This window comes from Lysobacter sp. P5_B12 (assembly GCF_056400425.1).
Genome location: NZ_JBFULG010000012.1, coordinates 1 through 56,445, shown reverse-complemented (window position 1 = coordinate 56,445; position 56,445 = coordinate 1). Strand labels below are relative to the sequence as shown.

The window sequence follows — 56,445 nt, the reverse complement described above, 5'->3', positions numbered from 1 at the left end:
CACTTTGCTGACCGCGTATTCGTCCGACATTGCGCGATGCCTAGGGCTTGGGTTCGTCGATCGCCTGCCAGCCGCTGTCGGGATCGAAGCTCTTCATCTTCGCGACCTCGCGGTCGGTGTCCTTGCCCAGGTCGCGTTCGAACACGCCGCCGTCGTGGCTGATCATGAATGTCTTCAACCCGGTGTCGCCGTATTTCACGGGCCAGGCGATGGCTGCGAAGCCGCGGCTCATGTTGTTGCCGAGCACGTATTTGTACGCGCCGCCCGGTGCGGAGGGGCCCTGCGATTCGAGGATGCGGTAGCGGTAGCCGAAGTATTCGCCCTTCGGCGTGTCGTCGCCGAACAGCGGGCCGAGTGGGCTGATTTCGCCGCTGTCGTCGTCGGCCCAGTACAGGCCGTCGTGTTGCCCGTCGGTGCTGAGGAACTTGCGTGCGTATTCCAGGACGCCGTCGCCGTCGCGATCTTCGTCGGCGTAGTCGTTCTGCGCGTCGTGGTAGGTGCGCAAGGCATCGATGACGTCGATTTCGTTGCGGCCGATGCGGCGCGCGCGGATTTCATCGGCGCCTGCGACGAGGTCGTAGTGCCAACCCTTCGCGTCTTTCTTCAAGGGAACGGGGAGTGTCCAGGCATCCGCGCCGACTGCGAGCATCTTGCTGTCCGTGCCGGTGTCATTCCACGCGTGGCGATCGCGGTACTTGGTCAGGAACGCATCGACGTCGCTGCGGTCGACGCTGCCGGTCGGGATGTAGGTGCGCCAATCCTTGCCGAGCAACGCGGCCAGTTGCGTCGCGTCGGCCTGCGTGGTGCCGAGCGCTTTGACGAGCGCGTCGCCCGCGGCGTCGGGTGTCGGGAAGGCTTGCTGCGCGAAGGCGGGTATCGCGAAGGCGAGCGCAGCGAGCGTTGCGATCGGAAGGAGCCTGTTCATCGACGACGTCCTCCACCATGGGCGCCGCCGGAGGCGCGTTGGGGTTGATGCGAGGCCTGGCGTTGTTGACCACCGCCGCCACTGCGCGGTTGGCGGTTCACCTGGTGCGACGCTTGCTGTCGACCGCCACCTTGGCGCGACTGGTTCTGGCTCGCGCGGCCGCGTTGCGCGGCGGCGTGCGACTGCTGCGGTTGGCGCGCGCCCGAGAACGCATCGTTGTGGGGGCGTTGCTGGCGGTTCGCCTGTTGCCGTGCGGCATCGCGCGAAGCGTGGTTGTTCGCGCCTTGTTGCCGATGCTGCGTGGGCTGGCGGTTCTGGCCGGCCTGGCGGTTGCCTGCGTTCTGTCGATTCCCTGCATTGGCGCGATTGCCCGCGTTCGCACGATCGCCGGCGCCCGCGCGATTGGCGCTGGCCGCCGCGCGATTGCGCTGCGCATCGCGATTGCCGCCCGCCGCCGCCGTGCGATCCCGTGCATCGGCGCGTGCGCGATCGGCGCCGCCGCGTTGCTCGACATCGCGCCGCGCCGTCTGCGCACGTTGCTGCGCTTCGCGATTGGTGCGCGCCGGCGACTCCATGCCGCGGCGTTCCATCGATTGCCGGGCTTCCGCGCGTCGCGCATCGTCGCCGCGCATGCGATCGCGCGAGGCCGAATCCGGCAGGCGATTGGAGAATTTGTCGCGGTTGACCTGGTCGCGATAGGGCACGCCGTCGCGATTCAGGCTGTTGTGCTGCCAGTTGCTGTTGCTGATCTGTCGATTGGTATTGAGGCTGTTGTATTGGTTGACGTTGATGTTCACGTCGTTGCCGCCCCAATCCATGTCGCCCCACAGCGAATCGGCGATCGCCACGCCCGTGCCCCACGCCAGGCCGCGCGCGAGCGCGCTGCCGACCGGGTAATACGCCGACGGCGGCGGATAGTAGGGCGGCGGATACGAGGGATAGGCCCACGTGCCGTAAGCGGTGGTCGGGTTGTAGCTGGGAACGTAGACCGTTTGCGGATCGGCGGACTCGATGACGATGACGTCCGACTGGGCAGGCGGTGCGGCCGTCGTGACTGCGCCGCTGCCGCTTTCGTCGTAGACCGGCGCCGCTTCGGAGGGCGGCGGCGCGGGTTGCGTGCTGATCTTCTGGTATTCGTTGCTCGCCAGGTTCCCTGCGTCCTGCGCCTTGTGGCGCAGTTGCTGCACGGCGTCCATCACGTTGTCCGGCTGCGCGAGGAAAGCATCGCCCAAGCGTTGCACCCACGCCGGATCCTGTCCGAGTGTCGCCAGTGCCTGCGGGAATGCGACGAGCGATTGCACGCTCGGGTCCCACGGTTGGTCGGCGACTTGCCGCACAGCGGCGTCGCCTTTCGCGGTCGGATTGGCCTTCGACCAGGCGGCTGCATCGGCGACATCGCCGGGGTAGGTCGCCGCCATCAACACCTGCGCGAGCAGCGGATCGGGATACAGCGCGATGGGCGCGACCATCTGCGCGAGCTCTTCCTGCGTGAACACGCGATCGCGCGCACCCGGTGCGGCCGGTGCAGCGGCGGTGGTGGCCGCGGGCGCAGGCGCCGCGGGTGCGGCTGCGGTCGCGGGTGTCGGTGTAGCGGGGGCCTTGGCTTCCTCCTTCTTGCACGACGCGCAAGCGAGGACAACGACGACCGGCAGCATCCATCGCATCGACATGGCAGGCCTCCCGACGGGAGCCTGCAGTCTGTTCGCCATGCCCGGCCGGCGCCACAGCAAAACAACCGACGGGGGACAGCAAAATTACTGAGCCGGACCTCAAGCTCGGCCGCAGGCGAGCGGTGTGTTCAGAACCCGAAGCGTGCGCCCGCGCCGAACAGCGTCAACGCGCCCAGCACCGCGAACAACCCCGCCGCCACGACGTGCACCAGCCGCATCGGCACGCGCGAGAGCAGCTTGTCGCCGAGGAACACGGCCGGCACGTTCGCGATCATCATGCCCAGCGTCGTGCCGAGCACGACCTCGACGGGCGCGGCGTACTTCGCCGCCAGGGCGATCGTGGCGAATTGCGTCTTGTCGCCCATCTCGGCGAGGAAGAAGGCGACCAGCGTGGTGCCGAAGACGCCCCAATGCTTCTTCGCATCGGCGTCCCTCTCGTCGAGCTTGTCGGGGATCAGCGTCCACGCGGCCATGGCCAGGAACGACAGGCCGAGGATCCAGCGCAGCGGTTCGGGCCCGACCACGCGCATCAACCACGCACCGAGCGCGCCGGCGAGGGTGTGGTTGAAGATCGTCGCGGCGAAAATGCCGGCGATGATCGGCCACGGCTTGCGGAAGCGCGCGGCGAGGACGAAGGCGAGCAGTTGCGTCTTGTCGCCGATTTCCGCAAGCGCGACGACGCCGGTCGAAACGAGGAAAGCTTCCATTTGAATCCCTGCAACGGCCGCGCATTCTAGCGGACGGCCGCGTCAGGGGCCCGTTCAAGGCACGGAGCGGCTCAGCGCGTGGAGGCCGCCGCGGGTGCGACCACCGACGCCTGCGCGGGCGGCGCGCCCGATGCGGCGTCGGCCAGCGCTTCGATCCGCGCGATGTCCGCGTCGTGGGTGGCCGCGGCCTGGTTGGCTTCTTCGGCCGGATCGTTGCCCGATTGCTGGAAGCTTTCGTGCCCGTGCGTCCACTCCACCCAATCCGGCGCTCCGTTCACCGAGCCGAAGAAGATGATCAAACCGATCGCGTACACGAACGGCGAGATGAGCAGGGACGACAGCAACTGGAAGATCCCCGCCATCGCACCGAGCTTGGACATCGCGACGATCGCGAGGATGAAGGCCACCAGGTTCAGCGACCAGCCCAGTAGCCCCAAGCCGGGGAAGGGCAGGAGGAATGCGAGCCACGCGATGCCCAGGCAAATCCATGCCGCCTTGCCCGCGGTATTGGGTGCGCGGGCAACGATCGTTTCGTTCATTGACGTCTCCACGCCGGCTCCCCGCCGGCCCGCGGCGAGGTTATCGCAGTTCACGCTATGCTGCGCCGCGCCGCCGCCCGGATGGCGAAACTGGTAGACGCAAGGGACTTAAAATCCCTCGATCGCAAGGTCATGTGGGTTCGATCCCCACTCCGGGCACCAACGCGCAAGGGGCCACATGCCGATCCTTCGCACGACCGCGCTTCAACTGTCCTTGCGCGCTTCGATCGCCGCGGGGCTCGCGTTCTGGATCGCATCGCTGCTCGGTGCCCACTACGCGATCTATGCGTTGGTCGGTGCGGTGATCGTGACGGACCTGTCACCCAAGACCACGCGACGACTTGCGATCCAACGCATGGCCGGCACGGTGATCGGTGCGAGCGCGGGTGCCTTGTTCGTCCATTTCCTGCCCAGTGGTCCGATCGCGCTCGGTTTCGCCATCCTGGTGTCGATGGCGTGCGCGTACGCCTGTCGCTTCGAGACGCCCGCGGCGCGCGTGGCCGGCTATGTGTGCGCGATCACGATGTTCGCGCACGGCGGCGATGTGTGGCTGTACGCCTTCGACCGCGCATGGGAAACGATGGTCGGCATCGGCACGGCGCTGATCGTCGGGCTCGTGCCCTTGTGGTTGCACGAGGATGAGCCAGACCCGCGTTAGACTTTGGAAATGAGCAACGAACCCGAAACATCGCCGTTCCCCATCCTCAATGCGCTCGAAGCGCGCATCCTCGGCTGCCTGATCGAAAAACAGGCGACCACGCCCGAGCAATATCCGCTCACCGAGAACGCGATCCAGCTGGCGTGCAACCAGAAGACCAACCGCGAGCCGATCATGGATGTCTCGCCGGGCGACGTCGCGCACGCGGTGCGCCGCATGGAAGAACGCCGCCTGGTGCGCAACACGCAATCGGCGCGCGCGTTGCGTTTCGAACACAAGGCCGCGCAGGTCTACAGCCTGACGCCGCAGCAGCTGGCGATCATCGCGATCCTGTTGTTGCGCGGGCCGCAGACGCCGAGCGAAATCCGCACGCGCACCAATCGCATGGCGACCTTCGCCGACCAGGACGACTTGCAGCACGCATTGGATCGCCTGCAGCAGAAGGACGCGCCGATGATCGTGCGCGTTCCCAGGTCCGGCGGGCAGCGCGAAGATCGCTACATGCATCTGTTGTGCGGGCCGGTCGATATCGAAGCGTTGCGTCCTGCAACCGGTACTGAGAGTGCGGGTACGGGCGGATCGCTCGGTGAGCGCGTCGCCGAACTCGAAGCGCGCGTGGAAGCCCTGGAACGCGTGATCGAACGCCTGGATCGATCAGCGGGCGCTTGAAGATCCATCCATGAGCCGCGCGATCAGCGCGATGTCCTCGCCCATCGTCGGCAGGTGCAGCACGCCGATTTCGTCGGTTTCGATCACCAGGCCCGCGCCGAGGTAGGACCACTCGGCTTCGGGGTAATCGGGCGCGTAGAGGCCGTCGTCGATGACGGCGACCACTTTTCCCTTGAGTCCATCGGCGTCGACGCGATCGCCGGGAAGGACGGATTGTCCGCTCTTGTAGCGCATGTGGCCGAAGTCTGGCACAGCGCGAATCGTTGCCTGTTTCACGTCCGTGACCGCGCGCGAGTTGCGTTCAACGCACCATCTTGACGCCGAAACGGTCGGTCAGCTCCTGCTGGTCGATGTTCCCGTCGCCGTTGACGTCCATCCACTTGAAGCGCATCTCCGAGGCACGATCGAGTTCGTTGGCGTCCAGCAGTTCGTCGGCGTTGCGGTCGGCCACGCGCACGCGGTCGAGCGCATCGTCGGGGGTCACGCTCGGGCCCAGCAGCGGTGCGAGTTCGGCGGCGCTCAGGTGCTGGTCGCCGTCGGTGTCGAGCACCCCGATCAGGACCTGCGAATCCACTTCGTATTTGCTCAGCCCGCCGTCGTGGTTCACGTCCAGGCGCGAGAAGCGCTCGGCGGCGGTGGTCGCGATCTGCTGCGCGGCCAGCGGCGCGCTGCCGAGGACCAGGAGGTTCGCACTCAGGAGAATCGCCAACCCTTTCCATTGCACGGCCATGATCTCGCTCCACGCGCCCCGGGAGGGGGCAGCAGACCAGCCGCCCCGGCACCGGGCAATTGGCCTTTCGCCCAATGGCCGCTTAGGATCGCCGCACGACCTTGGGGGAGGGCGCAGGGATGGCGGTGACAGGGAGCGAGTCGGGGGCCGTCCGCAAGGCGGCCTGGAGCGTCATGGTGTTCGTGATCGGGCTGGCGATCCTCGCCCTGGCGGCGAAGTCGGCATCGATGCGCGAAGCGCGCAGCAACGAAGAAGCCGCGCAGGCCGTCGCGTCCTCGCGCGTCGCCTCCGCATTGTGGGCGGCAGCCGAACGCGATCGGCAGGCCTTGCGGACCTATCGCGGCAAGGTCGCGGCCTACTCGGCTGCGATGGATCCCAAGCGCATCGTCGCGCCCGACGGCGCGGCGAAAGCGCGCGAGGCGATCGATCGCTTTCGCGTGGCCTGCGCCGAATTCGATGCGGCCCGCAATGCGTCGGACATGACGCTGTTGCAGGAGATCGATGCGATTCCCGGCGGCGGTGCCTCCACGCACGAGGTGCGCGAAGCGCTCGAACGCATCGATGCGCACGCGCAGCGCATGCGCGAAAACCAACGCGCGCAGGCCGTTGCCCTGGGGGAGATCGTCGTCTTCCTGTCCGCACATGCCGATGCGATGGCCTTCGACGCGCGGGGCCCGGTGTTCCGCGACGCCGCCGACCTGGACGCGTACAACACGCTCGCGCACGCGGCACGCACGTTGTCGACGGAAGAAATACGGCTCGCCGACGGCATCGAACTGCTCACGCGGGACGAGTTCGCGCGCCTGGCGCACCAGTGATCAGTTCGTATGCGTGAGCACGATGCGGCCGGGCTCGGCTTCCAGCATCCAGCCGGCGCGGTCGGCGGCGTGCGCGAGCAGGGGTGACAGCGCGCCTGCGTCGCTGCGTCGCGCCGAAGGATCGCGCACGGCATCGGCATCGACGACGCTCAGTTGCCCGTTGTTCCGCGTGGCGAGGATGCGCGTCGCCTCGCGCAGATGCTTGCGCACGAGCGCGCGCAGCAACAGCGCGGTTTCGCGCCGCGCGACGTTGAACGAACCGCTGGCATCGATGGTCGTGATCTCCGACCACGGCGCGAGGCTTTCGGCGAGCAACGCGGCGGTGTCCATCGTTTCGCGCTGCACCGGCGCGCGACGCGCGGCGCCGAACAGCAATTCGATCAGCTCGGCCAGTTCCTGCGTACCGCGGTCCAGGCGTTGCAGCCGCGCGATGTTCGCCGGGTCCTGGTTGGGTTCGTCGAGCAGCACTTCGGCAACCCCTTGCACGACGGCGATCGGCGTGCGCAGCGCATGGCTGGCATCGGCGAAGAACGCGAGCTGGCGGGCGTCGGCATCGACCAGCCGCGCCTGGTAGGCGTCGATCGCGCGCGCGAGGTGGCCGAGTTCGTCGTTGGGCGTGCTGTCGCCCAGGCGCGTGGGCGCCGGTGCGACCGGCAGCGCATCGACCGCATTGGACAAGGCCTTGACCGGCGCGAGCGCGCGCCCGGCGAAGATCCAGCCCAGACCGCCGCCGAGCGCCACGCCGGCCAGCACCATCGCGGCGAGGAGGATGCGCAGGTGGACTTCGAGCGTTTCGATGTCGCCCAGGTCGATGGAGAACCACATGCGGCCGGCCGCGGTGTCGAACACGCCGACATGGATGCCTTCGTGACGATCGTCCTCGTGCACGCCCGGTCCGAAGCGCGCCAGGTCCGCCGGCGGCCGGGTGATGTATCCGCTCAGGCGTTGCGTGCGTGGCAATTCGACGTGCAGCCCGTTGGCGATGCGCAGGCTGTAGTCCTCGGCCTGGCCACGGAGCACTTCCTTGGCGATGACGTACTCGTAATCCTCGGTGATCGCGATCACCGCGGCGGAGAACAGCAGCGTCATCACCAGCCCGAGCATCGCGCAGGCGAAGGTGACGCGTCGGCGCAGCGAGGCGGGCGAGGCGCTCACGCGGCGGGGACCTGGTAGCCCACGCCGCGCACCGATCGGATCAGCGCCGTGCCGAAGGGTTTGTCGAGCAGTGCGCGCAGCTCGTACATCTGCGTGTGCAGCGCGCCCATGTCGGTGGCATCGCTCCCCCACGCGGCGCGCAGCAGTTTGTCGTGCGGCACGATGCGCGGGGATTCGGACAGCAAGGTTTCGAGCAACCGGCCCTGCAGGCGGGTGAGGGGGATCTGCTGGCCTCCCCGGGTCGCCGTCATCGTGCCCGCATCGTAGGCGAGCAGGGCACCGCCCGTCTTCTGCACCGCGGGCGCGATGCGTCGGTGCAGGGCGCGCAGGCGGGCGTCGAGCTCGCGCAAGGCAAAGGGCTTGACCATGTAATCGTCGGCGCCGTGTTCGAAGCCGCGCACGATGTCGTCCAGCGTGTCGCGGGCGGTGAGCATGAGCACGGGCACGCCGTGGCCTGCCTCGCGCAGGATCCGGCACAGGTCCAGGCCGTCGAGCCGCGGCAGGCCCAGGTCGAGGACGATCGCGTCGAATCCACCCTGCCGCGCGCGCGCCAAACCGCTCGCGCCATCGCCGCAGTGGTCCACTTCGTGCCCGCGCCGTTCGAGGAAATCCCAGATGTTGGCGGCGATGTCGTGCTGGTCCTCGATCAGGAGCACGCGCATGCCGGCGGCGGGTAGGGAGGGCATGTGCGAAGCGTGCCACGGCCCAGTGTCCGTGGGTTAACGAATGGCTGAGCCACGGCTGAGCGGCCATTACATTCGCGCCCGGCACCCTGCGGGCTGTTCGTGCCCCGCGTGGAGCTGCCTTGTCGTCCTGGTCCTCGATTCCCGCCCGTTTGCGGCCCCTTGCGTGGCTCGGCGCGTGCTTCCTGTTCGTTTCCACGCTGACGCGACTGGCGCTGCGGCTGCACGCCGGCGCGGCGGCCTTCGACGGCATTCCGGGCGAGGCGCGGATGTTCGCGCTTGGCTTGGTCTACGACATCCTGACCTTCCTGTATTTCGCGTGGCCGCTGGTGTTGCTGCTGTGGCTGCTGCCCAAGGGCTGGCTGGAGAAGCGGCGCGGGCGCTGGCCGATCGAAGTGGTGTGCTTCGCGTTGCTGGGCGCGCTGCTGTTTGTCGCGGTGGCCGAGTGGACGTTCTGGGACGAGTTCCAGACCCGCTTCAACTTCATCGCGGTCGACTATCTGGTCTACACGACCGAAGTCCTCGGCAACATCCGGCAGTCCTATCCGGTCGGCAAGATCCTCGCGGCCCTGGCGATCGTCGCGATTTCGATCGCGTGGTTCACCCGGCGCGGCCGCCGTGCGACGGGCGATGCCATGCCCTTCGCGCGGCGTAGCGCCTTCGTCCTTGGATGGCTGCTGCTCACGCTCGCGGGCACGTGGTTGGTCGACAGCGAGATGAAGGACCGCGGCACCAACACCTACGCCGACGAACTGGCGGGCAACGGCATCTATCAATTCTTCGCCGCGTACCGCAACGCCTCGCTCGATTACGACCGCTTCTATCGCACGGTGCCCGGCGAGGAAGCGGTGGCGCAGGTGCGTCGTTCGCTCGCCACGCCCGATGCCACCTTCCTGTCGCCCACCGGCATCGACCGCCACATCCACAACGCGCGGCCGGAACGGCGTCTCAACGTGGTGCTGGTGAGCGTCGAAAGCCTGTCGGCCGATTACAGTTCGACGTATACGCAGGGTCCGTCGCTGACGCCGCAGCTGGATGCCTTGTCGAAGGACAGCCTGGTGTTCACGCGCCTGTATGCCTCCGGCACGCGCACGGTGCGCGGGCTCGAAGCGCTCTCGCTCTCCGTGCCGCCGACGCCGGGTGAATCCATCGTCAAGCGCCCGGGCAACACCGGTCTTTTCAGCCTGGCCGAAGTGTTCAACGCGAAGGGGTACGACTCGGAGTTCCTCTACGGGGGTTATGGCGCCTTCGACGACATGAACGCCTTCTTCGCCGGCAACGGTTACGGCGTGCACGACCGCACCGAAATCGCCGCGAAGGACATCCACCACGAGAACGTGTGGGGTGTCGCCGACGAAGATCTGTACACGCTCGCGCTCAATCGTTTCGACCAGGCGCATGCGGCGGGCAAGCCGTTCTTCGCACATTTGATGACGACCTCGAACCATCGGCCGTACACGTTCCCCGCGAACCGTGGTCCGTGGCCGCAGAAGAAGCGCCAGAGCGCGGTGCTGTACACCGACTGGGCCATCGGCGATTTCCTGGCGCGTGCGCGCAAGCACGCGTGGTTCAAGGACACGGTGTTCGTCTTCACCGCCGACCACTGCGCGATGAGCGCGGGCAAGGCGGCGCTGCCGGCGTTCCGCTATCGCATTCCCCTGTGGGTGTACGCGCCGGGGCACGTGGCGCCGGGCACCTTCGACGGGCTGATGGGGCAGATCGACATCGCGCCGACGGTGCTCGGCTTGCTCGGCATGGATTACGACAGTCGCTTCTACGGCGTCGACGTGTTCGAACACGCGCCCAACCGCGCCTTCGTCGGCACCTACCAGTTGCTCGGCTACCTGCGCGACGATCGCCTCGTGCAGCTGGCGCCGCATCGTCGCGTCGCCTCGCTGAAACCGGCGATGCGCGCCGACCTCGTGCAACCGGCGATGGCCGACGACCCGGGTTCGACCCTGCAGGCAGTGAGTTACTACGAGACGGCGGCGCACGCGTTCCGCGACGGCGCGATGCGCAAGATGGAGCGCGCCGCACCCGAGCCGCGCGAAGCACGCCCCGACGACGCAACGCCCACCGTGCAGGTGCGGCAATCGCAGCAACGCCCGCGGGCGGCGGGATGATCCGCCGCCGGTTCGCGTGGCTCTGTCTCGCGGCCGCGGTCGTCCTGGCGCAAGTCACCGAGGAAGTCCTCGGTAACGAGAGTGCCCTCGTCGACAAGGCCTTGCTCATCGACATCCACGATGGCGTTCCGGCGGGTTGGGTCCGCTTGTTCACGCTCGCCACGCTGAGTGCTTCGGGCAACGTGTTGTTGCCTCTGGTCGCGCTGGCGTCGATCGCACTGGCCTTCGCACGGCGCCGGCATGAAGCCTTGTTGCTTGCCGTGTCCGCCGGGTTGGCCTCGCTGGTCGTGTATTGGTCGAAGACGGCCTTCGGCCGCGCCCGCCCCGATCTGTGGGACACGCAGTGGTACTGGGGGTCGAGCTTTCCCAGCGGACACACGTTGAGCGCCGCGGCGATCGCGACCGCAACGTGCCTGGTCGTCGCGCGCGTGCGGCCGGCGTGGCACACGGCCGTGGTTTCGCTGGCCTTCGCGTGGGTCGTGGCCGTGGCGTTGTCGCGCCTGGTGTTGGGCGTGCATTGGCCGACCGACGTGCTCGCGGCCGCATGCGCAGGTCTTCTCGTCGCGGCCGCGGTGAACGGCACGCTGCTCTTCATCGAACACAGGCGCAAGGCATGAATGGACGCGTGTCGAAGGTGCCCGCGGTCACGGCATCGTTCTGGTTGATCAAGATCCTCGCTACGACGCTGGGCGAAACCGGCGGCGATGCGGTGACGATGTCGATGGGGCTGGGGTATCTGACCGGCACGCTGATCTTCGCCGCCATCTTCGTCGCGATGGTGCTCGTGCAGATCCGTGCCCGCGAGTTCCACCCGGTCGTCTACTGGACGACGATCGTGGCGAGCACCACGGTCGGCACGACGCTCGCCGACTTCGCCGACCGTTCGCTCCGCATCGGGTACACCGGCGGCGCGACCTTGCTCGCCTGCTTGGTGATCGCATCGTTGTACGCGTGGTATCGCACGCTCGGCACGATCGCCGTGGACAGCGTGGGCGATGCGAAATCCGAAGGGTTTTACTGGCTCACGATCATGCTGTCGCAAACCCTCGGCACGGCGCTCGGCGATTGGGTCGCCGATACGGCGGGCATCGGCTATCTGGGCGGCATCGCGGTGTTCGGCAGCCTGTTGATCGTGATCGCATTGCTGTATTGGAAATCGCGTGTGTCGCACGTGGCCTTGTTCTGGGCGGCGTTCATCCTGACCCGTCCGCTCGGCGCGGTGGTCGGCGACTTCCTCGACAAGCCCTTCGACCACGGTGGCCTGAACTTGAGCCGCTATGTCGCCTCGGCGGTGATCTGCGTGGCGATCGCGACCTGCGTCGCCTTGTTCCCGCAGCGCGCGGCACGCTAACCTTTAACGCATGACCCCGGCCCGTCTCTACGCACCGCACCTGGCGGTGCTCGCCTTGAGCGCGCTCGCGCTTGCCGTGCTGTTCCACTACACGAGGCTGGACCTGCGGCTCGCCGCGCCGTGGTACGACCCGGTCAACCACACCTTCCCGTGGCGTTATGCGTGGATCACCAAGTACGCGATCCATCGCCACCTGAAGGTCGCGCAGATCGTGCTGGGCGTGTGCATGTGCCTGGCCGCGTTGTATGCGCTGCGCGCGCGCGATGGGTTCTTCGCAACGCATCGCCGGCGCCTGTGGTGCGTGTCGCTGTCGTTCGTGTTCGTGCCGGTGATCATCGCGGTGTTGCGTCGCTTCAGTCCGATGCACTGTCCGTGGGACGTGGTCGACTTCGGCGGATACGCGCCGTATTTCGATCTGTTCCAGGCATCGCCGCCGAACGTGCGCGCGGGGCGCTGTTTTCCCGCCGCCTTCGTCGCGAGCGGTTCGTGGATGCTGTCCTTCGCCTGGCTCTGGTTTCCCGAGCGGCGGCGCCTGAGCATGGGCATCTTGCTGTTCACGCTGGCATGGGCCTTCGGCCTGGGCTGGGTGCAGCAGATGCGCGGGGCGCATTTCCTGTCGCACACGCTGTGGTCGCTCTGGGTCAGCTGGCTGATCGTGTTGCTCGTTCATTTCGCCACCGGGGCGTGGCGGGAGATGAACAGCGGGCGTGCGAGTTGACCTGACGTTGATCGCGCAACGCGCAGGGTCGGGTCATACGCCGCATACGGAATCCCGATCATGGCCCGACCGTCCCCCGCTGCTCTGGACGTGATGGAGCACATCGCCGACGCCGTCGACGACCTCGACGTGCTCCTCTCCCAGAACGACCGCATGAGCCCCGCGGAGGTCGCGCGCCGCATGTCGCATGCGCGCGAATCACTCGTCCGCGCGCAATCGGTCGGTGCCGAACTCCTGCTGGAAATGCTGAACCTGTCCGAGCGCCACGAGCTGATGCAATCGGAGATCGAAGCGATTCGCGACACGCATTGATCAGTTCGTGCGGGCTTGGCTGAACGCGCACGTTTTTCACCTGCCCTTGAGAAGTGTTCGCCCACTGTGAAGTCGCATTCCGCAGTCGTCGAAAATCAGGGGGTCAAATGAATACGCAACCCATCCGCCGCGCGGCCGTGGCCGCCGTGGTCGCCACCGCGTCGGTCGCATCGGCCTTGTCGGCGCAGGCCGCCACGCCCACCGGCAAGATCGTCTTCTCGCGCTCGACGCAGACCCCGACGAGCACGCCCCGAAGCCGCAGCCTCTGGTTGCTCGATCTGGCCAGCGGACAGGTGCGTGCCCTGACGACGGCGACCGATCGCGTCTACGACATGGAAGTGAGCTGGGCGCCCGACGGCTCCAGCCTGGTGTTCGAACGCGGCGTGGACCTCGTGCGCGATGGCCAGCGCCACACCTTGCAGGTCGTATCGACCACCACCAACCAGCGCCCGCACGCGTTGATCCACGGCGTGGGGCAGTTCTCCAAGCCCGCGTACGGGCCGAACAATCGCGTCGCGTTCGTTTCGCAGAATTCGAGCGGGCAGTGCGTGTCGATCGTCGATGTCACCGGGCGCAATCGTCGCGATCTGTTCTGCGTTTCGGCGCCGGCGGAATTCGCGCAGCCCAAGTGGTCGGCCGACGGCGCGCGCCTGTTCGTCGGCGCAGGCGCCTACGAAGGCCGCCTGGAGCCGGTGTGGCACGCGCAGGCCTATCGCATCGAAGTGGCGACCGGATCGGCGAAGCTGCTCAGCGACATCGTGATGGAACAACCGCTGGATCTCACGATTTCCCCCGACGGCAATCGCGGCATCTATGCCGACATCGTCGCCAACGACATGACGATGGTCGACTTCCGCAACGGCGCGGTGAAGACGCTGCCGCTGCGCGGACACGCGCCGCTGTTCTCGCCCGATGGCCGCCGCATCGCCTTCACCGGCGAGATCTACGAAGTGGGCCCGCAGACGCGCTACTACGAACCGCTGCACGTGATGAACGCCGACGGCACGGGCGTTCGCCGGATCACCGATTCGCGCGTGGCCGACCACGCGTACACGGCCGCGCAGTGGTCGCGCGACAACGTGCACATGCTGGTGAACCGCCGCACGTATACCGACGACAGCCTGACGCAGCCGATCTTCGCGCTGCGCATGATCGATGCGAACACGCGCGCGCTGAAGACCCTGCCTGCGGGCTACGCCGAACCGGGTGCGTGGTACGAGGGTCCGTGACCCTCGCTAGAAGATCATCGTGACCACGACGTCGTCGGTGTAAGACCCGACGGCGGCGTTGGGCTGCACGGCGTTGATCTGGCCGTACACGGGGTAGGTGGCCGTGAAGAACATGCCCGGCTTGCCGGTGCATTCCCCTGGACCGTCGTTGCCCGTGGTGCATTGGACCGACCCGGTGCCTGCCGCGATCCCGTCGCCCCAGACCGTGCCGAGCGTTGCGGCGGTGTAGAGGTTGTAGGTCAGGGAGGCGCCGCCGGTCGAGGTCATGACGCGGTTGGCATACGACAGCGACTGACCGGTGCCGAGGGTGATGGTCACCGCGACGCGCGAACTGCGGCAGCCCACTTGCACCGTGCCCTGGCCCGTCTTCGCCGCGCCTGCGGTCGGATCGAAGGTGCCGAAGGCGATTGCCGTATCGAAGACCACGCACGTCTGCGCGCGGGCAAGCGAAGGCGCGAACCACGCCGACGCACCCAGCAGCAGAACGAGGACGATGCGGACCATGCCTCCAGCGTACATGCGATCGCCTGGTTAAAAGATCATGGTGACGACGACATCGTCGGTGTACGACCCGACGGCGGCGTTGGGCTGCACGGCATCGATCCTGCCGTACACGGGATAGGTGACATAAAAAATGAAGCCGGTTTGCCCATCGCAACCATTCGCGCTGTCGTCGCCGGTGGTGCACTGGACCGTGCCGGTGCCGCCGGTGATGCCATCGCCCCAGATCGTGCCGAGGGCTGCGGTGGTGTACAGGTTGTAGGTCATCGAAGCGCCGCCTGCCGTCTTCATCAGGCGGCTTGCGTAGGAAAGCGACTGGCCTGTGCCCAGGCGCAGCATAACCGGCACGCGCTGGAGCAGGCAGCCCACGCGCACGGTGCCCTGGCCGGTTTTCGCGGCGCCCGCGGTCGGATCGAAGGTGCCGAAGGCGATCGACGTGTCGACGACCAGGCACGCCTGTGCGCGCGCAATCGTCGGCGCGAACCACGCCAGCGCGGAGAGCAACACGACAAGGACGATCCGCGCCGTCATCGGGCATCACCACACGCGATGGTGCCCAGTTCCACGACGCCCGGGGCGTTGGCCGCGGGAACGTCGAGCGTGCATTGGATCGTGCCCGACGCGGTGTCGATGCGCACCGGTTGCGCACCGGCGCCCACGTTGTCGACGTAGAACATGCCGTCGGTGCCGATCACCGAGGCCACGCCGCCGACCTGCACTTCATCGCCCGGCGCGCCGCCTGCATAGGCGAAGTGGCCGGTGACGGCGTGCACGGCGGCCGCCTGCAACACGAGCACCGTGCCGGTGTTGCGCGCCACGCTGAGTTCGCGCGCGGGCGCGTCCATCGACCAGGCCGCATCCACGCCGGTTTCGTCGATCGACACGCTGTTGGCATGGAAGGGAAGCAGTTCGCGCACGAGCAGGTCGCCGTGCGCGTCGGTGCGCCCGACGTACTGGTTTTCGCGCAGGATCGGCGCATTGGCCAGGCCGGGCACGCGCACCAGCGCGAAGCCGTTTTCCACCGGCGGGGTCAGGAACATGCGGCCACCGATGCCGACCAGCGCACCGGTCGCGAGCAGGCTGCCGCTGGTCTTGCCGTCGAAGGATTGCGCATCGACCGCGAAGCGCCCGTAGGGGTTCTGGTATTCGGCGTGGCCGAACGCGGAGTCGACATCGCCGTCGCGGTTCACGCTCGCGTAGTAGCCGAAGCCCGTGCCGGTCGGCCGCGAGCGCTGCACGTTGAGGCCGTAACCGTGGCGCGTGGTATCGCCGTCGTCGCGCTGGCGCGCGGTGACGTTGACGCTCGTGCGGTCGAACGCGATGTTCAGGCTCAACTGCACGGAAGTGTCGCGGAACAGATCGGACTCTCGGCGCTGCGCGGTGAGGAACAACTGGCCGCGATCCCACAACGTGTACGAAACGGTGCCGCCGAAGGTGCGTTCCACCGGCAGCACGTCGCGACGCTGGCGGCCGGCGTTGAATTGCACCGACATCCGGTGGGTCGGCGAGAAGGCGAGGGAGGCGTAGTCGTCTTCGCGCAATGCGCCCAGGAGGAACGCAGTCGGATCGGCGATCGTGCGGTAGTCGTCATCGGCGCGGCGCGAACCCAAACCGAACGACCAGCTGCGCATGCCGAGCGAATAATTGATGGCGTGCGCGCTGCCGCGGCCCTGGCCGTCGGCATCGCTGCTGGCGTAGGCGAGCGCGAACTCGCCGATCGGCGTGCGGATCGCGGCATCGACGCCGGCGTTGCGCACGTTCTCGTCGCCTTCTGCGCGTCCGCCGAGCGTGAACCAATCCGACAGGCCGCGGCGATACCAACCCTGCCAGGCGGCCTCGTCGTCGTAGCCACCGCCCAGGCCACCGCCGTTGCGCGGCGCGCCGATGCGCACTTGGTATTCGTCCAGGCCCTTGGCCAACAGGCTCGGGCTGCCGCCGTAATAGGTTTGCGTCGCCAGTTCGCTGCGATTGCCGAACGGATCGCGCACGATCACGCGCACGTCGTTGCGCCCGGGTTGCACGCCGAGTTGTTCGAGCGTGAAGGGACCGGCATTGACGTCGTGTTTGCCGACCAGCACGCCGTTGGCGTAGACCTCGACCGTGCCCGGGCTTTCGAGCACGCCGGTGTAATAAGGCTGCGGGAAGGTCACCAGGTAGGGATCGGTGTCGAAGGCGCGTTCGACGCCGACACCGCCGATCAGGCGACCGCCGCCCAAGGCATCGCGTGGAACCGCGTATTGGTCGCCCACCGTCCAGCGGCGCAGCGCGGAGGGTTGATCCAGTTCGAAACGCGTGAGGCCGCGGCGCCACGAAAACTGCGGATCCCATTGCGCGGTGCTGCGCAGCGCGGCATTGCCGCGGCCGACGGCGCCGTCGACGAACAACAGGCCGTCGCCGTCATCGTTCACCGACGCGGCGTAATTGAGGTAGGCGCTCCACGGTTGCGCGCCGCCTTCGGACTGGGCGCGCGTGGCCATCGACACGCGCTGGCGCGGCAGGCGATCGGCGCGCAGCTTCAGGTCCAGGCGCAGCAGCGTGCGATCGACCTTGAACGTGCTGCCGTGGTTGAGTTGGTGCAGCGAGACGAAGGTGCGCTCGCCGACGGTTTCGGGCGTGACGCCCGTGGTGTCGATCGCGCCGGCTTGCAGCGCGGCGATGTCGACCAGCATGTCGTCGCCGCGCGCGATGACCGGCGCGACGCCGACGCAGCGGCCGTTGATGCAAAGGTCGAGCAGGAGGATCTCGTCGCCCGGCAACGCGTGCACGGGACCGACGATGGACAAGCCGAGCGCGGTCGCGAGCAGACCGCGACGCAGCGCGGAGGCCTTCAGGGCGCGCATCGCCAGCTACCGGGGGACACCGCGGCCGTGATCGGCTTGGCGTCGGGCAGCGCCAACTCCACGCTGGCCGCATGCGCGCAAGCCGACGCCGGAAGCTGTTCCTTGAACGGCAAGTGCGCGCCGGGCAGCACGTAGTTTGTATCCATCTTGAGCGTGTGCAGCGTGCGGCCCTTCGCATCGCGCAGGGTCAGCATGCCGTCGGTGGGCGCCAGGTAAGCGGTGCCGGTGTTGCCCAGCACGAGCGAAGATCCCTTGATCTCGATCGTCGGGTTGGCCTTCGCGCCGGGCGGTTCGACGAACACCGGCAGGCTGACCTTCGTCAGCATGCGCACCTGGCCGTTCGCGCTCTGGGCGCGCGGGCCCGGAAGCTCCTGGAGTTCCACGCGATAGGCGTGTTCGGTGGTGACGGTGGGCGAGATGCTGCCCACGCGCAGGCGGGCTTCGCCTTTCGCCGGCATCTTCAGGATCAACGGATGCACGACCAGGTCCTGCGAGGGCGTTTGTTCCCACTTGCCGTCCGCGCCCTGCGTCCAACGCATGACGTGCACCTCGAAGGTGACGTCGTTGGCGTCTTCACTGGTGAGCACGATCGTGTCCACCGGCGTTGCGGCGTCCAGGTGGAGGCGAACGTTGCTGATGCGGAATTGCGCCGCGGCGGCGACGCCACCGAAGCAGGCAAGAGGAACGAGCGCGGCCAACGCGGCCGCGCGTGCGCGCGTGCGGAGCTTGATCATGCGGATGTGCAACCGAAAGCCCCGCCTTGCGGCGGGGCGGGGTGGATCAGAAGTTCAGCTGGATGGTCACGACGTCGGCGTAGTTCGCCGCAACCGCGACGTCCTGGCCGGCCGGGATGCGGCCATAGACCGTCTGCGCCGCCGAGGTGTTCGAGCTGGCGGAGACGTAGGCGGTCGGCGAAGACGCGTCCAGGCAGCCCCACGGCGTGGTGCGGCCGGTGTTCTGGTACAGGAAGTAGGCCAGGCGGTTGGCGCCGGAAGCCATCTGGCGCTCGGGCGTCGTGCAGCTCGAGGTGCCGGTCTTGTTGTTGCCCTCGAGCAGCCAGATCTTGGCCGAGGTGCCCTTGGTGCAGCGCACGTTGAAGGTACCGTCGACATCCTTCGCCGTGGCGTTGTTCGCGCCGGCCGGATCGTAGTTGCCGAAGTCCATGGTGCCCGCGCCGACCACGACGCACGAAGCGTTCACGGTGGCGGAGACGTTGAGGTTGCCGGTCGACGAAGCGGCCTGGGCGGAGGCGGAAGCAAACAGCGCGCCGGTGACGGCGCAGGCAAGCAGAGCGGTACGCATTGGTAGTCCCCAAGGTGGTGGCGTTGCGGTCACCGAGGGGTGCCGCCGGGGTTAAAACCTAGTGAAGGACGATTTGGGTCGCAACGAAAACCACGACTGGTACTCACTTGGTGAGCGAAACTGTGACGTAGATCACAGAAAAACATCGATTCTGTTCAGGAACAGCCCCTATTCAGGCCCGTGAAAGGGGTGTCAATGCGCGTCAGTACACATGACGCGCGGTGTCAGGGTGACAAGAAGTCACTAGGTGACGCCTGCCATGGGTGGGCAGGTGACCAATGCTCACCCCCGTAGACGGTCTTCTGGCGCCCTCAGGGCGCCGGCGACATCTGTCCCGGCCCGCCGGTACGAATCCCGTCGTCGTTGGAAATCGTGCCCGTCGCGCTCGCATCGGCGATCGGCGCGCCGACCGCGTTCGAAAGCACGACCTGGAAGGTTTCGCTCGGCTCGCGCGTGCGATCGCCGTTGAGGGTCACGTCGAAGGTGCGCGCCGTCTGCCCGGGCGCGAAGGTCAGCGAACCGCTCGCGGCGATGTAATCGCTCCCCGCAATCGCCGTGCCGTTGCGCGTCGCCAGCGAGACGGTGACGTTCGACGTCGATGCCGCCGACAAGCGCACAGTGAAGCGCAACGCCTTGGTGCCCGCATCGCCTTCGGCGATGGCCGCATCGGCGATCGACAGCGCCGGTGCGCTCGGCTTCCAACCGAGCTTGATCACTTCGAAATCGCTCGCCTTCAATCCACCGAAGGCCGGATTGAGCGTGCCGTTGTTCCAGCGCACGTCGAAGGTGCCGGAGATGTACATGTCCGAGCCGTTGTCGGCGACGATCAGGCCGTAGGTCTGCATCGCACGGAAGATCTTGCGTGCGACGGGGTCGGTGGTGCGCAAGGCCGGGTCGGCGCCGTTGACGCTGCGTTTCAGGCGCAGGCGCGCGCCCATCGGCAAGGCGCCGCTCGTGCTGCCCGCGGTATGCGAAGCGGGGAATACGTGGCCGTTGCTCGTACGGACGGTAACGCGGAAGGCGTGGCGGATCTCCGGGACATTCGCGTTGGCTGCTTCGTCGTAGCGCACCAGGCCGGGGAAGATCGCGAGCCCGGCGGCATCGGCGGACGTCCAGCCTTCCGGGCGGCGGTCGCTGCGTTGAAGGTCGAAGAACGCGCCCGAACCGGCGTACCAACGCTGCTGCGCCGTCGAATACCAGGCGTTGTACAACTCGTACAAGGTGCGGTTCGTGCAATCGACGATCAGGATGTGGCGATCGTTGTCGTTGCGCTGGTCGACATTGCCCGGCGCGCCGCCTTCCATCCAGTGCGCCTGTGAAATCACGTTCGCGGGAATCGGATAGAACGGAATGCCCTGGCCGGTCGACAGGTTCACGCCGTCGCTTTCGTCCCAGTAATCGAAGGTCACGGCCGATTTCGCCGTCGCGCCATTCACCACGACGTACGGGAATCCGTACACGGCCTGGCTTCCCGTCGATTCCTCGCCGCCGAAATCCGGATGCAGGCTGCGCGTGGCGCCGATGAAGTTGATGAAGTTGCCCGAGTTCGCATCCACAGGCGCCTGCGAGATGTCGGTGTTCCACCAGTTGTCGGCGGAAAACACGGGCAGCGGCGCGGCGATGGGCGCGCCTTGCACGGGCGCGCTGACCGCGGGGCACGACTGCGCGTGCGCCAGCCCCGACAGGCACAGCGCGAACGGAACGAGGGGCATCGACAGGGCGCGGGCAAGCATGGCGATCGGTCTCCACGACGAATCGGCCGACCTTCTGCCTGCCGTCCCCCCAGGTCAACGCCCGGAAATTAACTCCGGACGCGCCGTCACAATCCGCGCAAACGGGGCGTTCAGCCTTCAGCCCCAGGCCGACAGATCCTGACGCACGGTGTCGATCCCTGCCCAGGGATCCTTGCGTTGCCGCTTGATGCGCGCGAGCGTCTTGTCGATGTCGAATGCATCGCCGCGCTTGAGCGCCTTGAGTTCGGACCACGCCAGCGGCACGGCGACCGGCGCGCCGGCCCGCGCGCGCAAGGAATACGAGGCCACCGCCGTCGCGCCGCGGCCGTTGCGCAGGTAGTCGACGAAGATCTTGCCGGGGCGCAATTTCAGGGTCGCCGTCGCCAGGTAGCGCTCCGGATCGGAACCTGCGAGCGCTTCGGCGAAGCCTTTCGCGAACTTCTTGACCAGCTTCCAGTCGTTCGCCGGCTGCAGCGGCACCACGACATGCAGGCCTTTGCCGCCCGTCGCGCGCAGGAAGGATTCGAGATTCAGTTGTGCGAGCAATTCGCGCACGTGCGTCGCGGCGCGTTTGACTTCGGCGAAGGGCACGTTCGGCCCGGGGTCGAGGTCGAAGATCACGCGATCGGCGCGGTCGGGATCGTCGGCGTGCGCGCCCCAGGGATGGAACTCGAGCGAATTGAACTGCACCAGTTCCATCAGGCCCGCGACGTCGTCGACGACCAGGTAATTCGCGTTGATGCCGGCTTCTTCCTTCAAACGCACGAAGCGCACGATCTCCAGCCCCGCCGTGTGGTGCTTCTGGAAGAAGCAGGCCTTGCCCACACCATCGGGGCAGCGGATGACCGACAGCGGGCGCCCGGCGATTTCCTTCAAAAGGCGCGGCGCGACGGCCTTGTAGTAATCGGCCACCTGCTGCTTGGTGATATTGCGATCGGGGAAGATGACCTTGGTCGGGCTGCTCAGGCGCATTTCGGGCGCGGGAGCGCGTTCGCGCGCGGTGGTTTTCTTGGCGGCTTTCTTCGCCGGCTTTCCGCGATCGGAGTCGAGCAGATCGCCGACGTCCTTGTCCATCCGCACGGCCTTCAACGAGGGCTGCCGCAGGATGCCGGAGTTGCCCAGCCCGCGAATGAACACCTCCACGACGAACAGCGGCGGAAACCACGTCGCGCGCTTGAGCTCGGCGTCCAGCGGAATCGGCACGTGCACGCTCGGCTTCGAAGATCCGATGTCCCCGATGTGCTTGGACAATTCGCGCAACTGCGTGCTCGAAAACCCCGTGCCCACGCGCCCGGCGTATACCCAGCCGTGCTTCGCATCGGGCCGCGCGAGCAGCAGCGAACCGAAACCCGTGCGCGACCCTTGGCCCTTCGTCGTGCCCACCACCGCGAATTCGTCCGAATCCAGGCGCTTGGTCTTGCGCCAGTCGTCGCTACGGCCGGACGTATAGGGCCGATCGGCGCGCTTGGAAATGATGCCTTCGAACTGTTGCTCCGATGCCAGCGCGAACGCGGCCGCGCCTTCTTCGCCGGGCACGTGCGAGCTGTAGGACAGATGCGGGATCGGCGTGGCGAGCAGCGTTTCGAGCAGTGCCTTGCGTTCGGTCAGCGGCGCCTTGCGGATGTCGATGCCATCGAGGTGCAACAGATCGAACAACACATAGGCCAGGCCGCCCTGTTCGTCGCCCGAGAGCGTGGACTGCAGCAGGTTGAAATCCGCCTGCGTGCCGCGGCCGGCGATGAGCTCGCCGTCGAGTGCCGCGCTTTTCAAACCGAGTTGCTCGAGCGCGCCCCGCAACTCGGGCACCTTGTCCGTCCATTCGATCGCGTTGCGCGACCAGATGCGGACCTTGCCGTCGACGATCGTCGACACCAGGCGATAGCCATCCCACTTCACTTCGTGGATCCATTGCGCGCCGGTTGGTGCGACCTCGCCGAGTTTCGCCAGTTGGGGTTCGAAGGCTTCGTTGCGCAACGTGGCCTTTTTCGCGCCGGCCAGCTTCGCGGCTTTCGCGGCCCAATCGACTTTGCGGCGTGTTTTCGGAGCAACTTTCTTCGCCGCTTTCTTCGCGACTTTCTTGCCTTCCGGCGGCGTCACGTCGGCCAGCAAGTCATCGGCCTCCAACTTGCCCGCGTAAGCATCGTCCTCCTTGAACAGCAGCCACTGCGGCTGGCGCGCGGGCTTTCCCGAACGCACGAGATGCCATTCGCCCTTCAACTTCTCGCCGAACAGTTCGAATCGAATATGGCCCTTGGCCAGTTGCGCTTCGGGATCGAAGGGCGTGGTCCACACGCCGTGGTCGAAGGTCGCGACGTGGCCGCCGCCGTATTCGCCCTGCGGGATATCTCCTTCGAACGTCGCGTACGAAAGCGGATGATCCTCGACTTCCACCGCCATGCGCTTGACCTTCGGGTCGTAACTGGGCCCCTTGGGCACGGCCCAGCTCTTGAGCGCGTCGCCGATCTGCAGGCGGAAGTCGTAATGCCTGCGCGAGGCGTGGTGCAGCTGCACGACGAAGATGGGCCGGTGGATGTCGGGTGTCGTGCGTTTCGCGGCTTTCTTCGCCGGCGCGCGCGCTTCGGGGGACGGCTCGCGCGTCTTCTCGAAATGCCGCTTGCGGCGGTATTCGGTGAGGCTCATTTCGTCACGAATCCTGCACGCCGAAGCGGGGTATCAGGACGCTATCCAAGGCACGCGAAGGAGATCGTGATGGCGGGCAAACGCGAACTCAATCAACCCAACCCAGGCGACAAACGCCTGCAACGGCGCGACAACAAGGGGCGCTTCGCAGAATCCGACGACCTGGGGCGCTCGCTCGCGAAGGACCAGCACCAGGACGCCGAGCACGACACCGAGCCGGGGCAGGGCGACCGCGGCGACCGCAACCACTAGTTCCTCCGCCGCCTGCGCTAGCATCCCCGCATGTGCGGCCGATTCACCCGCGACTTCACGTGGCAGCAGGTGCGCGAGTTCTCGCACATGCTGGACCTGGTCGTGCCGGACGAAGATCCGACGCCGGCCTGGAACATCGCGCCCACCGATCCGCACCCGGTCATCGTCGCCCACGGCGACGGCGGGCTGGTGCAGGAGATGCGCTGGGGCCTGCTTCCGCCGTGGCAGCGCGACACCAAGCTTGCCTTCAGCACGATCAACGCGCGCCTGGAATCGATCGCGGAGAAACCCGCCTTCCGCGGCGCGTGGAAACAACGCCGCGCGCTCGTCCCCGCATCGGGCTACTACGAGTGGCCGGTCATCGACGGCAAGAAGTGCCCGCACTGGATCCACCTGGCCGACGCGCCGGTGATGATGTTCGGCGGCGTGTGGGAAACGCGGTCCGACGGCGCGGGCGGCGCGCTGCTCACTTACAGCATCGTGACGCGCGCGGCCGATCCGGTGATCCGCCCCGTGCACGACCGCATGCCGCTGATCCTCCCGCCCGAGGTGTTGCACGACTGGCTGCACGGCGACGCGGACGAGGCGATGGCCATCGCGCATGCCGTGCCCGAGCCGGCGCTGGTGTTCCACGAAGTCGACCCGGCGGTGGGCAACGTGCGCAACCAGGGCGCGCACCTGGTCGCGCCCATGCCGTGCGCCGCCGACGGCCTGTTTCCCTGAGCATTTCCCTGAAAAGTGGGTGCGTGCCAAACTCCCGCCGGCCACGAATGCCAGAGCTGGGGGGAAATCCAATGCGGGACGTCGCATCGGCGCGCATCGCCGTGATCGGCCTGGGCTATGTCGGGCTGCCGCTCGCCGTCGCCTTCGGGCGCGCGCACCAGACCCTGGGCTTCGACATCGACGCCACGCGCGTGGCCTCGCTGCAGGGCGGGGAGGGCGACCGCAACCGCGAGGTGACGCCCGAGGAACTCGCGCACGCCGCGCGCCTGCGCTTCAGCGCATCGCCGGCCGACCTGCGCGACTGCGACGTCTTCATCGTCACCGTCCCCACGCCGATCGACGAACACAAGCGCCCCGACTTCAGCCCGCTGATCAGCGCCAGCCGCACCATCGGCGCGGTGCTCAAGCGCGGCGACGTCGTCGTTTACGAATCCACGGTGTATCCGGGCGCGACCGAAGAGATCTGCGTCCCCGAACTCGAACGCGCCTCGGGCCTGCGCTTCAACCACGACTTCACCGTGGGCTACAGCCCCGAGCGCATCAACCCGGGCGACCGCGAGCGCCGCCTCACGAACATCCCGAAGGTCACCTCCGGCTCCACGCCGCAGGCGGCGGATTTCGTCGACGCGCTGTACGCGACGATCATCACCGCCGGCACGCACAAGGCCTCGAGCATCCAGGTGGCCGAAGCCTCCAAGGTGATCGAGAACACGCAGCGCGACGTCAACATCGCGCTGATGAACGAGTTCGCGCTGATCTTCCATCGTCTCGGGATCGACACCACCGAAGTGTTGGCCGCGGCGTCCACCAAGTGGAACTTCCTGCCTTTCCGCCCCGGCCTGGTCGGCGGGCATTGCATCGGCGTTGACCCGTACTACCTGATCCAGAAGGCGCAGGCGCACGGCTATTACCCCGACATCCTCCTGGCGTGCCGCCGCATCAACGATGCGATGGGCCAGCAGGTCGCCGCCGAAGTGGTGAAGCTGATGGTGCAGCGCGGGCTCACGGTGGCCGGCGCGCGCATCCTGCTGCTGGGCCTGACGTTCAAGGAAAACTGCCCCGACCTGCGCAACACGCGCGTGGTGGAACTGGCCGGGGAACTCGAGGATTACCGCGCGGTCGTGGATATCCATGACCCGTGGGCCGATCCGCGCGAGGCGCTGCAGGAATACGGCATCCGCCTGGTCGAGGACCCCATTGCGGGTGCCTATGACGCGGTCGTGATCGCCGTGGGGCATGATGACTTCAAGGCGATGGGCGTCGAAGGCCTGCGCCGCCTGGGCCACGAACGCACCGTGTACTACGACATCAAGGGCGTGTTCCCGAAGGATGCGGTGGACGCGCGGCTCTAGACCCAAAAGAAGGTCGCATGTCCCTCAGTCGCTACTTCCTGTACATCGCGAGCCTCATCCTCACCGTCGTTTTCGGTTGGGTCGCCTTGCGCGATCCCACGTGGACCTGGGCCCTGGTCATCGCCGCGGGCGTCGCCGCCATCGGCACGGTCGATCTCTTTCAGAAAAAGAGCACGCTGCGCCGCAACTACCCCGTGCTCGCGCACTTCCGTTATGGCCTGGAATCCATCGGCCCGGAAATGCGGCAGTACTTCATCGAATCGGACATCGCCGAAACGCCGTTCTCGCGCCAGCAACGCGCGTTGATCTACCAGCGCTCCAAGTCGGTGCGCGATACGCGCCCCTTCGGCACGCTGCACGATGTGTACAGCGTCGATTACGAATGGATCAACCATTCGCTGTCGCCGGCGGCCATTCCGACCGACGATTTCCGCATCGACATCGGCCCCAATTGCGCGAAGCCGTATTCGGCCAGCGTCTTCAACATCTCCGCGATGAGTTGGGGCGCGTTGTCGGCCGCTGCGATCCGCGCGTTGAACGAAGGCGCGCGGCGCGGCAAGTTCTACCACGACACCGGCGAGGGCTCGATTTCGCCATATCACCTGGAAAACGGCGGCGACCTGGTCTGGGAAATCGGGTCGGGCTACTTCGGTTGCCGCGATGCGAAGGGCGGGTTCGATCCGGACAAGTTCGCGATCGCCGCGCAGCGCGAGTCGGTGCGCATGATCGAAGTGAAACTCTCGCAGGGCGCCAAGCCCGGCCATGGCGGCGTGTTGCCCGGTGCAAAGGTGACACAGGAAGTCGCCGATACGCGCGGCGTCGCGCCGGGCGTGGATTGCGTATCGCCCGCGAAGCATTCGGCGTTTTCGACGCCGGTGGGCTTGCTGCAATTCGTCGCGAAGCTGCGCGAACTCTCCGGCGGCAAGCCGACCGGTTTCAAACTCGCGATCGGCCATCCGTGGGAATGGTTCGGCATCGCCAAGGCGATGCACGAAACCGGGTTGCTGCCGGACTTCATCGTCGTCGATGGCGCCGAAGGCGGCACCGGTGCCGCGCCCTCGGAATTCATCGACCACGTCGGCGTGCCGATGCACGAAGCGCTGATGCTCGTGCACAACACGCTGGTGGGCCTGGACCTGCGCGACAAGATCCGCATCGGCGCCGCGGGGCGCATCGTCAGCGCCTTCGACATGGCCAAGACGATGGCCATGGGCGCGGACTGGTGCAACGCCGGGCGCGGTTTCATGTTCGCGCTGGGGTGCATCCAGTCGCTGTCGTGCCATACCGACAAATGCCCGACGGGCGTGGCGACGCAGGATCCGCGGCGCTTCAAGCAGCTCGATCTGCAAGACAAGGCCACCCGCGTGCACAACTTCCACCAGAACACCGTGCACGCCTTGCGCGATCTGTTGTGCGCGGCGGGGCTGGACCATCCGGGGCAGCTGGGCCCCGAACACATCCTGCGCCGCGTCTCCCCGATCGAAGTGCGTTCGCTCGCGGCGATCTACAACTTCCTCACGCCGGGCGAATTGCTGACGAAGGTGCCCGACCACGCCGTGTTCCAGCAATTCTGGGCCGACGCGCGCAGCGACACCTTCGATGCGCCGGCGAAAGTCAGCGCGATGCGGATCGGCAAATCGGTCTAGTCCAAGCGGGTCTAGCGCTCGTGGCGGAGCGACCAGAAGCCGATGTCGCGCCGCAGGCGGAAACCGATGCGCTCGTACATTTCCTTCGCGCGCTCGTTTTCGTGGCTGACGTGGAGGAAGGGCTGGACGTTCGAGGCGATGAGGTCGTTGGTCAAAAACGCCATCAGCCGCCGCGCATAACCGCGTCCATTGCAGTCCGGATGCGTGCAGACCGCGCTGACTTCGCGCGTGGTCGTCGAGCCCAGGCGTTCGCCGATCATCGCCGCGAGCTGGCCGCCTTCGTAGATGCCGAAGTAGCGGCCCATTTCCATCGTGCGCGGGCGGAAGTAATGCGGATACACCGACGCGGTGAGCGAGAGGACGTCATCGCGATGGTCGAAGCCCAGCGGAATGATCGGCGGGCCGTCGACGCTCGGCAGCGGCGCATCGCACACCATCTGCGCGAGCGGCGGATAGGCGTGCATCTTCGTATCGCGCATCTGCTTCGGGGCCACGCCCAGCAGGTAGACGGTTTCCACCGGCGCGATCAGTGCGTCCAGCGCGTCGTCGACGTCGCTGGATGCGTCGGGCACCGCGAAGAAGGGGGCATAGGCCGACGGATAGCGCAGCGCCACGCCCGCTTGCATCGCGATCCCGTGGTGCAGGGTGCGCAGGGCTGCGTGGATGGGGTTGTCGAGGTCGTCCATGGCCATCAGATTCCAGAGCCGATTGCGCTGCGCGCTTGTTCGAAAGCGTCCGGTTCCACGCGCACCAGCCCGCCGAAGGGGCGCGAGAGGTCGTGGATCATGTACAGCACCAGGCCCGAATACAGCGCGTACGCGCCGACGATCAACAGGTGCTTGCGCGACGGGGGATAGATGAACATCAGGCCGCCGATCAGCGCCAGCCCCACGATGGCCGCGAACCAGAATTCGAAGGGCACGCGCATCGCCGATTCGTAGCCCCGAATCTGCCGTTGGCGCTCGATGGTCCACAGGTCGGTTTCGATCGCCTGCGCGAGCAGTTGCTCCCGGCGGGTCGTCGGCGCGAGCGCGAGCACCGTGCCTTGCAGCGCGCGCGCGGCCACCCAGCCCGCGGCGCTGACCTCGCCCGTGGCTTCCTGCGCGGGCCAATCCTGGTCGATGACCGCGTCGATGTAGCGCGCGGCGGCGGCCTGCACGGCGGGGACGCGGTAGTCGCGGGCGAGGAAATACACGTGTTCGACGGCCGCGGCCTCGGTGCGCAGGTTCGCGCGTAATTCGCCGGCCTGCGAGACGACGTGGCCGAACACCAGTCCGAGGATCAGGCCATGCAGCACGCCCAGGCGCATGGTGATGTCGCGCGCGAGATCGCGGGTTTCGCCGGGGTGGTCATGCCCGTGGTGCCGGCGCATCCACGCCGCGGGAAGGATGGCGGCGAAGAAGGCGACCAGCACGAAGCCCACGGCGATGGTCAGGCTGGTCCACATGACCGCAATGTACTCCGGGTCAGAGCAGTTGCAGGACGTTCTCGATGGGGCGGCCGATCACCGCGCGGTCGCCGCGGACGAAGATCGGGCGCTCGATGAGGATCGGATGGGCGTGCATGGCGTCGATCAGCGCCTCCTCGTCCAGCGAGGGATCGGCCAGGCGCAGGTCCTTGTAGGCGTCCTCGCCGGTGCGCAACAGGGCGCGGGCCGGCAAGCCGAGCTTGCGGACAATCGTGCGCAGCTCGGCCTTGCTGGGCGGCGAGTCGAGATAGGCGACGACCTCGGGTTGCACCCCGTGTTCGGCCAGCAGCGCGAGGGCGCCGCGCGACTTGGTACAACGTGGATTGTGGAAATATTTGTCCATGCCGGCATTGTAGGTCCGGCCCGCGAAAAAATAATTGCGGCCGCTTGCACACTGAATGCGCACAACGCACCAAAAACGCGTTGAATGCATGAACTTCCCGCGATAACGTCGGTCCGTGGCTTGGGGAAGCCGACGTTGGGGAAGTACGAAATGAAACGGGGACTGATTCTTGCGTTGGCGCTGTGCGGCGCACACGGCACGGCGATGGCCGTCGACGTGGGCGGGCCGCAGGTCGTCATCGACAGCCGCTATTCCAGCGATGCGGGCTTCCTGCCCGCGGTCAACGCCGCGCGCGACGCCGCGGCCGGCTTCGCGCTCTCGCGCGCGATGCTGACCAACGTGGTCGCTAAGCATTGCAGCGAGATCGACGTCGCCCACGCGCTGCGTGCGGACGAAGCCCGCAACCGCTGGTGGCAGCACAACGAAAGCACGGTCGGCGCGGCCAAGGGCTACGTGCAGTTGCAGCGCGCCATCGTCCAGGTCAAGCAGGGCGAAGCGGCGGCCACGCAGTATCGCGACGGCGTCATGGCGCAGGCGAAGGCCGACGCGATCGCCACCATGGAAACCTGGTTCCCGGAAGGCAAACAGGACGGCGCGACCTGCGACAAGGTCGTCGACGAATACTTCGCCGGCACGCGCGACATCGGCCGCAGCGAGGAATACGGCACGGTCCTGGGCCGGCTGGAAGGCGACATGCAGGCCTGGCGGGACGCCCAGCGCACCGAGTGAGCCATGCGATCATGGCGGGCCGTCGCACGAGCCCGCCCGATGTCCACGCCTTGCCCGCAATGCACGCTCGACAATACGTACGTCGACGGGGCCAACCACGTCTGCGCCGACTGCGGTTTCGAATGGCCGGTGGCGGGTGAGGAAACGGCGGTCGCCGCGCGGGTGGTCCGCGACAGCAACGGCAACGCGCTCGCCGACGGCGACACGGTCGTCGTGATCAAGGACCTGAAGGTCAAGGGCAGTTCGATCCCGCTCAAGCAAGGCACGGTGATCAAGCACATCCGTCTGGTACCGGACGATGCCGAACACATCGAAGGCCACTCCGACAAGATCAAGGGCCTGGTGCTGAAGACCTGCTTCCTGCGCAAGGCGTAAGGCGCGGCAAGGCACTGGCGGAGCAAAAAAGGCCAAAATGGCCTTTTTGTCCAAAAAGGGGTAAATTCGGCCCATTCCCGCCCCTGGAGCCGGACATGGCGCTGACGCTGAAGCTCGACGCGATCGAAGACCTGCCGCATACGCCCGCCTCGGACGTCAAGAAGTTCGGCTGGCGCGCGCTGATGCAGGCGATCGCCAGCAAGGGCAAGGTGGTGGTGACCAACCACAACCAGCCGCAGGCGGTGGTCCTCTCGATGGACGCGTACGACGCGATCCTCGAAGCCCTGCGCACCGCCGCGCAAAGCGACCAGGCCGCGCTCGATGCCTTGCGCACGCGCTTCGATGCACGCCTTGCCTCGCTGCAGGCGCCCGATGCCGGTGATCGCCTGCGCAAGGTCGCGCGCGCCGGCGCGAAGCTGTCGGGCAAGGTGAAGTCGGGGGCGACCTACTGATGCCGCGGCCGGTCTTGTTCGTCCTCGCAGGCGTGAACGGGGCAGGCAAGAGTTCGATCGGTGGCCACTTGCTGAAGGCGCAAGGCGTCGACTGGTACAACCCCGATGCATTCGCCCGCGCCTTGCGCGAGGCCACCGGGTGCGGCCAGGCCGATGCGAACGCCCAGGCGTGGGAAGAGGGCATGCGCCGCCTCGATCTCGCATTGGAAGGCAACGCCTCCTTCGCCTTCGAAACCACGCTGGGCGGCAACACCGTGCCGGCCAGGATCCGGCTCGCCGCGGCGACGCACGATGTCATCGTCTGGTTCGTCGGGCTTGCCTCCCCCGAGCAACACATCGCGCGCGTCGCCCTGCGCGTGGCGGCGGGCGGCCATCCGATTCCGGAAGCCAAGATCCGCGAACGCTGGCCCGCCGCGCTCGCCAACCTCATCGCGCTCATGCCGCACATCGCGGCGTTGCAAGTCTTCGACAACAGCGTCGACGTCGCGCGCGGCAAGGCGATCCCCGATCCCGTGCGCGTGCTCGAGATGGCGCACGGCAAGGTGGCCTGGCCAACCGACCTGGACGATCTGATCCGCACGCCCGCGTGGGCCAAGCCGCTGATCGAGGCGGCGCTGTCGATGACGCAGGCCGCGGGACAGACGCAACGCGCTACAAAGCGCGCACCAGGGACTTCGTCCCGGGCACGGGCTTGAACACGTCACACAGGCGTTGCATCAGTGCCAGGGCGGCCCCGCGTCGTGCGGGGCGCGCCCGAATGGACGGTCAGCCTTCCTGCCTGGCCGACACGTGCGCTTCCTTCAACTTCGTCGCGCACTCTTCGCAACACACTTCGACGGTCTGGCCGCCGATCTTCACCTCGATGGCGTTTTCATCGAGCGGGTAATCGCAGGCGGCGCAAGTCTTCTGGGACATGGTGGATCTCCAGGGGCGTACCCGTAGCGGGTAGGTGCATTGAACCGCCAGGGCACATCGGCGCGCTTTCGGAATCTTTAGCGACGACGCAACGCGGTCTGCCGAAACTCCGAGGGCGAGCGTCCATACACCTGCTGGAACGCCGCGCTGAAATGACTGTGGCTGGAGAAACCCAGGGAGAGGCCCAGCGTCGTCAGGTCCTCGACTTCGCTCAACAGATCCAGCGCACGCGCAAGGCGCAGCCGCAATTGATAGCGATACAAGGGCATGCCCTCGACCATCTGGAAGCTCTGCGTGAGATACACCGGCGAGACGCCGACTTCGGCCGCCACGCCCGCCAGCGTCCAGCGCCGCGCGAGGTCGCGCATCAACACGATCTTGGCGCGATCGACAAGGCGTTGCCTGCCGACACTCGAGGCGGCGGCATGCGTCGTGCGCGGCCCGATCGCGCGTTGCACCAGCGTCAGGGCGAGGCTTTCGCCTTCGAGCGGCTCGGCGATGCCTTCGCGCAGGCTGTGGCGGAGCAGCGCGACGAGGACCTGCGCGCGCGCATCGATGCGCAACCGATGCAGGCGGAACGCGAACGTATCCCCCTCGCGCAACAGGTGCTGCGGCGCGATTTCCTGCAGCAGCGCCTCGTCGACCCCGATGGCCAGGCTGGCATCCCCGCCCGGGTTCGGATGGCGCACCCGATAGCTTTCGCCGCGATTGAAGATCAGGACCTGGCTCGCATCGGCCACGGCTTCTTCTTCGCCGACATGCACGACGTAAGTGCCCCGATACGGAAAGACGAGTTCGGTGGTGGTCGAGCGTTCTTCGTCGCCCAGGTGACGATGTGTTCCTGCGCAAACGACATCTCGCACTGCAACAGTGGGCGTTCGCAACAGCAGATGGGTGGCGAATTCGGACATGGGCGCCCAGCTTAGGCCTTGCCGGCCAAATCGCCGATGCCCGCGCGCAGCAACGACGTAACCGTTTTCTGCTGCAGCGCCACATGTGAACCGCTCATCGGTTCTACGTTCCGGTCGTTAGCAATTCGTTATGAAGGTGTTACACATTCCGTGCGGCGCATCGGAGTGCCGCCGGCGTGGACTGCGCCGACCACGAATGCAGGAGTGACCCGGGCATGTCGATGGAATCTCGCAAAGGACTCATGAAAGTGTCGGCCTTGGCCCTGGGCTTGTCGTTCGCGTTGGCGGCGCAGGCGCAGGAAGCCAGTACGGGGGCGCCCCCCGCCGACCAGCAACAGGGAACGAAAACGCCCGCCGAACTCGACACCGTGCAGGTGCTCGGTTCGCGCGCACGCGGCCGCACCGCGTCGGAGACGGCCGCGCCCGTCGATGTCATCAGCGCCGAACAACTCCGCCAGGCGGGCGTGCAGGAAGTGGGGCAGATCCTGCAGATGCTCGAACCGAGCTTCAATTTCTCCCGCACCTTCGTCAGCGACGGCACCGACATCCTGCGCCCGGCCACGCTGCGCGCGCTCGGGCCCGACCAGGTGCTCGTGCTCGTCAACGGCAAGCGCCGGCACCAGCAGGCGCTGGTGAACGTGCAGCAGACGATCGGTCGCGGTTCGGCCGGTACCGACATCAACGCGATCCCGATCTCGGCGATCGACCGCGTCGAAGTGCTGCGCGATGGCGCGTCGGCGCAGTACGGTTCCGACGCGATCTCCGGCGTGATCAACATCGTGCTGCGCCAGCAGACCGACAGCACGCTGATGAACTTCGAAGTCGGCCAGACCTACAAGGGCGACGGCGAGGTCGTGCACGGCGGCGCCAACACCGGTTGGAAACTCGGCGATGGCGGTTTCATCAACCTCACCGGCGAATACCGCGACCGCGGCGAAACCAATCGCGCGGGCCCCGACCTGTTGCGCGTGGATCCTCCGCGCGTCACCCAACGCCTCGGCGATGCCGACGCGAAGGACATGTACCTGTGGTTGAACGGCGAGTTGCCCCTGGCCGGTGGCGAGCTGTACTGGTTCGGCGGCGCTTCCAAGCGCGAAGGCGATTCCTCGGGCTTCTTCCGCACCGGCGGCGACAACCGCACGGTGCCCGAGCTGTATCCCGACGGCTTCCTGCCCAACATCATCACCACGGTGAAGGATCAATCGCTCGCGGTGGGTTACCGCAGGCTGCTCAACGATGCGTGGGACATGGATGTCTCCGTGAACCACGGCCGCAGCCAGTTCGGTTTCGAGGAACGCAATTCGGTCAACGTCAGCTGGTGGTACGAGCCGATCGATCCGGCCAATCCTGCCGCCGGCATCTACGGCACTTCGCCGGTGGAAGCCGACACCGGCACGCTCGAATTCACGCAGACCACCGTCAACCTGGACTTCCGCGGCAACATCGACTGGGGCATCGGCAACAGCCCGCTGTCGCTGGCCACGGGTGCCGAATGGCGCACGGACGGTTACGCGATCGAAGCCGGCGACCCGGTGTCGTACACGTACGGTCGTACCGACAATCGCGGCATTCCGATCACCGGCCAGACCGGCGACATCGCGCAACCGGGCATGCAGGGGTTCCCCGGGTTCTCGCCGCGCGAAGCGGTGGATGAAAGCCGCCACAACTGGGCGGTGTACCTGGACGGCGAGTCCAACCTCACCACCGACTTCCTGCTCGGCGCGGCGGTGCGTTACGAGGATTATTCCGACTTCGGCACCACCGTCACCGGCAAGTTGTCGGCGCGCCTGGACATGAGCCCGACCTTCGCGATCCGCAGCACGGTCTCCACCGGTTTCCGCGCACCGGGCGTGCAGCAGTTGTTCTACGGCCAGCGTTCGACCAACCTCAACGCGGCCGGCGTGCTCACCGATACGCTCACCGCGCGGCAGGACAGCGACGTCACGCGCGCCTTCGGCATCGCGCCGCTGAAGGAAGAGGAATCCACCGCGTTCACCCTGGGCCTGGCCTGGCGGCCGAACGAGAAGTTCGCGCTGACCGTCGACGTTTTCCAGATCGACATCAACGACCGCATCATCTTCTCCAGCAACATCCAGCCCGAAGATCCGGCGACCTGCGGCCCGGCGAACGCGGGTTGCCCGATCCGCCAGATCCTCGATCCGATCGGCGTGGGCCAGGTGTTGTTCTTCACCAACGCCATCGACACCAAGACCGAAGGCGTGGACATCGTCGCCGACTACAACACCGACCTGTGGGGCGGCGCGCTCGATCTCACCGCGCTGTTGCACTGGAACGACACGGTGGTCAACAAGCGCCACTCGCCGTCGACGGTGTTGTCGCCGCAGGTGTTGTTCGACGACACGCAGGTCACGCTGGTGGAGAAGGGCCAGCCGGGCGCCAAGCACGTGTTGCAGGGCTTCTGGCACAACAACGCGTGGGAATTGACGTTGCGCGAGAACTACTTCGGCGCCGTGTCGGGTGAAGGCTTCACCCCGGGCCTGAAGGAAACCTGGGGCGGCAAGTGGCTGACGGACGTGGCGGTGGGCTACAACTTCACCGACAACATCCGGCTCACCGTCGGCGCCAACAACGTCTTCGACGTATATCCCGACAAGTGGGACGCGGGCATCACCAACCCCAACGATCCGCAGTTCGGCGTCTCGCCGCAGACCAACGTCTTCCCCGCGCTGGGCTTCGTCTACGGCTGGGAAACGATGCCCTTCGGCATGAACGGCGGGTACTACTACGCCAAGATGGACTTCAAGTTCTAAGCTCTGCTCCCTCCCCTGCGAGAGCAGGGGAGGGTTGGGGAGGGGTTGCGCGGGACTTCAGCGCGCAACCTCACCCAACGCAAACCCAATCGCCGCCCGCACCGCCGCCACCTGCGCATCGTTGCACTGCTCCGGCGTCGCCCGCGGACTATCCGGATACACCTCGGTCGTCGTGCGATAGCGCGCGTTCGTGATCGACGGGCACAGCCCCAGCTCGCGCAGCGGATAGTTGATCACGCCATGCGCGACGACGGGCGAGGCGATGATTTCGTTGTTCGCATCCGGCGGCGCGATGTGCGTGACGTGTTCGACCGCCGCGATGATCGCCTGCTGGAATTCCGGCTGCGGGTCTTCGGTATCGCCGACGAGATAAAAACCATCCGGAATGCCTTCGGCTTCGAAGGGCTTTCCGTCGCGCGCCGCGAGGGCGGGACGGAATTCGGATTCGTCGGTGTCCGTGGTTTCGTGCAGGTCGATGTGCACCAGCACCTTGTCGCGAATCGGAGCGACCAAACGCAGCAACGCCGCCGACTCTTCCGACGGGCTGTTCTCGCGGAACGAACGATTGGGGTCGATCGCATTCGGGTTCCAGCGATGGATGCGTTCGTACGCCCACGGGCTCACGCACGGCACGACGAGCAGGTTCACGCGGCCGGCGTAGTCCTCGCCATGGCGTTCGACGAATTGCAGCGCGCCATGCACGCCGCTGGTTTCGTAACCATGCACGCCGCCGGTGACGAGAACGGTCGGCAACGCCTCGTTCCAGTTGCGCGAACGGATCGCCAACTGCGGAAAGCTTTCATCGCCGTAGACCAGGCGCCCGTATTCGCTGACGTCGAAGCGCGAACGCAGGCGATCGATGCGCGCGACGACATCGTCGGCGTAACTGCGATGGCGAACCTGCCCGGCGAGCCAGGCGTGTTTTTCGGCGGCGCCCCAGGGCTGGCCGGCGGTGCCGATGGGGTAGGACGATGCGGTCATGGAAAGGCGGGGGAGTGTGGGGAAAACGCACTTTACACGCTGCATCCGTGCGATTGCGCGGAGCGTATCTGCGAGGTCTCGCCCACAGGGAGTGCGCTCATGTCGATCCTCGCCCGCATCGTGTCCGCGCTCCTGCTGTCGTGCCTGGCGACAGCCGCTCTCGCGCACCCCGGCGCTTCGATCCACGTGACCGCCGATGGCCGCGTCTTCTTCATCGACACCGGCGGTGGCGTGTTCGTCATCGGGCGCGACGGGAAACTGGTGCGGCAACCGGGGCCGGGCTTCCACTGGTTCGCGCTGGATGAAGCCTCGGGCCTGGCGAAAACCCCGTGGCCCGCGATCCCCGGCGCGGAGATCACGGCGGTCGGTCTGCATCCGACGGTCGTGTTGTCCAGCGATTTCCCGGATGCGGTCGGTGCCGATGGCGCCCTGTATTTCGCGCAACTTGTCGGGCAAGAACGTTGGGACTTCGTGCGCATCGCGCCGTCGGGTGCGCGCTCGATCCATGCGCATTTCCCGACGATGAAGCGCTCCAATGGCGACGTGCAATACGTCAACGGCCTGGCTGCGACGCCCGGCGGCAATCTGTATTTCACGAACGATCGCTCGGTGCATCGCATCGATGCGAAGGGCAAGGTCACGACCCTCGTACGCGACGTCGCTGTCGAAGGCTGCGCGCGCATTCCCGGTGTCGAGGACTACCTCGGGCCCTACTTGCGCGGCCTGGCCGTCGCACCCAACGGCACCGTCTTCGTCGCCGCGGCAGGGTGCGGGGCGGTGCTCATGATCTCGCCGAAGGGTCGCGTGACGACAGTCCTGCATTCCACGCCGCCTTATTCGCCCACCGCAGTGGCGGTGGCCAAGGGCGAGATTTATGTCCTCGAATACCTGCACGACGACTCCGACGACCGCCTGCACTGGTTGCCGCGCGTACGCAAGATCACGTCGAAGGGAACGATCGAGGTGTTGGTCCGCACGACGCGCTGACCGTCCCCGAACTCGACCGTCCGCCTCGAGGCCGCCCCATCTAGCCCGTTGGTCATCTTGTCTTTCCCGACGCCGCTCCGCACAGTCGGCGGGGTTTACGGATCCTATTGCCTCGGGGAGTCACAGATGGACAGACGCACGTTCCTCACGATGTCGGGCCTGGGCGTGGCCGGCCTGATGGTGCCTTTCGGCCGCGTCATCGCCGCCGAAGCGCTGGTGGACACCATGGATGTGGCCAGGAAGAAGGCGCTGGCCGATGCCGCGCTGCAGGCCGCGACCTCCGCGGGCGCGACGTATTGCGACGTGCGCATCGGGCGCTACCTGCGCCAGTTCGTGATCACGCGCGAGGACAAGGTCCAGAACGTGGTCAACACCGAATCCACCGGCATCGGCGTGCGCGTGCTGGTCAACGGTGCCTGGGGCTTCTCGGCCACCAACGCGCTGAATACGCAGGGCGTGGTGAAGGCCGCCCAGCAGGCCGCGGCCATCGCCAAGGCCAACGCGAAGATGCAGACCGCCCCCGTGCAGCTGGCGAAGACGCCGGGCGTGGGTGAAGTGGCGTGGAAGACGCCGATCGCCAAGAACTCGATGGAAGTGCCGATCAAGGACAAGGTGGACCTGCTGCTCGGCGTCAACGCCGCGGCGCTGGCCGCCGGCGGCGACTTCGTCAATTCGATGCTGTTCCTGGTCAACGAACAGAAGTACTTCGCCTCCACCGACGGCAGCTACATCGACCAGGACGTGCACCGCATCTGGGCGCCGATGACGGTCACCGCCATCGACAAGGCCAGCGGCAAGTTCCGCGAGCGCGACGGCCTGTCCTCGCCGATGGGCATGGGCTTCGAATATCTGGATGGCGCGCAATCGGGCAAGTTCGTCTCGCCCAACGGCGTGACCAACTACGGCCTGTCCTACGACATGAAGGAAGACGCGATCGCCGCGGCCAAGCACGCACGCGCCAAGCTCACCGCGCCGTCGGTGAAGCCGGGCAAGTACGACCTGGTGCTCGATCCTTCGCACACCTGGCTCACGATCCACGAATCGATCGGCCATCCGACCGAACTGGACCGCGTGCTCGGCTACGAAGCCAACTACGCCGGCACCAGCTTCGCCACGCTCGACAAGCGCACCAACAAGTTCCAGTACGGCAGCGACAAGGTGAACATCGTCGCCGACAAGCTGCAGAAGGGCAGCCTGGGCGCGGTGGGTTACGACGACGAAGGCGTCAAGACCAAGCGCTGGGACCTCATCAAGAACGGCGTGCTGGTCGATTACCAGACCATCCGCGACCAGGCCCACATCCTGGGCAAGACCGAATCCGATGGTTGCTGCTACGCCGATTCCTGGTCGAGCGTGCAGTTCCAGCGCATGGCCAACGTCTCGATGCAGCCGGGCAAGGACAAGCTGGGCGTGGCGGAGATGATCAAGGATGTCGAGAACGGCATCTACATCATCGGCGACGGCTCGTTCTCCATCGACCAGCAGCGTTACAACGCGCAGTTCGGCGGCCAGCTGTTCTTCGAAATCAAGAACGGCCAGATCACCAAACAGATCGAAGACGTCGCCTACCAGATCCGCACGCCGGAATTCTGGAACGCGTGCGTCGGCGTCTGCGACGAAAGCGACTATCGCCTCGGCGGTTCGTTCTTCGACGGCAAGGGGCAGCCGGGCCAGGTCTCGGCGGTCTCGCACGGGTCGAGCACGGCGCGCTTCAACGGCATCAACGTCATCAACACCGCCCGCAACCTCGGCTGATCTTCGGAGACCTATCAAATGAGCATCCTCAGCGAAGAGCAGGCCAAGGCCATCCTCGACAAGGTCGTCAAGTTGTCGAAAGCCGACCAGTGCACCGCGCAATTGACCGGCAACGTCGACGGCAACATCCGGTTCGCGCTCAACAACATTTCCACCAGCGGCATCGTCGAAGACACCGAACTCGCGGTCGAAGTGGCCTTCGGCAAGCGCGTGGGCGTGGCGACGATCAACGAGTTCGACGATGCCTCGCTCGAACGCGTGGTGCGCCGCGCCGAAGAGCTCGCGCGCCTCGCACCCGAAAACCCGGAGTTCATGCCGGCCATCGAGAAACAGACCTACAAGCCGAGTCCGACCTTCAGCGAATCGATCGCCGCCATCACGCCGGAATATCGCGCCCAGGTCGCCGCCGATTCGATCGCGCCGTGCAAGAACCAGAATCTCATCGCCGCCGGCTTCCTCGAAGACGGACAGAGTTTCGTGGCCTTCGCCAACAGCAAGGGCAACTTCGGTTACCAGCGCGCGACGAGCTTCGACTACACCTGCACGGTGCGCACCGAAGACGGCCGCGGTTCGGGCTGGGTGGGGCGCAACGTCAAGGAAGCCGGCGAGTTCAAGGCCGACGACGACATCCGCGTGGCGATGCGCAAGGCCACCGAATCCTCCGAAGCCAAGGCGCTGGAGCCGGGCAAGTACACCGTGATCCTGGAACCGGCCGCGGCCGCGGGCCTGATCTCCTTCATGTTCAACTTCTTCGGCGCACGCGAGGCCGACGAAGGCCGCAGCTTCCTGTCGAAGAAGGGCGGCGGCAACAAGGTCGGCGAGCAGGTGTTCGACCCGCGCGTGAACTTCAGCGCCGATCCGTGGGACGCCAACGCGCCGGTGTTGCCGTGGGACGGCGAAGGCCTGCCGCGCGAGACGATGCCGATCGTGAAGGACGGCAAGGTGGTCGCGATGCAGTACTCGCGCTACTGGGCGAAGAAGCAGGGCAAGCGCGCCGTCGGCGACCCGGGCAACCTCATCATGTCCGGCGGCGACAAGTCCACCGCGCAGTTGGTGGCCGGCACGCAGAAGGGCATCCTGGTCACGCGCACCTGGTACATCCGCATGGTCGACCCGCAGACGGTGCTGCTCACGGGCCTGACGCGCGATGGCACGTTCTACATCGAGAACGGGCAGATCAAATATCCGGTGAAGAATTTCCGTTTCAACGAATCGCCGGTGATCATGCTCAACAACATCGAGGAACTCGGCAAGCCGGTGCGTACCGCGGGCGACGAGTCTTCGCTGCTGATGATGATCCCGCCGATGAAGTTGCGCGACTTCACCTTCACCTCGCTTTCGGACGCGGTGTAAGCGTGTGACGCGCGCGCAGTTCCTCCGGCTGCTCCTGCTCGGGGCAGTCGGAGCTGCATTGCCGCCGCGCGTGCGCGCGGCGCGCGTGGCCTACGACTTCTGGCTCACGCGCCTGAAATACGACTCCGGCGATTGGGATGTCGACCAGCGCATGCCGTCGAACCTGGTGACCTCGCTGATCGACTACACCAACCTGCGCGTGGACCCGACCGAACACGTACTCGCGCTGGCCGATCCGAAGATGCTCACCGCGCCGTTCTGCTACCTGGCCGGGCACAAGCTGGTGGAGTTCAACCCGCAGGAGCGGCGCAACTTCGAGCGTTACGTGCGCAACGGTGGATTCGTGTTCGTCGACGACTGCAACCACGACATCGATGGCTTGTTCGCCAAGTCCTTCGAAGCGCAGATGGCGTCGATCTTCGGGCCGAAAGCCCTGCGCAAGTTGCCGAACAACCACCCGATCTATCGCAGCTTCTTCAAGTTCCCCGACGGGCCGCCGGCGACCGGCTTCGAATTGAACGGGTGGGGCGACGACCTGGTGCACGACTACCTGCGCGGGATCGAGATCGACGGGCGCCTGGGCATTCTCTACAGCAACAAGGATTATGGTTGCGAGTGGGACTACGACTGGCGCAACAAGCGCTTCCTGGCCGAGGACAACACCAAGTTCGCGGTCAACATCGTGATGTACGCATTGAACAGCTGACGGATGCCCATGAACGACAATTTTTCCGAAGCCGACCTCAAGGCGCAGCTGGCGCGACTGTCCACGTTGCGCGAAGCGATCGCGCAGGCGATCGTCGGACAGGAAGCGGTGGTCGAACAATTGCTGATCGGCCTGCTCGCCGGCGGCCATTGCCTGCTCGAAGGCGTGCCAGGCCTGGGCAAGACGCTGCTGGTGCGCTCGCTCGGGCAAGCGCTCGCGTTGCAGTTCCGGCGCGTGCAGTTCACGCCCGACCTGATGCCCAGCGACATCCTCGGCACCGAATTGCTGGAAGAAGACCACGGCACCGGCCATCGGCATTTCCGATTCCAGCCGGGCCCGATCTTCACCAACCTGCTGCTCGCGGATGAGCTGAACCGCACACCGCCGAAAACGCAGGCCGCGTTGCTCGAAGCGATGCAGGAACGCACGGTGAGCTATGCGGGCGTAACGCACGCGCTGCCGTCGCCGTTCTTCGTCCTCGCAACGCAGAATCCGCTGGAGCAGGCCGGTACATACCCCTTGCCCGAAGCGCAGCTCGATCGCTTCCTGCTGCACATCCGCGTCGACTATCCGAGCGAACGCGAGGAGTACGACATCCTCGCGCAAACCACGGGCACCGCGATGGGGCAGGTGCCCGAAGTGATGCACGGCGAAGAAGTGCTGGCGCTGCAAGCGCGTGTGCGCGAAGTGCATCTCGGGCCCGATCTGCTCGCGTGGATCACGCGCCTGGTGCGCGCGAGCCGCCCAGGCGACAACGCACCCGCGGAAATCCGCCAATGGGTGAAGTGGGGCGCCGGCCCGCGTGCTGGGCAGTCGCTCGTGCTCGCGGCGAAGGCGCGTGCCCTGTTGCACGGTCGTCTGTCTGCGACGCGCGAGGACATCCTCGCGCTCGCAGCGCCGGTGATGCGCCATCGCCTGCTGCTGTCGTTCGCGGCTGAAGCCGAGCAGAAGAGCGCGGACGACGTGATCGCGGCGCTGCTGCGCAGCGTCCCGTTCACCGCCTGACGAGCGCGATCCGTGCGTGCAGGCCCGACGATCGCCGAACTGATTCCGCCGCAGGTGCGCGCGCGGTTGAAGGACTTGCGCCTGGTCTCGCGCCGCGCGGTGGGCTTGCAGGGTGTCGGCTTGCATCACAGTCGCAGCCGTGGCGCCGGGCTGGAGTTCGCGCAATATCGTGCGTACGAACCCGGCGACGAGTTGCGCCAGGTCGATTGGAAACTCTACGCCCGCTCGGATCGCTTCTTCGTGCGCGAAGCCGAGCGCGAAAGTCCACTGGCGGTGTGGTTGCTCGTCGATGCGACCGCATCGATGGCGCAGGAAGATGCCGCGCGGCCGGGCTGGTCGCGCTTGTCGGCGGCCAAGGGGCTCGCGGCCTGCGTCGCGGAGCTCGCATTGCGACAGGGCGATCGTTTCGGCATGGCGGTGTTGCGCGGCGATGGCGTGCGCGTGGTGCCGCCGGGGTCGTCGGTGCGGCAACGCGATCGCTTGTTCCTCGAATTGCACGGGCTTGCGGCCGATGGTCGCTGGCCCGACGCGGACCGTTTGCGGCCCTTGTGGGAGCGCATCGGTGCGGGCGACCTGGTCGTGTTGCTCAGCGATCTGTTCGATGAAGGCGCGGTCGATGTCGCCACGCGCATGGCGGCGGCGCGGCGCGAAGTGCTCGCGATCCAGATCCTGACGGCCGAGGAGCGCGACTTTCCGTTCGACGGCGGGCATCGCTTCCGTGATCCGGAAACCGGCGAAGAGTTGCTCGGCGATGGGCCGGCGATGCAGGCGGAGTTCCTCGCGCGATTCGCGGCCGCGCGCCGTGCCTTGCAGGCGCGCCTGGACACCGCGGGCATCCGGCACGCCGACTACGTGCTCGACCAGCCGCTGGATCTGCCGCTGCGGCGCCTGTTCGGCGCCCGCGACGCCGCGGAGTACACGTGAACCTGGTGTTCCTGCTGCCCGCCGGGCTCGCTGCGCTGGCGGCCGTGCTGCTGCCGCTGGTCATCCATCTCGCGCGTCGCAGCGAACAACGGCCGACGGTGTTCGCCGCGTTGCGATGGTTGCGGCAGAAGCCGAAGCCGCGGCATCGAATCCGCTTCGACGAGTGGCCCTTGTTGCTCGTGCGCGTGTTGCTCGTGGCCTTGGTGGGTGTGTTGCTTGCGAAGCCGGTGTTGTTCGGCGCGGCGAGTCATGCGCCGTATGTGGCGGTGGCGCCCGGGGTCGATGTGGCGCACGCCAGGCAAACGACCGCGCCCAAGGATGCGCGGTGGCATTGGTTGGCGCCGGGGTTTCCGGCGATGTCGTCGACGCCGCCGACATCGGAGGCATCGATCGCCAGTGTGTTGCGTGAACTCGATGCGGCGTTGCCGTCGGATGTCGCGTTGACGGTGGTGGTGCCTGCGCAACTCGATGGCGTGGATGCACAGATCCCGAAATTAAGCCGCCATGTCGATTGGCGCGTCATGGAAAGCCCCTCTCCCTCCGGGAAAGGGGTTGGGGAGAGGGTCAGTCCCCCGACGCCTCTTGAAATTCGCTACGCACCGGAACGCAAAGACGCCATGCGCTACTTGCGCGCCGCGAACATCGCCTGGCACGCGTCGCCCGACGTCGCGGATGCCGCCCAACCGCTGACCCCGAAATCCACGCGCGTGGCCTGGCTCGTGCCCGGCGCGGTTCCCGTCGAGCTCATCGAATGGATACGCACAGGCGGCACCGCCTTGCTCGATGCGCAGGCGACGATCGCCGACATGCCGCCCCTCGTGCCCGTCTGGCGCGACGACGCCGACGCCGTGTTGATGGAAGGCGCGGCGTTCGGACGAGGCCGCGTGCTGCGCTTCACCACGCCGCTCGTGCCTGCACGGATGCCCGTGCTGCTCGAAGGGGATTTCCCGCAACAGCTGCGTGCGGCGCTCGATCCGATGCCGGCGATGCCGACCCGCGTTTCCGCCACCGATCATTCGCCGATCACCGGCGCCGCCGCATTTCCGCCTGCGCCGCGCGATGCGACGCCGTGGTGGGTGCTGTTGGTCCTGCTCGTGTTCGCCATCGAGCGGTGGATGGCGACGCGGCCTCGTCGCGGRGTGACGCCATGAGTGTCGCGGCGCGTCTGCAGGAATGGTTGAACGCCGCGCGCGTGCGGCGCGGCGTCGATGTCGCGCTCGCCTGCCTGCCATGGAGCGCGCTGGCGATCGCGTTGGCCTGGCGCCTTGGCGGCGCGATCGCGGCGGCCTTCGTCGCCGTGCTCGCGGTTGCCGCGGTTGTCCTGTTCGCGCGTCATCGCATGCGTCGCCTCGACACCGCGTGGTTGATCCGCGAGCTCGACGCGCGGCGCCCGGACCTGGAGGACAGCACCGATCTGTTGTTCGCAAACGCCGAAAGGCTGACGACACTCGAGCGCCTGCAGGTCGCGCGCCTCGGGACGCGACTGGACGCCGCGCCCGCGCCGGATCTGCGCCCGCGCTGGTCCGCGCGCACCATCGCATTCGGCGTCGTGTTCGCGTCGCTCGCCATCGCCGCGATCCTGGCGTGGCCCGAACGACAACCGGTCACCTTCGACAATGTCCTCGCGAACATCGGCGTTTCCACCGCGAAGCCGACGCACACGCGCATCGTCGCGCAAGCGCTGGCCATTGCACCGCCTGCGTATACGCGCTTGCCGGCAAGGGAAACCACCACGCTCGATGCGAAGGCCCCGCAGGGCACGCGCCTGCAATGGACGCTGCGGTTCGCGCCGCAACCCCGGCGCGCAGAACTGGTCTTCCACGACGGTCGCAAGCTTGCGCTCACGCGCGAGGGCGAGGATTGGCGCGCCACGGACCTGCTCGCGCGTTCCGCGCTCTATCGCATCGTCCTGCACGATGCGCCGCCCTTGCAGAAGACCTCGCTCCATCGCCTCGATGCGATCGCCGATCGCCCGCCGGAACTGCGCGTCGTCGCACCGGATCGCGGATTGACCCTGATGAAGACCGGTCAACGCACCTGGTCGCTCGCGTTCGAAGGCACCGACGACTACGGGGTGTCATCGAACGCGCGCCTGCACATCACCGTCGCCCACGGCAGCGGCGAGGCCATCGAATTCCGGGAGCAACAGCTCGGTGTCGGCGGAACCGGCACCGCCACGGCGAAACGCTACGCAAGGCAATTGGATCTGGGTGCGCTGGGCCTGGCCGAGGGCGACGACCTGGTGGCGCAACTGCGCGTCGACGACAACCGTTCGCCCGGCGCGCAGACCGTGCGAAGCGCGAGCGTCATCCTGCGCTGGCCGCCGGACCTGGGCGCAGAAGCGACGGGTGTCGAAGGCATGGTCAAGAAAGTGCTGCCCGCGTACTTCCGCAGCCAGCGCCAGATCATCATCGATGCCGAAGCGCTGTTGAAGGAAAGGCGCACGCTGGCCAACGATCGCTTCCTCAAACGCAGCGACGAGATCGGCGTGGACCAACGCATCCTGCGCCTGCGCTACGGCCAGTTCCTCGGCGAAGAAGCCGAAGGCGAACCGCAGGCGCCGCCGACGAATGATGCGGCGCCGGCGGCGCCCGCGTTCGGTCAGGACAACGCTGTCGTCGAAGAATTCGGTCACACGCACGATCAACCCGAGGCCGCGACGCTGCTGGATCCGGATACGCGCGCGACGCTCAAGAAGGCCCTCGACCAGATGTGGCAATCCGAACTGCACCTTCGGCAGGGCACGCCGCAGGAGGCCTTGCCGTACGCGTATCGCGCGCTCGGATTCATCAAGCAAGTGCAGCAGGCCACGCGCATCTACCTGGCGCGCGTGGGAACCGAGTTGCCGCCGATCGACGAATCGCGCCGCATGGGCGGCGACCGTGGCGCGATCACGCGCGGCGATGCGCTTGCTGCCGGCGCATCACCGGATCCGGAACTGGCGTCCCTCTGGCGCGCGTTGGATGACGGCCCGCAGGCCTCGACGGTCGACTTCGCCGCACTGGAACGCTGGTTGGGCGCGCATCAATCGCAGTTGTCCGATCCCCTGGCGTTCGTCGCCGCCATCGAGGCCTTGCGTGCGCAACCGGATTGCGTTCGCTGCCGCCGGGAGCTGCGTGCGCTGCTTTGGCCGCTGCTGCGCAGGCCCGCTGCGAACGTGGCGCGACGCGGGGGCGACGATGCTGCGGCCCGTGCCTACCTCGACGCATTGCGGGAGGAACGCGCGCCGTGAATGCGTCGACACTCGGAACGCACGCGTTCGACCTGGCCCTCGTGGTCGGTTGTGTGCTGGCGGTCGTCGCGGTCTTCGCCATGATGCGGCTGATCGTTCGGCACCTGCGCACTTCGGGAACGCGCGCCGCAACCTGGCGCGTCGCCGTGCTCGTGCTTGCGCAACCCGTGTGCGCGGTGCTGCTGTATTTCGCACTGCTACCGCCGACCACGCCGGGAGAGGCGGGCACGCTCGTGGTGGCGACCGCGCGCACGCCAGTGTCCGCGCTCGGCAAGGGGCAGGGCGGTGATGCCGTCGTCGCCTTGCCCGAAGCACCGACGCTCGCGGGCATCGAACGCGCACCGGATCTGTCCACCGCGCTGCGTCGTCATCCCGGCATGCAACGCCTCCGCATCCTCGGCGCGGGGCTCGAAGCACGCGATCGCGATGCGGCGCGCGGATACGCCGTCACGTTCGTGCCGAACGAAACGGGCCGCGGGCTCATCGCACTCGAAGCCCCCGCGCATGCCGTTGCAGGCGGTGCATTCGCCCTCCACGGACGCGCGCACGCGCTGCGCGGTGGCAGCGCGGAGCTGCGCGATCCCGCGGGCGTGCGCGTCGATCGTGTCGCGTTGAACGAAGACGGGCGCTTCACCCTGCGCGCGACAACACGCGTTCCCGGCGCCGCGGTCTTCCGCCTGCGTCTGCGCGATGCGGGGCAGCGCATCGTCGAAGACGTCGCGCTACCGCTGGACGTCGAAGCGCCGAAGGCACCGCGCGTGCTGCTGCTTGCCGGCGCGCCGGGCCCGGAAATCAAATACCTGCGGCGCTGGGCGCACGACGCAGGCCTCGCACTCCAGGCGCAGATGTCGGTGGGCGGTGGGGCGGAACTGGGTGACACACCGGTTGCGTTGAATGCGGCGACGTTGAAGGGCTTCGACCTGGTGATCCTGGACGAGCGCGCCTGGTCGACCCTCGGCGAAGGGCAGCGCGCCGCCCTGGCCGAAGCGCTGCGTGGCGGACTCGGTGTGCTGCTGCGCGTCACGGCTCCCTTGTCGGAAGCCGAGCAGCGCCGCTTGCGCGCACTCGGCTTCAGCGTCGACGCAGGCCGCGATGCGACGGAGATCCGATTGCCGGAACCGCGTCGCGACGATGAAGCGCTGCGTGCGCGCATCGGTCCGGGAACGCCCGACCAGGCGCGCAGCAACACGACACCCGTGTCCGAGACGCCTGCGCTGACGCGACGCGCGTTGCGCATCGCGGCCAATGACGGCATCGCGCTGCTCGATGGCCAGGATGACGCAGCGCTTGCGACCTGGCGTGCGGAAGGCCGTGGCCGCATCGCCGTGTGGCCCGTTGTCGACACCTATCGCCTGGTGCTCGCCGGCCGCGACGATCTGCATGCGGAACTGTGGAGCAACGCGGTGGCCACACTCGCGCGCGCGCAGCCCGACCGGCCTTTCACGATCGATGGTGAAACGCGCGTGGGCGAACGCCTCGCGTTGTGCGGCGTTTCGCGAGGCGCGACAGTCGCATCACCCGGTGGAACACCGACCGCCCTGTCGATCGATCCGGCGACGCAATCGCGCGCCTGCGCCGCCTGGTGGCCCCGTGAAACGGGGTGGCATCGTTTGACATCGCAAGGTCGCACGCAACGTTTCCACGTGCGTGCGGCGACCGAGGCGCCGGGACTGCATGCACAGCGCGTGCGCGAAGCCACGTTGCGCCTTGCCGCCGATGCGCAAGCCACGCCGGCGAACATCGCCGACGCGCCGCGCAATCCCGGCGCGCGTTGGCCCTGGTGGTTGGCGTGGCTGGTGGCGAGCGGGGCACTGTGGTGGTTCGAACGCGCGCGCCTCGCACACCGCTGATGTCCTCTTGCGCTGTCGGGGTGAGGATCGGTGTCGTGTTTCCCGGCGCGTGAGGCCGCTATAGTCCGCGTCGGGGAAGATGCAGTCCGAAAACAGGGGAAACGCGTGACCGAGACTCAAGAGCGCCTGCGCAATCGCGGGCGCCTGGTGGTGTGCGCGGCGTTGGCTGCGCTGGGAATGAGCAGTGCTGCCCTCGCGCAAACGCAACCGAGTTTCGCGTTGATCGCAGGCGGTTGGACCGGCGACGGTGGCCAGGCGACGGCGGCGAACCTGCACGGTGCCGCCGACGTGGCGTTCGACAAGGCCGGCAATCTTTACGTCGCCCAGTTCACGGGCAACCGGATCCGCAAGATCACGCCCGCAGGCGTCATCACCACCGTGGCAGGTGGCAACACGGGGTTCGCCGGCGATGGCGGACCTGCCAGCCAGGCGCTCATCGACCGCCCCCAGAGTCTGACATTCGACGCGGCGGGCAACCTCTATTTCACCGATGCGGGCAATCGTCGCGTGCGCCGCATCGCGACCAACGGCACGATCAGCACGGTCGCGGGCAACGGCAGTTACGTCAGCAGCGGCGACGGCGGGCAGGCGATCAACGCCGGTTTCGCGTTGCCGGGTTCGGTAGCGGTGGATGCGTCGGGCAATCTGTTCGTGACCGATCTGCTCGCCAATGTCGTGCGCAAGATCACGCCGGCGGGCATCATCAGTACGTACGCGGGCACCGGGGTCGCCGGTTACGCGGGCGACAACGGCCCCGCCAAGGCAGCGCAACTGTCCAACCCGAGCGGCGTCGCCACCGACGCGGCCGGCAATCTGTATATCGCCGACACCGGCAACCGCGTGGTGCGATACGTCTCGACCGCCGGCACGATCACGACGTTCATGAGCCCGTTCGGCTATCCCGACAACGTCGAAGTGGACGCGAACGGCGCGGTCTACATCGGCGACACTTGCGACCTGTACCGATTCGTCGGAACCACGGGCATCCGGTACGGCAACAGCGGCGATTGCGGGCGGTCCCCGGACGGCACGTTGGCGACGCAAGCGGACTTCGGGTTCGTCGACGGGGTCGCGGTCACGCCCAACGGCGATATCTATTTCGCCGATGCGGACAATACGCGCATCGCGAAGATCACGGCCGCGAGCGGCCTGATTTCGACGTATGCCGGTGCCCCGATGGCGCAAGCGGACGGCACCGCGGCATTGTCGGGCACCTTGTCGACCATCAACGCGCTGGCCGTCGACAACGCCGGCAACGTCATCATCTCCGAGCGTTACAGCGGGCACGCCGTGCGGAAGCTGTCGGCAGGCAAGCTGTACAACCTGGCCGGCAACGGCCCCGATGGGTGGAAGACCACGTGCGCTGCGCCCTGCAACGCGTTGTCGTTCTACCTGTCCAATCTCTCGGGCGTCGCCGCCACGGCGGCAGGCCATGTCTTCATCGCCGATCGCGGCCTGAATCGCGTGCTGTCCGTCAAGAACGGAACGGTCTCGGTATTCGCCGGCGGTGGAGCGTCCAACAACCTGGACGCTCCCCTTCCCGCGACCTCGGTCAAGATCAACCCGCGTTCGATCGCGACGGATGCGGCCGACAACCTCTACATCGCCGATTACATCGGCATGCGCATCCGCAAGGTCGATCCCGCCGGCGTGGTCCGCACCATTGCCGGCGACGGTTCGAACACGCCCTTGTCCGGCGATGACACCACGGCGGTCAACACCCCCGTCGTCAATCCCATGCACGTGTCGGTCGACACTGCGGGCAACGTGTATTTCTACGAAGAAGGCACCGGTACGATCCGCAAGGTCGACACGGGCGGCAGCCTCCGTCATTTCGCGGGCGTTTCGAAGGTTTGGTTTCCCGAAAGCAATACTCCGCCGTTCCAGCCCTGGCCGGGTGGCTTCTCGGGTGAAGGTGGCCCGGCCCTCGATGCACACCTGGGCAGCGTGACCGGGCTCGTCGCGCACTCCAGCGGCGTGTACGTCACCTCCGAATGTCGGGTGCGCCGCATCAAGCCGAATGGCATTGTCGAAACACTCTCGGCCTTCCCGAACTGCGCGCTCGGCCTGGCGGCCAGGGGTCGCTTCCTGTACGTCTCCAGCAACAGCGGCCGCGTTCTGCGCGCGCAACTGCCGCGCATCACGCCGAACGATTTCAACGGCGACAGCAAGTCCGACCTGGTGTGGCGGGCGAGCACCGGCGCGAACGTGATGTGGTTGGGCGCGGTGAACACGACGACGCAGGCGGTCGCGGCCAACCCGAGCGAATGGAAGCTCGCGGGGCAGGGCGATTTCGACGGCGACGGCAAGTCCGATTTGGTGTGGCGCAACACGAGCACCGGCGCCAACACGATCTGGCGCGCCGGCAACACGAACACGCGCATCACGGTCACGACGCTGACAGACCAGGCCTGGAAGATCGCCGGCGTGGGCGATTTCGACGGCGACGGCAAGTCGGATCTGTTCTGGCGCAATTCGAGCACCGGCGCGCAGCAGGTGTGGTACTCGGGCAACTCCGCGACCCGTTTGATCGTGAATCCGCTCGCCGACATGCAGTGGCTGTTCGTCGGCATCGGCGACTTCGACGGCGACGGCAAGTCCGACCTGTTGTGGCGCAACACCGTCACCGGCGCCAATTCGATCTGGCGCAGCGCGAACTCGCAGACCAAGTGGCCGATCGTCGGCGTGACCAACCAGGCGTGGAAGATCGTCGCGATCGCCGATTTCAACGGCGACGGCGCCTCCGACATCCTCTGGCGCGACACCACGACCGGCGCGAACACGATCTGGAAGTCGGCCAACAATGCGACGCAGCAAGCGGTCGTGGGCGTGAGCAACCTGCAGTGGAAGGTGGCCGCGGTCGGCGATTACGACAACAACGGCCTGTCCGACATCCTGTGGCGCAACGGCACCAACGGCGCCAACACGATCTGGAAGAACGGCAACAGCGCAACGCAGATGGCGCTGCCGGCGGTGGGCATCGGCTGGAGCGCGCAGCCGTACGAGGCGCAGCCGTGAACGTTTTTGGTCACTTCGGGGAAACGCGCATGACAAAGCCTCAAGACAAGCGCCTGCGTCATCGCGGCCGCCTGGCGTGGTTCACCGCGCTGTTTGCACTGGGCCTTGGAACGGCCATCGCGCAGTCGCAACCGAGTTTCGCGCTGATCGCAGGCGGTTGGACGGGCGACGGTGGCCAGGCGACGGCGGCGAACCTGCACGGCGCCGCGGACGTGGCGTTCGATGCCGCCGGCAACCTGTACGTGTCGCAGTATTCGGACAACCGCATTCGCAAGATCACGCCCGCGGGCGTGATCACGACTGTCGCCGGCGGCAACGTCGGGTTCGCAGGCGATGGCGGGGCCGCGAGCCTGGCGCGCATCAACCATCCCATGGGATTGGCGTTCGACAAATCGGGCAACCTGTATTTCGCCGATACCGGCAACCGCCGCGTGCGTCGCATCGCGACCAACGGCACGATCAGCACGGTCGCCGGCAACGGCTACTACTTCAGCAGTGGCGATGGCGGCCAGGCCATCAACGCCGGTCTGGTGTATCCGACCGCAGTGACCGTCGATGCGTCGGGCAATCTGTTCGTGGCCGACGGGTCGGCGCATGTCGTCCGCAAGGTCACGCCCGCGGGCACCATCAGCCGGTATGCCGGCACCGGGTCCGATGGAAATGCCGGCGACAATGGGCCGGCGAACCAGGCGCTGTTGTCGCATCCCTCCGGCGTCGCCGTGGACGCGAGTGGCAACCTCTACATCGCCGACAGCTTCAGCGGCACGGTGCGGCGCGTTTCGACGACGGGCACCATCACCACGTTCAAGAGCGGCCTGGGCTTTCCCGACGATGTCGAAGTGGATGCCGGCGGCGCCGTCTATGTTTCCGACGACTGCCGGTTGTACATGTTCGTCGGAGCGACCCAGGTGTCTTACGGCAACGGCGAATGCGGGCGTTCGCCCGATGGTTCCCCGGCGTCGACCGCGGGCTTCGGGTTCGTCGATGGCATCGCGGCCACCGCGGCCGGGGATATCTATTTCGCCGATTCCGACTATGCGCGCGTGGCGAAGATCTCGGGCGTAAGCGGCCTGATTTCCACGTACGCCGGCGCGCCGATGGCGCAGGCCGACGGCACGGCGGGTTTGTCGGGCACGCTCTCGATCGCCAACGCGCTCGCGGTCGACAACGGCAACAACATCTTCTTCGCCGAACGATTCGCCGCCCACAAGGTGCGTCGCCTGTCGGCGGGCAAGCTTTACAACGTCGCCGGCATCGCCTTCGAAGCGTCCAGCACGTGCGCCGCGCCCTGCAACGCGCTGTCGTTCTTCCTCCCGAATCTCTCCGGCGTCGCGACGACGGCCGCAGGCGACCTCTACGTCGCGGACCGTTCGCTGAAGCGGGTTTACGCCGTGAAGAACGGCACCCTGCGCGTCTTCGCGGGCGGTGGCTCGGGCACGGGCGAAGGCGTCGCCGCGACCAGCATCGCCATTTCGCCGCGCGGCATCGCCACCGACGCTGCCGACAATCTCTATATCGCCGACTACGCGGGGCTCCGGATCCGCAAGGTCGATCGCGCGGGCATCGTCCGCACCATCGCCGGCAATGGTTCGAACGCTGTCGGCGAGGGTGGCGGGGCGGTCGGTGCCGCCGTCGCCAGCCCGACCTACGTGTCCGTCGACACCGCGGGCAACGTGTACTTCTACGAAGAAGCCACCGACACCATCCGCAAGCTCGGCACCGACGGCATCATCCATCAGTTCGCGGGCGGTGCGGTGTTTTCGGGCCAGGACCCGAACGCATCGGGCGGATTCCATGGCGAAGGCAACTTCGCAACCAACGCGCAGCTCTACGGCGTCACCGGCCTGGCCGCGCATTCCAGCGGTGTGTATCTCACTTCGGAGTGCGCGCTGCGCCGCGTCAAGCCGAACGGCAGGATCGAAACTCTGACGGCCTTTCCGAACTGCGCGCTCGGCCTGGCGGTGAAGGGACGCTTCCTGTACGTCTCCACCGACAGCGGCCGCATCCTGCGCGCGCAACTGCCGCGCATCACGCCGAACGATTTCAACGGCGACAGCAAGTCCGACCTGGTCTGGCGCGCGAGCACCGGCGCGAACGTGATGTGGTTGGGCGCGGTGAACACGACGACGCAGGCGGTCGCGGCCAACCCGAGCGAATGGAAGCTCGCGGGGCAGGGCGATTTCGACGGCGACGGCAAGTCCGATCTGGTGTGGCGCAACACGAGTACGGGCGCCAACACGATCTGGCGCGCGGGCAACACCAACACGCGCATCGCCGTGGTTTCGCTCACCGACCAAGCGTGGAAGATCGCGGGCGTGGGCGATTTCGATGGCGACGGCAAGTCCGATTTGTTCTGGCGCAACTCGAGCACCGGCGCGCAGCAGGTGTGGTATTCGGGCAACTTCGCGACGCGCCTGATCGTGAATCCGCTCGCCGACATGCAGTGGCTGTTCGTCGGCATCGGTGATTTCGACGGCGACGGCAAGTCCGACCTGTTGTGGCGCAACACCGTCACCGGCGCCAATTCGATCTGGCGCAGCGCGAACTCGCAGACCAAGTGGCCGATCGTCGGCGTGACCAACCAGGCGTGGAAGATCGTCGCGATCGCCGATTTCAACGGCGACGGCGCCTCCGACGTCCTCTGGCGCGACACGACCACGGGCGCCAACACGATCTGGAAGTCGGCCAACAACGCGACGCAGCAAGCGGTCGTGGGCGTGAGCAACCTGCAGTGGAAGGTCGCCGCGGTCGGCGATTACGACAATGACGGCCTGGCCGACATCCTCTGGCGCAACGGCACCAACGGTGCGAACACGTTGTGGAAGAACGCGAACAACGCAACGCAGATGGCGCTGCCGGCGGTGGGCATCGGTTGGAGCGCGCAGCCGTACGAAGCGCAACCGTAAACAACGTTCCGCGCCGGGAAGGCGCGGAAATGAAATTCGATCATTCCAGGAGAAGTGCGTGACGAAGTCTGAAACAACGCGCCTGCGCAATCGCAGCCGCATGGTGTTGTTCGCGGCGCTGTGCGCGCTCGGATCGGCAGCCGCCAATGCGCAGCAAATGCCGTTCCAGCTGCTCGCGGGTGGATGGAGCGGAGACGGCGGGCAGGCGACCGCCGCGAACCTGTACGGTGCCGCCGACGTCGTGTTCGACAAGAGCGGCAACCTGTACGTGGCGCAATACGAGGAAAACCGCATTCGCAAGATCACGCCCGCGGGCGTCATCAGCACCGTGGCGGGTGGCAACACGGGATTCGCCGGTGACGGCGGGCCGGCGAACAAGGCGCTCATCAGCCGTCCCCAGGGATTGGTGTTCGATGCAGCGGGCAACCTGTTCTTCGGCGACGTCGGCAATCGTCGCGTGCGTCGCATCGCGACCAACGGCACGATCACCACGGTCGCCGGCAACGGCGCCTACGTCAGCAGCGGCGACGGCGGGCAGGCGATCAATGCCGGCATTCTGTTTCCCGGCGCACTGGCGATCGATGCGGCGGGCAATCTGTTCGTGTCCGACGGAACGGCGCACGTCATCCGGAAGGTCACGCCGGGCGGCGTGATCAGTACGTATGCAGGCACGGGCGTCCGCGGCGCCGACGGCGACAATGGGCCGGCGAAGGCCGCGCAACTCAATGGCCCGTCGGGCATCGCCTTCGACGCAGCCGGCAATCTCTATATCGCCGATTCCGGCAATCACGTGGTGCGTCGCGTGTCGTCGACGGGCACGATCACGCTCTACCGCGACGGCCTGATGTTTCCCGACGACGTCGAGGTGGACGCCAACGGTACGGTGTACGTCGCCGACATGTGCAAGGTGTACCGGATCGCAGGCACAACGACCACGATCATGGGCACCGACGACTGCGGGCGCTCGCCGGACGGCACGCCGGCGGCCGGCGCGGTCTTCGGCTTCATCGACGGCATCGCGCCCACGGCGAATGGGGACCTGTACTTCGCCGACGGCACCAACGCGCGCGTGACGAAGATCAGCGGCGCCAGCGGCTTGACCTCGACGGCCGCGGGCGTGCTGCTCGCACAGGCGGATGGAACGCCGGCGTTGTCGGGGACGATGACGGTGATCAATGCGCTGGCGGTCGACGCAACCGGCAACGTCTACGCCTCGGAAACCAGGGAGAATCGCATCCGCAGGCTCTCGGCGGGGAAGCTTTACAACTTCACGGACGGCATCATGCAGCCGACGGGGGTTGCCACGTCCACGACGGGCCAGGTCTTCGTCGCCGCCCGCAAGGTCTGGGCGATCAAGAACGGTGTCACCTCGCTCTTCGCTGGCGGCGGCGCGGACCGGACCAGCGACAACGCCCCGGCGACGACCCTTTACCTCGACGCGCGCGGCATCGCCACCGATGCCTCCAACAATCTCTACATCGCCGACTACAACGGCGTGCGTGTCCGCAAGGTCGATCCCGCGGGCATGGCGACGACGATCGCCGGAAACGGCAGGACCGATCCGGAGGTCGACGGCATCGCCGCAACCAGTTCCAGCCTGTTCTATCCGGAGCACGTGGCCGTCGACACCGACGGCAACGTCTTCATCTACGAAGCCGTGAGCGTGATCCGCAAGGTCGGGACCGACGGCATCATCCGGCGCTTCGCCGGCGCTCCGCTCGACGTGCCGTGGCTGGGTGGCTTCACGGGCGAAGGCGGTCCTGCGCTCGACGCGAAGCTTGGCGTCGTCAACGGCATGGCGGTGCATTCCAGTGGCCTGTACCTGACGTCCGAATGCGCGGTGCGTCGTGTCGCGCCGACGGGCAAGATCCAGACCCTCGGCGGATTTCCGAACTGCGCACTCGGCCTGTCGATCAAGGGCCGCTTCCTTTACGTTTCGACCCAGAATGGCCGCGTGTTGCGCGCACCGTTGCCGCGCATCACGCCCAACGATTTCAACGGCGATGCGAAGTCGGACCTGGTGTGGCGTGCAAGCACGGGCACCAACGCGATGTGGCTGGGCGCGGTGAACACGACGACGCAGGCCATCGCGACCAACCCGAGCGAATGGAAACTCGTGGGGCAGGGCGACTTCGACGCCGATGGCAAGTCGGACCTGGTGTGGCGCAACACGAGCACGGGTGCCAACACCATCTGGCGCGCCGGCAACACGAACACGCGCATCGCGGTGCCGACCTTGACCGACCAGGCCTGGAAGGTCGCGGGCGTGGGCGACTTCGATGGCGACRGCAAGTCCGACCTGTTCTGGCGCAACGCGAGTACCGGTGCGCAGCAGGTGTGGTATTCGGCCAGCGCCGGCACGCGTTTGATCGTCACCACGCAGGCCGACATGCAGTGGGTGTTGGGCGGCGTGGGCGACTTCGATGGCGACGGCAAGTCCGATCTGTTGTGGCGCAACACCGTCACCGGCGCCAATGCGATCTGGCGT

Annotated in this window: 52 protein-coding genes and 1 tRNA gene (1 of these 53 only partly in view); 31 read left to right on the top strand and 22 right to left on the bottom strand. The window is 66.9% G+C overall.

Annotated features, from left to right (window positions below; all coding sequences use genetic code 11):
- The 5 genes from AC1DOM_RS15570 to AC1DOM_RS15550 form a co-directional block, all read right to left on the bottom strand.
- Positions 1 to 30, bottom strand: partial view of a hypothetical protein gene (locus tag AC1DOM_RS15570; RefSeq protein ID WP_498964928.1) — the 5' portion only. 237 nt of this gene lie to the left of the window's left edge; only the first 30 of its 267 coding nucleotides appear in the window; the start codon lies at positions 28 to 30; its stop codon lies beyond the left edge, outside the window.
- Positions 31 to 40: 10 nt separating this feature from the next.
- Complete coding sequence (locus AC1DOM_RS15565) at positions 41 to 925, bottom strand: DUF2950 domain-containing protein (RefSeq protein ID WP_498964926.1); 885 nt, start codon at positions 923 to 925, stop codon at positions 41 to 43.
- A complete protein-coding gene (locus AC1DOM_RS15560) occupies positions 922 to 2,595 on the bottom strand; it encodes a DUF3300 domain-containing protein (RefSeq protein ID WP_498964924.1) in 1,674 nt (557 codons plus the stop codon). Before AC1DOM_RS15560 ends, AC1DOM_RS15565 begins: the two co-directional genes overlap by 4 nt.
- A 128-nt stretch (positions 2,596 to 2,723) precedes the next feature.
- On the bottom strand, positions 2,724 to 3,302 hold the full coding sequence (locus tag AC1DOM_RS15555) for a TMEM165/GDT1 family protein (RefSeq protein WP_498964923.1): 579 nt from the start codon (positions 3,300 to 3,302) through the stop codon (positions 2,724 to 2,726).
- A 71-nt stretch (positions 3,303 to 3,373) separates the two neighbouring features.
- Positions 3,374 to 3,841 (bottom strand): hypothetical protein, encoded by a 468-nt coding sequence (locus AC1DOM_RS15550; protein WP_498964920.1) that lies wholly within the window; start codon positions 3,839 to 3,841, stop codon positions 3,374 to 3,376.
- Positions 3,842 to 3,916: 75 nt separating this feature from the next.
- Here AC1DOM_RS15550 and AC1DOM_RS15545 point away from each other — a divergent pair.
- The 3 genes from AC1DOM_RS15545 (at position 3,917) to AC1DOM_RS15535 (ending at position 5,168) form a co-directional block, all read left to right on the top strand.
- Positions 3,917 to 4,003 (top strand) — tRNA-Leu (locus AC1DOM_RS15545).
- 16 nt (positions 4,004 to 4,019) lie between these two features.
- Positions 4,020 to 4,499 carry an FUSC family protein gene (locus AC1DOM_RS15540; RefSeq protein WP_498964918.1) on the top strand — a complete coding sequence of 160 codons (480 nt, stop codon included), beginning with the start codon at positions 4,020 to 4,022 and terminating at the stop codon, positions 4,497 to 4,499.
- A gap of 9 nt (positions 4,500 to 4,508) precedes the next feature.
- Entirely contained in the window at positions 4,509 to 5,168 is a 660-nt protein-coding gene (locus AC1DOM_RS15535) for a YceH family protein (RefSeq protein ID WP_498964916.1), read from the top strand.
- Here the strand turns inward: AC1DOM_RS15535 and AC1DOM_RS15530 are convergent.
- Both AC1DOM_RS15530 and AC1DOM_RS15525 read right to left on the bottom strand, forming a co-directional pair.
- On the bottom strand, positions 5,154 to 5,402 hold the full coding sequence (locus tag AC1DOM_RS15530) for a hypothetical protein (protein WP_498964914.1): 249 nt from the start codon (positions 5,400 to 5,402) through the stop codon (positions 5,154 to 5,156). The two genes, AC1DOM_RS15535 and AC1DOM_RS15530, sit on opposite strands and share 15 nt — an antisense overlap.
- 67 nt (positions 5,403 to 5,469) lie before the next feature.
- Complete coding sequence (locus tag AC1DOM_RS15525) at positions 5,470 to 5,898, bottom strand: EF-hand domain-containing protein (RefSeq protein ID WP_498964912.1); 429 nt, start codon at positions 5,896 to 5,898, stop codon at positions 5,470 to 5,472.
- Between the two features lie 119 nt (positions 5,899 to 6,017).
- Between AC1DOM_RS15525 and AC1DOM_RS15520 the strand changes: the two genes are divergently transcribed.
- Entirely contained in the window at positions 6,018 to 6,716 is a 699-nt protein-coding gene (locus tag AC1DOM_RS15520) for a hypothetical protein (protein ID WP_498964910.1), read from the top strand.
- Here the strand turns inward: AC1DOM_RS15520 and AC1DOM_RS15515 are convergent, their stop codons facing one another.
- Together AC1DOM_RS15515 and AC1DOM_RS15510 are read right to left on the bottom strand one after the other, a co-directional pair.
- Positions 6,717 to 7,871: a sensor histidine kinase gene (locus tag AC1DOM_RS15515; protein ID WP_498964908.1), complete on the bottom strand. Its 1,155-nt coding sequence runs from the start codon at positions 7,869 to 7,871 to the stop codon at positions 6,717 to 6,719.
- Entirely contained in the window at positions 7,868 to 8,557 is a 690-nt protein-coding gene (locus AC1DOM_RS15510) for a response regulator transcription factor (protein ID WP_498964907.1), read from the bottom strand. The genes AC1DOM_RS15515 and AC1DOM_RS15510 overlap by 4 nt, the downstream gene beginning before the upstream one ends.
- 119 nt (positions 8,558 to 8,676) lie before the next feature.
- Here AC1DOM_RS15510 and AC1DOM_RS15505 point away from each other — a divergent pair, with 119 nt between their 5' ends.
- The 6 genes from AC1DOM_RS15505 to AC1DOM_RS15480 all read left to right on the top strand — a co-directional run bounded on the left by AC1DOM_RS15505 (position 8,677) and on the right by AC1DOM_RS15480 (position 14,287).
- Positions 8,677 to 10,677, top strand: coding sequence for an LTA synthase family protein (locus AC1DOM_RS15505; protein ID WP_498964905.1), 2,001 nt, complete (start codon positions 8,677 to 8,679; stop codon positions 10,675 to 10,677).
- The gene (locus AC1DOM_RS15500) at positions 10,674 to 11,294 is read left to right on the top strand and encodes a phosphatase PAP2 family protein (RefSeq protein ID WP_498964903.1); all 621 of its coding nucleotides are present in this window, start codon (positions 10,674 to 10,676) and stop codon (positions 11,292 to 11,294) included. Before AC1DOM_RS15505 ends, AC1DOM_RS15500 begins: the two co-directional genes overlap by 4 nt.
- The gene (locus AC1DOM_RS15495; RefSeq protein ID WP_498964901.1) at positions 11,291 to 12,028 is read left to right on the top strand and encodes a COG4705 family protein; all 738 of its coding nucleotides are present in this window, start codon (positions 11,291 to 11,293) and stop codon (positions 12,026 to 12,028) included. The genes AC1DOM_RS15500 and AC1DOM_RS15495 overlap by 4 nt, the downstream gene beginning before the upstream one ends.
- A 10-nt stretch (positions 12,029 to 12,038) precedes the next feature.
- Entirely contained in the window at positions 12,039 to 12,746 is a 708-nt protein-coding gene (locus AC1DOM_RS15490) for a phosphatase PAP2 family protein (protein WP_498964899.1), read from the top strand.
- 60 nt (positions 12,747 to 12,806) lie between these two features.
- Complete coding sequence (locus AC1DOM_RS15485) at positions 12,807 to 13,058, top strand: hypothetical protein (protein WP_498964897.1); 252 nt, start codon at positions 12,807 to 12,809, stop codon at positions 13,056 to 13,058.
- Positions 13,059 to 13,165: 107 nt separating this feature from the next.
- Positions 13,166 to 14,287: a TolB family protein gene (locus AC1DOM_RS15480; protein WP_498964895.1), complete on the top strand. Its 1,122-nt coding sequence runs from the start codon at positions 13,166 to 13,168 to the stop codon at positions 14,285 to 14,287.
- Between the two features lie 6 nt (positions 14,288 to 14,293).
- On the opposite strand, the gene AC1DOM_RS15475 is transcribed toward AC1DOM_RS15480, so the two are convergent.
- The 7 genes from AC1DOM_RS15475 to ligD form a co-directional block, all read right to left on the bottom strand.
- Positions 14,294 to 14,791: a spore coat protein U domain-containing protein gene (locus AC1DOM_RS15475; RefSeq protein ID WP_498964893.1), complete on the bottom strand. Its 498-nt coding sequence runs from the start codon at positions 14,789 to 14,791 to the stop codon at positions 14,294 to 14,296.
- Positions 14,792 to 14,818: 27 nt separating this feature from the next.
- The gene (locus AC1DOM_RS15470; RefSeq protein ID WP_498964891.1) at positions 14,819 to 15,319 is read right to left on the bottom strand and encodes a Csu type fimbrial protein; all 501 of its coding nucleotides are present in this window, start codon (positions 15,317 to 15,319) and stop codon (positions 14,819 to 14,821) included.
- The gene (locus AC1DOM_RS15465; protein WP_498964889.1) at positions 15,316 to 17,628 is read right to left on the bottom strand and encodes a fimbria/pilus outer membrane usher protein; all 2,313 of its coding nucleotides are present in this window, start codon (positions 17,626 to 17,628) and stop codon (positions 15,316 to 15,318) included. The genes AC1DOM_RS15470 and AC1DOM_RS15465 overlap by 4 nt, the downstream gene beginning before the upstream one ends.
- Positions 17,616 to 18,362 (bottom strand): fimbrial biogenesis chaperone, encoded by a 747-nt coding sequence (locus tag AC1DOM_RS15460; RefSeq protein ID WP_498964887.1) that lies wholly within the window; start codon positions 18,360 to 18,362, stop codon positions 17,616 to 17,618. The genes AC1DOM_RS15465 and AC1DOM_RS15460 overlap by 13 nt, the downstream gene beginning before the upstream one ends.
- 46 nt (positions 18,363 to 18,408) lie before the next feature.
- Positions 18,409 to 18,930, bottom strand: a complete 522-nt coding sequence (locus tag AC1DOM_RS15455; protein WP_498964884.1) for a Csu type fimbrial protein — start codon at positions 18,928 to 18,930, stop codon at positions 18,409 to 18,411.
- A gap of 311 nt (positions 18,931 to 19,241) precedes the next feature.
- The gene (locus AC1DOM_RS15450) at positions 19,242 to 20,663 is read right to left on the bottom strand and encodes a Calx-beta domain-containing protein (protein ID WP_498964882.1); all 1,422 of its coding nucleotides are present in this window, start codon (positions 20,661 to 20,663) and stop codon (positions 19,242 to 19,244) included.
- Positions 20,664 to 20,780: 117 nt separating this feature from the next.
- On the bottom strand, positions 20,781 to 23,303 hold the full coding sequence (gene ligD, locus AC1DOM_RS15445; RefSeq protein ID WP_498964880.1) for a DNA ligase D: 2,523 nt from the start codon (positions 23,301 to 23,303) through the stop codon (positions 20,781 to 20,783).
- A 69-nt stretch (positions 23,304 to 23,372) separates the two neighbouring features.
- Here ligD and AC1DOM_RS15440 point away from each other — a divergent pair, with 69 nt between their 5' ends.
- The 4 genes from AC1DOM_RS15440 to AC1DOM_RS15425 are packed head-to-tail and all read left to right on the top strand — an operon-like array spanning position 23,373 to position 27,276.
- Positions 23,373 to 23,555: a hypothetical protein gene (locus tag AC1DOM_RS15440; RefSeq protein WP_498964878.1), complete on the top strand. Its 183-nt coding sequence runs from the start codon at positions 23,373 to 23,375 to the stop codon at positions 23,553 to 23,555.
- Between the two features lie 30 nt (positions 23,556 to 23,585).
- The gene (locus AC1DOM_RS15435) at positions 23,586 to 24,278 is read left to right on the top strand and encodes an SOS response-associated peptidase (RefSeq protein WP_498964876.1); all 693 of its coding nucleotides are present in this window, start codon (positions 23,586 to 23,588) and stop codon (positions 24,276 to 24,278) included.
- Between the two features lie 56 nt (positions 24,279 to 24,334).
- Complete coding sequence (locus tag AC1DOM_RS15430) at positions 24,335 to 25,630, top strand: nucleotide sugar dehydrogenase (protein ID WP_498964962.1); 1,296 nt, start codon at positions 24,335 to 24,337, stop codon at positions 25,628 to 25,630.
- A 17-nt stretch (positions 25,631 to 25,647) separates the two neighbouring features.
- A complete protein-coding gene (locus AC1DOM_RS15425) occupies positions 25,648 to 27,276 on the top strand; it encodes an FMN-binding glutamate synthase family protein (RefSeq protein WP_498964875.1) in 1,629 nt (542 codons plus the stop codon).
- Between the two features lie 11 nt (positions 27,277 to 27,287).
- On the opposite strand, the gene AC1DOM_RS15420 is transcribed toward AC1DOM_RS15425, so the two are convergent.
- From AC1DOM_RS15420 to arsC, 3 genes are read right to left on the bottom strand one after another with little or no spacing between them, the layout of a single operon-like run.
- Complete coding sequence (locus AC1DOM_RS15420) at positions 27,288 to 27,962, bottom strand: GNAT family N-acetyltransferase (protein ID WP_498964873.1); 675 nt, start codon at positions 27,960 to 27,962, stop codon at positions 27,288 to 27,290.
- Positions 27,963 to 27,967: 5 nt separating this feature from the next.
- Positions 27,968 to 28,723 (bottom strand): bestrophin-like domain, encoded by a 756-nt coding sequence (locus tag AC1DOM_RS15415; RefSeq protein ID WP_498964871.1) that lies wholly within the window; start codon positions 28,721 to 28,723, stop codon positions 27,968 to 27,970.
- Positions 28,724 to 28,742: 19 nt separating this feature from the next.
- Positions 28,743 to 29,087 carry an arsenate reductase (glutaredoxin) gene (gene arsC, locus AC1DOM_RS15410; RefSeq protein ID WP_498964869.1) on the bottom strand — a complete coding sequence of 115 codons (345 nt, stop codon included), beginning with the start codon at positions 29,085 to 29,087 and terminating at the stop codon, positions 28,743 to 28,745.
- Between the two features lie 150 nt (positions 29,088 to 29,237).
- Here arsC and AC1DOM_RS15405 point away from each other — a divergent pair, with 150 nt between their 5' ends.
- The 4 genes from AC1DOM_RS15405 (at position 29,238) to AC1DOM_RS15390 (ending at position 31,338) form a co-directional block, all read left to right on the top strand.
- The gene (locus AC1DOM_RS15405; protein ID WP_498964868.1) at positions 29,238 to 29,816 is read left to right on the top strand and encodes a hypothetical protein; all 579 of its coding nucleotides are present in this window, start codon (positions 29,238 to 29,240) and stop codon (positions 29,814 to 29,816) included.
- Positions 29,817 to 29,855: 39 nt separating this feature from the next.
- Positions 29,856 to 30,191, top strand: a complete 336-nt coding sequence (locus tag AC1DOM_RS15400; protein ID WP_498964866.1) for a zinc ribbon domain-containing protein YjdM — start codon at positions 29,856 to 29,858, stop codon at positions 30,189 to 30,191.
- Between the two features lie 95 nt (positions 30,192 to 30,286).
- Positions 30,287 to 30,643: a type II toxin-antitoxin system prevent-host-death family antitoxin gene (locus tag AC1DOM_RS15395; RefSeq protein ID WP_498964864.1), complete on the top strand. Its 357-nt coding sequence runs from the start codon at positions 30,287 to 30,289 to the stop codon at positions 30,641 to 30,643.
- On the top strand, positions 30,643 to 31,338 hold the full coding sequence (locus AC1DOM_RS15390) for an ATPase (protein ID WP_498964862.1): 696 nt from the start codon (positions 30,643 to 30,645) through the stop codon (positions 31,336 to 31,338). Before AC1DOM_RS15395 ends, AC1DOM_RS15390 begins: the two co-directional genes overlap by 1 nt.
- Before the next feature lie 70 nt (positions 31,339 to 31,408).
- Here AC1DOM_RS15390 and AC1DOM_RS15385 read toward each other — a convergent pair whose 3' ends face one another.
- A complete protein-coding gene (locus tag AC1DOM_RS15385; protein ID WP_498964860.1) occupies positions 31,409 to 31,558 on the bottom strand; it encodes a hypothetical protein in 150 nt (49 codons plus the stop codon).
- A 77-nt stretch (positions 31,559 to 31,635) separates the two neighbouring features.
- On the bottom strand, positions 31,636 to 32,469 hold the full coding sequence (locus tag AC1DOM_RS15380; RefSeq protein ID WP_498964858.1) for a helix-turn-helix transcriptional regulator: 834 nt from the start codon (positions 32,467 to 32,469) through the stop codon (positions 31,636 to 31,638).
- A gap of 242 nt (positions 32,470 to 32,711) precedes the next feature.
- Between AC1DOM_RS15380 and AC1DOM_RS15375 the strand changes: the two genes are divergently transcribed.
- Positions 32,712 to 35,240: a TonB-dependent receptor plug domain-containing protein gene (locus AC1DOM_RS15375; RefSeq protein ID WP_498964856.1), complete on the top strand. Its 2,529-nt coding sequence runs from the start codon at positions 32,712 to 32,714 to the stop codon at positions 35,238 to 35,240.
- A gap of 57 nt (positions 35,241 to 35,297) precedes the next feature.
- On the opposite strand, the gene AC1DOM_RS15370 is transcribed toward AC1DOM_RS15375, so the two are convergent.
- Complete coding sequence (locus tag AC1DOM_RS15370) at positions 35,298 to 36,221, bottom strand: M14 family metallopeptidase (RefSeq protein ID WP_498964854.1); 924 nt, start codon at positions 36,219 to 36,221, stop codon at positions 35,298 to 35,300.
- 99 nt (positions 36,222 to 36,320) lie between these two features.
- Between AC1DOM_RS15370 and AC1DOM_RS15365 the strand changes: the two genes are divergently transcribed.
- The 12 genes from AC1DOM_RS15365 to AC1DOM_RS15310 form a co-directional block, all read left to right on the top strand.
- Entirely contained in the window at positions 36,321 to 37,208 is an 888-nt protein-coding gene (locus AC1DOM_RS15365; RefSeq protein ID WP_498964852.1) for an NHL repeat-containing protein, read from the top strand.
- 126 nt (positions 37,209 to 37,334) lie between these two features.
- Positions 37,335 to 38,963, top strand: coding sequence for a TldD/PmbA family protein (locus AC1DOM_RS15360; RefSeq protein ID WP_498964850.1), 1,629 nt, complete (start codon positions 37,335 to 37,337; stop codon positions 38,961 to 38,963).
- A gap of 18 nt (positions 38,964 to 38,981) precedes the next feature.
- On the top strand, positions 38,982 to 40,316 hold the full coding sequence (locus AC1DOM_RS15355; protein ID WP_498964848.1) for a TldD/PmbA family protein: 1,335 nt from the start codon (positions 38,982 to 38,984) through the stop codon (positions 40,314 to 40,316).
- Positions 40,317 to 40,320: 4 nt separating this feature from the next.
- A complete protein-coding gene (locus tag AC1DOM_RS15350) occupies positions 40,321 to 41,022 on the top strand; it encodes a DUF4159 domain-containing protein (protein ID WP_498964846.1) in 702 nt (233 codons plus the stop codon).
- 9 nt (positions 41,023 to 41,031) lie between these two features.
- Positions 41,032 to 42,027 (top strand): AAA family ATPase, encoded by a 996-nt coding sequence (locus tag AC1DOM_RS15345; protein WP_498964844.1) that lies wholly within the window; start codon positions 41,032 to 41,034, stop codon positions 42,025 to 42,027.
- A 12-nt stretch (positions 42,028 to 42,039) separates the two neighbouring features.
- A complete protein-coding gene (locus AC1DOM_RS15340) occupies positions 42,040 to 42,951 on the top strand; it encodes a DUF58 domain-containing protein (protein WP_498964842.1) in 912 nt (303 codons plus the stop codon).
- Entirely contained in the window at positions 42,948 to 44,102 is a 1,155-nt protein-coding gene (locus AC1DOM_RS15335) for a BatA domain-containing protein (protein WP_498964840.1), read from the top strand. The genes AC1DOM_RS15340 and AC1DOM_RS15335 overlap by 4 nt, the downstream gene beginning before the upstream one ends.
- Positions 44,099 to 46,183 carry a hypothetical protein gene (locus AC1DOM_RS15330; protein ID WP_498964838.1) on the top strand — a complete coding sequence of 695 codons (2,085 nt, stop codon included), beginning with the start codon at positions 44,099 to 44,101 and terminating at the stop codon, positions 46,181 to 46,183. The genes AC1DOM_RS15335 and AC1DOM_RS15330 overlap by 4 nt, the downstream gene beginning before the upstream one ends.
- Positions 46,180 to 48,033 carry a carboxypeptidase regulatory-like domain-containing protein gene (locus tag AC1DOM_RS15325; protein WP_498964836.1) on the top strand — a complete coding sequence of 618 codons (1,854 nt, stop codon included), beginning with the start codon at positions 46,180 to 46,182 and terminating at the stop codon, positions 48,031 to 48,033. The genes AC1DOM_RS15330 and AC1DOM_RS15325 overlap by 4 nt, the downstream gene beginning before the upstream one ends.
- Positions 48,034 to 48,138: 105 nt before the next feature.
- Positions 48,139 to 51,051: an FG-GAP-like repeat-containing protein gene (locus tag AC1DOM_RS15320; protein ID WP_498964834.1), complete on the top strand. Its 2,913-nt coding sequence runs from the start codon at positions 48,139 to 48,141 to the stop codon at positions 51,049 to 51,051.
- A gap of 29 nt (positions 51,052 to 51,080) precedes the next feature.
- Positions 51,081 to 53,957 carry an NHL domain-containing protein gene (locus AC1DOM_RS15315; RefSeq protein ID WP_498964832.1) on the top strand — a complete coding sequence of 959 codons (2,877 nt, stop codon included), beginning with the start codon at positions 51,081 to 51,083 and terminating at the stop codon, positions 53,955 to 53,957.
- A 58-nt stretch (positions 53,958 to 54,015) separates the two neighbouring features.
- Positions 54,016 to 56,445, top strand: a 2,430-nt coding sequence (locus AC1DOM_RS15310; protein WP_498964830.1) for an FG-GAP-like repeat-containing protein, incomplete at its 3' end; no start/stop codon positions are given.

What these genes read in the sequence shown, in the direction of transcription:
- AC1DOM_RS15565 (WP_498964926.1), bottom strand. Translation starts at nt 925, where the DNA reads ATGAACAGGCTCCTTCCGATCGCAACGCTCGCTGCGCTCGCCTTCGCG.
- AC1DOM_RS15560 (WP_498964924.1), bottom strand. Translation starts at nt 2,595, where the DNA reads ATGTCGATGCGATGGATGCTGCCGGTCGTCGTTGTCCTCGCTTGCGCG.
- AC1DOM_RS15555 (WP_498964923.1), bottom strand. Translation starts at nt 3,302, where the DNA reads ATGGAAGCTTTCCTCGTTTCGACCGGCGTCGTCGCGCTTGCGGAAATC.
- AC1DOM_RS15550 (WP_498964920.1), bottom strand. Translation starts at nt 3,841, where the DNA reads ATGAACGAAACGATCGTTGCCCGCGCACCCAATACCGCGGGCAAGGCG.
- AC1DOM_RS15540 (WP_498964918.1), top strand. Translation starts at nt 4,020, where the DNA reads ATGCCGATCCTTCGCACGACCGCGCTTCAACTGTCCTTGCGCGCTTCG.
- AC1DOM_RS15535 (WP_498964916.1), top strand. Translation starts at nt 4,509, where the DNA reads ATGAGCAACGAACCCGAAACATCGCCGTTCCCCATCCTCAATGCGCTC.
- AC1DOM_RS15530 (WP_498964914.1), bottom strand. Translation starts at nt 5,402, where the DNA reads ATGCGCTACAAGAGCGGACAATCCGTCCTTCCCGGCGATCGCGTCGAC.
- AC1DOM_RS15525 (WP_498964912.1), bottom strand. Translation starts at nt 5,898, where the DNA reads ATGGCCGTGCAATGGAAAGGGTTGGCGATTCTCCTGAGTGCGAACCTC.
- AC1DOM_RS15520 (WP_498964910.1), top strand. Translation starts at nt 6,018, where the DNA reads ATGGCGGTGACAGGGAGCGAGTCGGGGGCCGTCCGCAAGGCGGCCTGG.
- AC1DOM_RS15510 (WP_498964907.1), bottom strand. Translation starts at nt 8,557, where the DNA reads ATGCCCTCCCTACCCGCCGCCGGCATGCGCGTGCTCCTGATCGAGGAC.
- AC1DOM_RS15500 (WP_498964903.1), top strand. Translation starts at nt 10,674, where the DNA reads ATGATCCGCCGCCGGTTCGCGTGGCTCTGTCTCGCGGCCGCGGTCGTC.
- AC1DOM_RS15495 (WP_498964901.1), top strand. Translation starts at nt 11,291, where the DNA reads ATGAATGGACGCGTGTCGAAGGTGCCCGCGGTCACGGCATCGTTCTGG.
- AC1DOM_RS15490 (WP_498964899.1), top strand. Translation starts at nt 12,039, where the DNA reads ATGACCCCGGCCCGTCTCTACGCACCGCACCTGGCGGTGCTCGCCTTG.
- AC1DOM_RS15485 (WP_498964897.1), top strand. Translation starts at nt 12,807, where the DNA reads ATGGCCCGACCGTCCCCCGCTGCTCTGGACGTGATGGAGCACATCGCC.
- AC1DOM_RS15480 (WP_498964895.1), top strand. Translation starts at nt 13,166, where the DNA reads ATGAATACGCAACCCATCCGCCGCGCGGCCGTGGCCGCCGTGGTCGCC.
- AC1DOM_RS15475 (WP_498964893.1), bottom strand. Translation starts at nt 14,791, where the DNA reads ATGGTCCGCATCGTCCTCGTTCTGCTGCTGGGTGCGTCGGCGTGGTTC.
- AC1DOM_RS15470 (WP_498964891.1), bottom strand. Translation starts at nt 15,319, where the DNA reads ATGACGGCGCGGATCGTCCTTGTCGTGTTGCTCTCCGCGCTGGCGTGG.
- AC1DOM_RS15465 (WP_498964889.1), bottom strand. Translation starts at nt 17,628, where the DNA reads ATGCGCGCCCTGAAGGCCTCCGCGCTGCGTCGCGGTCTGCTCGCGACC.
- AC1DOM_RS15460 (WP_498964887.1), bottom strand. Translation starts at nt 18,362, where the DNA reads ATGATCAAGCTCCGCACGCGCGCACGCGCGGCCGCGTTGGCCGCGCTC.
- AC1DOM_RS15455 (WP_498964884.1), bottom strand. Translation starts at nt 18,930, where the DNA reads ATGCGTACCGCTCTGCTTGCCTGCGCCGTCACCGGCGCGCTGTTTGCT.
- AC1DOM_RS15450 (WP_498964882.1), bottom strand. Translation starts at nt 20,663, where the DNA reads ATGCTTGCCCGCGCCCTGTCGATGCCCCTCGTTCCGTTCGCGCTGTGC.
- ligD (WP_498964880.1), bottom strand. Translation starts at nt 23,303, where the DNA reads ATGAGCCTCACCGAATACCGCCGCAAGCGGCATTTCGAGAAGACGCGC.
- AC1DOM_RS15440 (WP_498964878.1), top strand. Translation starts at nt 23,373, where the DNA reads ATGGCGGGCAAACGCGAACTCAATCAACCCAACCCAGGCGACAAACGC.
- AC1DOM_RS15435 (WP_498964876.1), top strand. Translation starts at nt 23,586, where the DNA reads ATGTGCGGCCGATTCACCCGCGACTTCACGTGGCAGCAGGTGCGCGAG.
- AC1DOM_RS15425 (WP_498964875.1), top strand. Translation starts at nt 25,648, where the DNA reads ATGTCCCTCAGTCGCTACTTCCTGTACATCGCGAGCCTCATCCTCACC.
- AC1DOM_RS15420 (WP_498964873.1), bottom strand. Translation starts at nt 27,962, where the DNA reads ATGGACGACCTCGACAACCCCATCCACGCAGCCCTGCGCACCCTGCAC.
- AC1DOM_RS15415 (WP_498964871.1), bottom strand. Translation starts at nt 28,723, where the DNA reads ATGTGGACCAGCCTGACCATCGCCGTGGGCTTCGTGCTGGTCGCCTTC.
- arsC (WP_498964869.1), bottom strand. Translation starts at nt 29,087, where the DNA reads ATGGACAAATATTTCCACAATCCACGTTGTACCAAGTCGCGCGGCGCC.
- AC1DOM_RS15405 (WP_498964868.1), top strand. Translation starts at nt 29,238, where the DNA reads ATGAAACGGGGACTGATTCTTGCGTTGGCGCTGTGCGGCGCACACGGC.
- AC1DOM_RS15400 (WP_498964866.1), top strand. Translation starts at nt 29,856, where the DNA reads ATGTCCACGCCTTGCCCGCAATGCACGCTCGACAATACGTACGTCGAC.
- AC1DOM_RS15395 (WP_498964864.1), top strand. Translation starts at nt 30,287, where the DNA reads ATGGCGCTGACGCTGAAGCTCGACGCGATCGAAGACCTGCCGCATACG.
- AC1DOM_RS15390 (WP_498964862.1), top strand. Translation starts at nt 30,643, where the DNA reads ATGCCGCGGCCGGTCTTGTTCGTCCTCGCAGGCGTGAACGGGGCAGGC.
- AC1DOM_RS15385 (WP_498964860.1), bottom strand. Translation starts at nt 31,558, where the DNA reads ATGTCCCAGAAGACTTGCGCCGCCTGCGATTACCCGCTCGATGAAAAC.
- AC1DOM_RS15380 (WP_498964858.1), bottom strand. Translation starts at nt 32,469, where the DNA reads ATGTCCGAATTCGCCACCCATCTGCTGTTGCGAACGCCCACTGTTGCA.
- AC1DOM_RS15375 (WP_498964856.1), top strand. Translation starts at nt 32,712, where the DNA reads ATGAAAGTGTCGGCCTTGGCCCTGGGCTTGTCGTTCGCGTTGGCGGCG.
- AC1DOM_RS15370 (WP_498964854.1), bottom strand. Translation starts at nt 36,221, where the DNA reads ATGACCGCATCGTCCTACCCCATCGGCACCGCCGGCCAGCCCTGGGGC.
- AC1DOM_RS15365 (WP_498964852.1), top strand. Translation starts at nt 36,321, where the DNA reads ATGTCGATCCTCGCCCGCATCGTGTCCGCGCTCCTGCTGTCGTGCCTG.
- AC1DOM_RS15360 (WP_498964850.1), top strand. Translation starts at nt 37,335, where the DNA reads ATGGACAGACGCACGTTCCTCACGATGTCGGGCCTGGGCGTGGCCGGC.
- AC1DOM_RS15355 (WP_498964848.1), top strand. Translation starts at nt 38,982, where the DNA reads ATGAGCATCCTCAGCGAAGAGCAGGCCAAGGCCATCCTCGACAAGGTC.
- AC1DOM_RS15345 (WP_498964844.1), top strand. Translation starts at nt 41,032, where the DNA reads ATGAACGACAATTTTTCCGAAGCCGACCTCAAGGCGCAGCTGGCGCGA.
- AC1DOM_RS15330 (WP_498964838.1), top strand. Translation starts at nt 44,099, where the DNA reads ATGAGTGTCGCGGCGCGTCTGCAGGAATGGTTGAACGCCGCGCGCGTG.
- AC1DOM_RS15315 (WP_498964832.1), top strand. Translation starts at nt 51,081, where the DNA reads ATGACAAAGCCTCAAGACAAGCGCCTGCGTCATCGCGGCCGCCTGGCG.